The following is a 40868-nucleotide window of genomic DNA, read 5'->3' as shown; positions in this document are numbered from 1 at the left end:
TCTGCGCCGAAAATGTACCGGGGCTAAACGTATCACCGAAGCTGTGGATTGACATCTTAGATGTCAGTGGTAGGAGAGCGTTCTAAGTGCTGTGAAGTCAGACCGTAAGGACTGGTGGAGCGCTTAGAAGTGAGAATGCCGGTATGAGTAGCGAAAGACAAGTGAGAATCTTGTCCACCGAATGCCTAAGGTTTCCTGAGGAAGGCTCGTCCGCTCAGGGTTAGTCGGGACCTAAGCCGAGGCTGAAAAGCGTAGGCGATGGCCAACAGGTTGATATTCCTGTACCACCTCCCCGCCGTTTGAGTAATGGGGGGACGCAGTAGGATAGGGTAAGCGCGCTGCTGGATATGCGCGTTCAAGCAGTTAGGCTGATGAGTAGGCAAATCCGCTCATCATAAAGGCTGAGCTGTGATGACGAGGGAATTATAGTACCGAAGTTCCTGATTCCACACTGCCAAGAAAAGCCTCTAGCGAGGCGGGAGGTGCCCGTACCGCAAACCGACACAGGTAGGCGAGGAGAGAATCCTAAGGTGATCGAGAGAACTCTCGTTAAGGAACTCGGCAAAATGACCCCGTAACTTCGGGAGAAGGGGTGCTCTGGTAGGGTGTATAGCCCGAGAGAGCCGCAGTGAATAGGCCCAGGCGACTGTTTAGCAAAAACACAGGTCTCTGCGAAGCCGCAAGGCGAAGTATAGGGGCTGACGCCTGCCCGGTGCTGGAAGGTTAAGAGGAGGGGTTATCCTTTGGGAGAAGCTCTGAATCGAAGCCCCAGTAAACGGCGGCCGTAACTATAACGGTCCTAAGGTAGCGAAATTCCTTGTCGGGTAAGTTCCGACCCGCACGAAAGGCGTAACGATCTGGGCACTGTCTCAACGAGAGACTCGGTGAAATTATAGTACCTGTGAAGATGCAGGTTACCCGCGACAGGACGGAAAGACCCCGTGGAGCTTTACTGTAGCCTGATATTGAATTTTGGTACAGCTTGTACAGGATAGGTAGGAGCCTGAGAAGCCGGAGCGCTAGCTTCGGTGGAGGCGTCGGTGGGATACTACCCTGGCTGTATTGAAATTCTAACCCGCGGCCCTGATCGGGCCGGGAGACAGTGTCAGGTGGGCAGTTTGACTGGGGCGGTCGCCTCCTAAAATGTAACGGAGGCGCCCAAAGGTTCCCTCAGAATGGTTGGAAATCATTCGTAGAGTGTAAAGGCACAAGGGAGCTTGACTGCGAGACCTACAAGTCGAGCAGGGACGAAAGTCGGGCTTAGTGATCCGGTGGTTCCGCATGGAAGGGCCATCGCTCAACGGATAAAAGCTACCCCGGGGATAACAGGCTTATCTCCCCCAAGAGTCCACATCGACGGGGAGGTTTGGCACCTCGATGTCGGCTCATCGCATCCTGGGGCTGTAGTCGGTCCCAAGGGTTGGGCTGTTCGCCCATTAAAGCGGTACGCGAGCTGGGTTCAGAACGTCGTGAGACAGTTCGGTCCCTATCCGTCGTGGGCGTAGGAAATTTGAGAGGAGCTGTCCTTAGTACGAGAGGACCGGGATGGACACACCGCTGGTGTACCAGTTGTCTTGCCAAAGGCATCGCTGGGTAGCTATGTGTGGACGGGATAAGTGCTGAAAGCATCTAAGCATGAAGCCCCCCTCAAGATGAGATTTCCCATAGCGCAAGCTAGTAAGATCCCTGAAAGATGATCAGGTTGATAGGTCAGAGGTGGAAGCGTGGCGACATGTGTAGCTGACTGATACTAATCGATCGAGGACTTAACCAAACTTTTAAAAGCGTAAGCTTTACTCAGCAAACAGTTATCTAGTTTTGAGAGAACAATCTCTTGTCTGGTGGCGATAGCGAAGAGGTCACACCCGTTCCCATACCGAACACGGAAGTTAAGCTCTTTAGCGCCAATGGTAGTTGGGACTTTGTCCCTGTGAGAGTAGGACGTTGCCAGGCCAATAAAAAGACTAGTCATTCAATGACTAGTCTTTTTTGTTTCTAAAAATTACAGCGTGAATTTAACTTTTAAATTATGTTACACTATAGTGGATTCATTTAATTTTTTATTATAAAAGTTCTTTTTGACGTTGTAAGAAACTTCTTTCAAACTGGAGGCTGCATTTTGGGTAAGAAATCAAAAAAAGTACTATACGAATTACAGGAAAATGAAACAATCGCAAGTTGTTTAGATCGGATGAAAAAAGATGGGTATATGCCCGTTCGACGAATGGAAAAGCCTATCTTTGAAGAAAAAGAAATAAATGGTAAAAAAGAGTATGTTCCGGTAAAGCAACAAATTGTTTTCGAAGGGAAAAGTCTCTAAATACGAACATTTTAATGATAAAAATAGTAAACATTCGATTTTTGGGTTGACTTTTTTCTGGTTTGGCTGTTATTATTAAGTTGTCAATTGAGATATCCGAAACCTCATATAATAGTGGGAATATGGCCCACGAGTTTCTACCCGATGACCGTAAATCATTGGACTATGAGGAGAGTACAATTACTAAATAGGTAAACATGATTCCTTTTCAAAAGGAATATTGATACATGAAACCTAGGGTAGTTGTGGCTTTCCTTTAGTGAGCCATAACATACCCTAGGTTTTTTTATAACGTGAAAAAGGAGCTTTTATTCATGAATGTAAAAGTTGCTGTTGTAATGGGCAGTCAGTCAGACTGGAGCACTATGAAATATGCGTGTGACATTTTAGATGAATTAAATATTGAATATGAAAAGAAAGTTGTATCAGCACATCGAACGCCGGATTATATGTTTGAGTATGCTGAAACTGCTAAAGAACGAGGGATTACAGTTATTATTGCTGGCGCTGGTGGCGCTGCTCACTTACCTGGTATGATTGCCGCAAAAACAATTTTACCTGTAATAGGAGTACCCGTTAAATCAAGTAACTTAAACGGTTTAGATTCACTTTTATCGATTGTTCAAATGCCAGGCGGCGTACCGGTAGCTACAGTAGCTATTGGGAAAGCTGGTTCTACGAACGCTGGCCTGCTAGCAGCACAAATCTTAGCAACACAGGATCCAACGTTAAGTGATCAACTTGAAAATCGTAGAGAGTCTATTAAATCATCTGTGTTAGAAAGTAGTGATCAACTTGTCTAATTTACTTATACCTCCTGGTAAAACAATTGGAATCGTAGGCGGTGGACAGCTAGGAAGAATGATTGCACTATCTGCTAAAGAAATGGGTTATTACATTGCAGTGCTTGAACCAACAGAAGATTCTCCTTGCGGTCAAGTAGCAGATATTAAAGTCATTGGCAACTATGATGATAGAAAAGCGGTTGAACAGCTTGCTGAAGTGTCAGATGTCATCACCTATGAATTTGAAAACGTTGATGTTGAGATGATGAAATGGCTAGAAACAAAATGCTACGTGCCACAAGGCAGTCATTTACTAGCCGTTACACAAAATCGTCGTTTAGAAAAAGAAATGATTACAAAGCTTAATCTAGACGTTCCTGATTACGCAATCGTTACGACTGAAGAAGAACTTTTAAAAGCTGTCGAAACAATTGGTTATCCATGTGTCGTAAAAACTTGCCGAGGCGGATATGACGGTAAAGGGCAAGTTCTAGTGAAAAATGAGAATAATATTCGTGAAGCAGCTGAGCTATTAGCACAGTCGGAATGCATTGTAGAACAGTGGATGAACTTAGATAAAGAAGTATCAGTTATTGTACACCGAAATGCAAAAGGCGAAACGGTATGTTTACCAGTAGCTGAGAACATTCATAAGCATCATATTTTGCACCAAACGATTGTTCCGGCACGTATTACAGCAGATCAAGAAGCGAAAGCTCTTCAATATGCGCAAGAAATAGCAAAAGGATTAGATTTAGTTGGTACATTAGCAGTTGAGATGTTCCTAACTGAAGAAGGTCAGCTTTATATAAATGAAATGGCACCTAGACCTCATAACTCAGGTCATTATTCAATCAATGCTTGTGATCTTTCTCAATTTCAGCAGCATGTAAGAGCCATTTGTAACTGGACCCTAGCACAGCCGACTTTATTAAAACCTGCTGTGATGGTTAACCTATTAGGGGAACATATTGAGAACACAATGGCAAAAATCGAATGTTTAGATGATATGCACTTACATTTGTACGGAAAAAAAGTTGCAAAAGAGAAGAGAAAAATGGGACATATCACGGTATTAGCTGATAAGATAGATGAGGCGATAGAAAAAGCCGAATCTCTAGGAATTTGGGAAAGAACGGAGGAAGTAACAACATGATTGAACGTTATACAAGACCAGAAATGGCAGCTATTTGGACAGAAGAAAATAAATTTAAAGCTTGGTTAGAAGTTGAAATTCTAGCTTGCGAAGCATGGTCAGAATTAGGACATATTCCGAAAGAAGATGTGAAGTTAATTCGTCAAAATGCATCTTTTGATATTAACCGCATCAATGAAATTGAACTAGAAACGCGTCATGACGTAGTAGCTTTCACTCGTGCAGTATCTGAAACGCTTGGTGAAGAGCGCAAGTGGGTACACTACGGTTTGACTTCAACTGACGTAGTTGATACAGCTCTATCTTATTTATTAAAGCAAGCTAATGAAATCTTGCTAAGTGACGTAGAGCGCTTTGTAGAAGTACTAAAGGAAAAAGCTCAAGAACATAAATATACGGTTATGATGGGACGTACGCACGGTGTACACGCTGAGCCAACGACATTTGGTTTGAAAATGGGATTATGGTATGAAGAAATGAAGCGTAACCTAGAGCGTTTAAAACGTGCTGCAGCTGAAGTGGAATTCGGTAAAATGTCAGGAGCAGTTGGAACGTTCGCTAACATCGATCCTTTCGTTGAAAAATACGTATGTGAGAAGTTAGGAATTTCACCAGCACCAATCTCTACGCAAACATTACAGCGTGACCGTCATGCACACTATATGTCAGTACTAGCGTTAATTGCGACATCTATTGAGAAATTTGCAGTAGAAGTTCGCGGTCTTCAAAAAAGTGAAACACGTGAGGTTGAAGAATATTTTGCAAAAGGTCAAAAAGGCTCATCTGCAATGCCTCATAAACGTAATCCAATCGGTTCTGAGAACGTAACGGGACTTGCTCGCTTAATTCGCGGCTATATGGTTACAGCTTATGATAATGTACCGCTTTGGCATGAGCGTGACATCTCTCATTCATCGGCAGAGCGTGTCATCTTACCTGATGCAACGATTGCTTTGAATTACATGTTAAATCGTTTTGCAAATATTGTTAAAAACTTAACAGTATTCCCTGACAACATGAAGCGCAACATGGATCGTACACTAGGGCTAATTTACTCACAGCGTGTACTTTTAACATTAATTAACAAAGGTATGGTACGTGAAGAAGCATACGACTTAGTACAGCCAAAAGCAATGGAAGCATGGGAAACGCAAGTTCCTTTCCGTTCTTTAATTGAAGGCGAAGAGCGCATTACTCGCCACTTATCGCCAGAAGAGATTGAAGATTGCTTCGATCATAAGCACCATTTAAAAAATGTAGATATGATTTTTGAACGTTTAGGTCTTTAATAAAAAAGGCAAGGCACGTCCTTGCCTTTATCTAAGAAAGTGTATCTGAATATTCTGTATGTAGAGGTGACAGCATGGAAAAGCAAGAGTTACTTTATGAAGGAAAAGCGAAAAAAATTTACGCTACTGATGAGCAAGATGTACTGTGGGTTGCTTATAAAAATGAAGCTACAGCATTCAACGGTCAGAAAAAAGCAGAGATTAGCGGAAAAGCACAGCTGAACAATCAAATTAGTAGTTTACTATTTTCAATGTTACATGAGCAAGGGATTACAACTCACTTTGTGAAGCAGCTTTCAGATCATGAACAGGCGGTTAAGAAAGTAGAAATTGTTCCGCTTGAAGTCGTTGTACGAAATGCTACAGCAGGAAGCCTTGCGAAGCGAATTGGCGTAGAAGAAGGTATTCGTTTTGAACAGCCAATCGTTGAACTTTACTACAAAGATGATGCGCTTGGTGATCCATTAATTCTTGCAGAACATGCGATTTTCCTTAAGGCTGCAACTCAAGCAGAGATTGATAGTTTAAAGGCACAAGCACTTCAAATCAACGAATTATTATCGAAATTTTTCAAAGATAAAGACATTTTCTTAGTGGATTTTAAATTAGAATTCGGCCGTACTTCTCAAGGCGACATTATTTTAGCGGATGAAATTTCACCTGACACTTGCCGCTTCTGGGATGTTCATACCAACGAAAAATTAGATAAAGATGTATTCCGCAGAGACTTAGGCGGTTTAACAGAAGCATACGAAAAAATCTTACAGCGAATCGGAGGATAACCCAACCATGTATAAAGTAAAAGTATTTGTCACATTAAGAGAAAGTGTATTAGACCCTCAAGGAGTAGCCGTTAAAAATTCATTGCACCGTATGTCTTATGAAGAAGTTCAAGAAGTACGCATCGGTAAATTTTTAGAGCTAACAATCGACAGCACAGATTCATTAGATGAACGCGTAAAAGAAATGTGTGAAAAGCTTTTAGTTAATACAGTAATTGAAGATTACCGTTACGAGGTTGAGGAGGTTGTCGTACAGTGAAATTTGCTGTAATTGTTTTTCCAGGATCAAACTGTGACGTAGATATGTATCATGCTATCAAAGATGAGCTTGGTGAAGAAGTAGATTACGTTTGGCACGATACAGAATCATTAGATCAATATGATGGTATCTTGCTTCCAGGTGGTTTCTCATATGGAGATTACCTTCGTTCAGGTGCTATCGCTCGCTTCTCAAATGTAATGGATGCTGTAAAAAAAGCAGCAAGCCAAGGAAAGCCAGTACTAGGTGTATGTAATGGATTCCAAATTTTATTAGAAGCAGGATTACTGCCAGGTGCTATGCGCCGTAATGAAAACTTAAAATTCATCTGTAAAACAGTGAATTTGAAAGTAGCTAATAACGAAACAATGTTTACAAATGCTTATGGCAAAGATGAAGTAATTGCTATTCCAGTGGCACACGGTGAAGGCAACTACTATTGTGATGAACATACGTTACAAAAATTGATTGAAAACAACCAGATTCTTTTCCAATACGCAGGTGATAATCCAAACGGAAGTCTTCAAGATATTGCAGGGATTACGAACGAAACAGGCAACGTATTAGGAATGATGCCTCACCCAGAAAGAGCGGTAAGCGATCTTTTAGGAAGCGCGGACGGACTTAAATTATTTCAATCAATTGTAAAGCAGTGGAGGGAACAAAATGTCGTTACTTCTTGAACCAAATGTAGAGCAAATTAAAGAACAAAAGTTATATCGAGATATGGGATTAACAGACGAAGAGTTTGCGAATGTAGAGCAACTGCTTGGTCGTACTCCTAACTATACAGAAACAGGCTTATTCTCTGTTATGTGGTCAGAGCACTGTAGCTATAAAAACTCTAAGCCTGTACTGAAAAAATTCCCTATCACGGGTGAAAAAGTATTACAAGGTCCTGGTGAAGGAGCTGGTATCGTTGATATTGGTGATAACCAAGCCGTTGTATTTAAAATCGAAAGTCATAACCATCCATCAGCGATTGAACCTTATCAAGGAGCAGCAACTGGTGTAGGTGGCATCATTCGTGACGTCTTTTCAATGGGAGCAAGACCGATTGCACTTTTAAACTCTTTACGTTTTGGTGAATTAACATCTCCAAAGGTTCGTCATTTGTTTGAGGAAGTAGTAGCGGGAATCGCAGGTTACGGTAACTGTGTAGGAATCCCAACAGTAGGTGGAGAAATTCAGTTTGAAGCTTCATATGAAGGAAATCCGCTTGTTAACGCTATGTGTGTTGGTTTAATTAACCACGAAGATATTCAAAAAGGTCAAGCTAAAGGCGTTGGCAACACGGTTATGTACGTAGGAGCAAAAACGGGACGCGACGGTATCCACGGCGCTACATTTGCTTCTGAAGAGCTATCTGATCAGTCAGATGAAAAACGTCCTGCTGTACAAGTAGGAGATCCATTTATGGAAAAACTTCTTCTTGAAGCTTGCTTAGAGCTTATCAAGTGTGACGCTTTAGTAGGTATTCAAGATATGGGTGCTGCGGGCTTAACAAGTTCTTCGGCAGAGATGGCAAGTAAAGCAGGTTCTGGTATTGAAATGAACCTTGATCTTGTACCTCAGCGTGAAACGGGTATGACACCATATGAAATGATGCTTTCAGAATCTCAAGAGCGCATGCTCATCGTTGTTGAAAAAGGCCGTGAAAATGAAATCGTCGAAATCGTTGAAAAATATGGATTAGAAGCTGTTTCAGTCGGTCACGTAACCGACGATAAGCGCCTTCGTTTAACTCATAACGGAGAAGTAGTAGCAGATGTTCCGGTAGATGCATTAGCAGAAGATGCACCGGTATACCACAAACCATCTCAAGAACCAGCATACTATCGTGAGTTCCAAGAGCAGTCAGCATACGCTCCTACTGTTGAAAATCACAGTGATATGTTAGTAACGCTTTTAAAACAGCCTACGATTGCAAACAAAGAGTGGGTTTACAACCAATATGACTACCAAGTACGTACAAACACAGTTGTATCTCCTGGATTTGACGCGGCGGTTGTTCGTGTACGTGATACAAATAAAGCATTAGCGATGACAACAGACTGTAACTCTCGCTATTTATACCTAGACCCGGAAGTAGGCGGCCGTATCGCAGTGGCAGAAGCTGCTCGTAACCTTGTATGTTCAGGTGCACAGCCTCTTGCGATTACAGACTGCTTAAACTTCGGTAACCCTGAAAAGCCAGAAATCTTCTGGCAAATTGAAAAAGCAACAGACGGTATGAGCGACGCTTGCCGTGAGCTATCGACTCCGGTTATCGGCGGTAACGTATCTCTGTACAATGAGACAAAAGGTGAAGCAATTTACCCAACTCCTGTTATTGGAATGGTTGGTCTAATCGACGATATCAACCATATTACAACTCAATATGCGAAGCAAAAAGATGACTTAATCTATGTTATTGGTAAAGCTGAAGCAGAATTCGCAGGTACTGAGCTTCAAAAAGTACTAGAAAACGGTACGGTATTCGGCCAGTCACCTAAATTAGATTTAGCGGTTGAAAAAACACGTCAAGATCAGCTTCTTCAAGCAATTCGTGAAGGTGCAGTTCAATCTGCTCACGATATTGCAGAAGGAGGATTCGCGGTAGCCCTAGCTGAAAAAGTGATGAACGGCAGCGGGTTAGGCGTAAACGTAACGGTAGACGGTGAAGCAACAGCAGAGCTATTCAGTGAAACACAATCACGCTTTGTCGTAACGGTTTCACCAGAGAATAAAGAAAAATTCGAAATGCTTGTACAAGATGCAACATTAGTAGGACGCGTAACAGAAGACGCAACATTAACTGTTAAACATCAAGAAAATGTTCTTGTTCAATTATCAGTTGAAGAATTAACTACTGCTTGGAAAGGAGCGCTTCCATGCTTGCTGAAATCAAAGGCTTAAACGAAGAATGTGGCGTATTCGGTGTATGGGGACATGAAAATGCAAGCCAGATTGCTTATTACGGTTTGCATAGCTTGCAACACCGCGGACAAGAAGGAGCTGGTATTGCTGTAACAGACGGAGAAAAAGTGACAGTGATGAAAGGCGTCGGTCTTGTTAACGAAGTATTTGGCCACGGAGAGTTAGAGCAACTAAACGGTAAAGCAGCAATTGGACACGTTCGTTATGCAACAGCTGGAGGCGGAGGGTTTGAAAATGTTCAACCCCTTCACTTCCGCTCTCATAGCGGAAGCCTTGCGTTAGCTCATAATGGAAACTTGGTTAATGCAAATGCATTAAAGCATCAGCTGGAAAACCAAGGGAGTATTTTCCAATCAACATCTGATACAGAAGTACTTGCTCATTTAATTAAACGAAGCGGCTATGAAGATATGAAAGATAAAGTGAAAAATGCTTTATCCATGGTTAAAGGCGCATACGCATTCGTTATTTTAACGGAAGATACGATGATGGTTGCACTTGACCCTCACGGACTGCGTCCATTATCAATTGGACGATTAGGTGATGCCTATGTAGTAGCTTCTGAAACATGTGCGTTTGATATTGTTGGAGCGGTTCATGAGCGTGATGTAGAGCCTGGTGAGTTACTTATTATTAATGATGAAGGTATTCAATCAGAGCGATTCACACTAAACGTAAACCGTGCTATTTGCAGTATGGAATATATTTATTTCTCAAGACCAGATAGTAATATTGATGGAATCAATGTTCACTCTGCTCGTAAAAACCTTGGGAAACAACTTGCAGTTGAGTCACCGATTGAAGCAGACGTTGTAACAGGCGTTCCGGATTCAAGTATTTCAGCAGCGATTGGTTTTGCAGAACAGTCAGGGATTCCATACGAATTAGGTTTAATTAAGAATCGATACGTAGGCCGTACATTCATTCAGCCTTCACAAGAATTGCGTGAACAAGGTGTAAAAATGAAGCTGTCTCCTGTACGTAAAATTGTAGAGGGTAAACGTGTTGTCATGGTAGATGATTCTATCGTTCGCGGCACAACAAGCCGCCGCATTGTTCGTATGCTTCGAGAAGCAGGAGCAACTGAAGTACATGTACGCATCAGTTCACCTCCTATTAAAAATCCATGTTTTTATGGAATTGACACGTCGTCATCCTCTGAGCTAATTGCTGCTACGCGCTCTGTTGAAGAAATTCGTGAATTGATTGAAGCTGATTCACTTGTTTTCTTAAGCAACGAAGGTTTAGTAGACGCAATCGGCAGACAGTATGAAGGCAACGGCGGACAGTGTATGGCATGTTTTACTGGAAAGTATCCAACTGAAATTTATCCAGATACTGTACACCCTCATGAAAAGGTAACTTGTTAGTTTTAACGTAAAAAAGGAGTGACAACATGTCATATTCATATAAACAAGCTGGAGTTGACTTAGAAGCAGGATATGAAGCTGTTTCACGTATTAAAAAGCACGTAGAACGAACTGCTCGTGCAGGTATTATGGGAACAGTCGGCGGCTTTGGCGGAATGTTCGATTTATCTACATTGAATTTAAAAGAGCCTGTTCTTGTTTCTGGTACAGATGGAGTAGGAACAAAATTGAAACTTGCTTTTCAAATGGATAAGCATGACACAATCGGTGTGGATGCAGTGGCCATGTGTGTAAACGACGTTTTAGCACAAGGAGCAGAGCCTCTCTACTTCTTAGATTATATTGCTTGCGGGAAAGCAGTTCCTGAAAAAATTGAATCGATTGTAAAAGGAATTGCAGACGGCTGTGAACAGTCCAACTGTGCGTTAATTGGCGGAGAAACAGCTGAAATGCCAGGTTTATACGAAGAAGATGAATATGATCTTGCAGGGTTTACAGTAGGAGCGGTAGAAAAGTCAGAAATTATTACTGGAGATGAGATTAAAGCTGGACAGCTGTTGATCGGTATTTCATCTAGCGGTATTCACAGCAACGGCTACTCTCTTGTACGTAAAATTGTTGATGATCAAGGATTAAATCTTCACGAAACTTACGCTGGTTTTAATGAAAAGCTTGGAGTTGAGTTATTAACACCAACAAAAATATACGTGAAGCCGGTTTTAAAAGCATTACATGCAGCTAAGATTGCAGGTATGGCTCATATTACTGGAGGCGGATTTGTTGAAAATATCCCTCGTATGCTTCCTGAAGGTTTAGGTGTAGAAATCGATTACGGTTCTTGGCCAATTCCATACGTGTTTGATTTCCTTGAAGAGCAAGGCAAGCTAGACCGTAAAGAAATGTTCGAAGTATTCAATATGGGAATCGGATTTGTTTTAGCTGTTGAACCTGAAGATATGAATAAAGTCATTGAAGCAATTGAAAACGAAGGCGAAAAAGCATTTGTTATCGGACGTGTCAAAGAAGGAACAGGTGTTGAATTTGCTGGAGGGACGTTTGCATGATAAATATTGCAGTGTTTGCTTCTGGAAACGGCAGTAATTTTCAATCCATCTACGAAGCAACTCAGTCAGGTCGATTAAAAGCAAATATCGCGCTTGTTGTTTGCAATAAACCCGATGCATACGTAATTGAACGAGCAAAAGCATGTGGAATACCATGCTTTGTTTGTTCGCCTAAAAACTATGAAAATAAAGAAGCGTATGAAGCAGCAATTCTTGCAGAGCTTACATCAGCTAAAGTAGAATTTCTTGTTTTAGCAGGATATATGCGATTAGTTGGTTCGACGTTGCTTAAGCCATACAAAAATCGTATTGTTAATATTCACCCTTCGCTGTTACCTGCATTTCCTGGGATTGATGCTATTGGTCAAGCTTTTGATGCAGGAGTAAAAGTGATTGGAATTACCGTGCATTTTGTAGATGAAGGCATGGATACAGGACCAATTATTGACCAGCAGGCTATTCGCATTGAAAAAGGCGATACAAGAGAAACAGTTGAGACCCGTATTCATGAAATTGAACATCAATTTTATCCCGCGGTACTGAATGAATTATTTGAACAAGCCGCAGTTAAATAAATAGGATGTAACCTTGTCAAAAAAGTTTTAATCCTTTACTATGGTAGAGTAGTAGTGGAAGAAAGATTTTAAATGAGAGATCGGATCAGGAGGAGTTTACAAAATGACAGCAAAACGCGCGCTTATTAGCGTATCTGATAAAGAAGGTATTGTTTCATTTGCACAAGAATTAAAGGACTTAGGAGTAGAAATTATTTCAACTGGCGGTACAAAGCGTACCCTAGAAGAAAACGGCATTGACGTTATCGGAATTTCTGAAGTAACTGGTTTCCCAGAAATTTTAGACGGCCGTTTAAAAACATTGCATCCTAACGTTCACGGTGCTTTATTAGCGTTACGCGATAATGAAGAGCATCAAGCTCAAATGAAAGAGCATAATATCTCGCCAATCGACTTTGTAGTTGTAAACTTATACCCATTTAAAAAGACAATTGAAAAAGAGGATGTAACGCTTGCTGAAGCGATTGAGAATATTGACATCGGTGGACCTACAATGCTTCGTTCAGCTGCGAAAAACTATCGTTCTGTCTCAGTTGTAGTAGATCCAAGCGATTACGCAACCGTAGTAGAAGAGTTAAAAGCAGATGGCAATGTTTCATTTGAAACCAACCAACGATTAGCAGCAAAAGTATTCCGTCATACGGCAGCTTATGATGCATTAATCGCTGAATACTTAACAAATATTACAGGTGAAACAACTCCTGAGAAATTAACAGTAACGTATGAGCGTGTTCAAGGCTTACGATACGGAGAAAACCCTCACCAACAAGCTTCTTTCTATAAAAAGCCGTTAACACAAAAAGGTTCTATTGCAACAGCTACGCAGCTGCATGGAAAAGAGTTATCATACAATAATATCAACGATGCAAACGCAGCTCTTCAAATCGTAAAAGAATTCAAAGAGCCGGCTATCGTAGCGATCAAACATATGAACCCTTGCGGTGTAGGTGTGGGTGAAACAATTGCTCAAGCTTATCAAAAAGCATACGAAGCGGATCCTACATCTATCTTTGGCGGCATCGTAGCAGCTAACCGTCCTATCGACCGTGAAACGGCTATTCAGTTAAAAGAAATTTTCTTAGAAATTATCATTGCTCCTGCGTTCGATCAAGAAGCATTAGATGTATTAACAGCTAAGAAAAACCTTCGTTTACTAACGATAGAGCTTGATGAAAAAGCAGAAAAAGAAGCTTTCTTAACGTCTGTAAAAGGCGGCGTGCTTGTTCAGGATGAAGACGTATTTGGATTTGATGATGCAACGATTACTGTTCCAACGAAACGCGAGCCAACAGAAAAAGAGTGGGCAGATTTAAAATTAGCATGGAAAGTTGTTAAAAATGTTAAGTCTAATGCTATTGTACTTGCAAAAGATGACATGACAATTGGCGTAGGTGCTGGTCAAATGAATCGCGTGGGCGCTGCAAAAATTGCAATTGAACAAGCTGGTGAAAAAGCACAAGGTTCAGCTTTAGGTTCAGATGCTTTCTTCCCAATGGGCGATACAGTAGAAGCAGCAGCTAAAGCAGGAATCACAGCTATTATTCAGCCAGGCGGATCAATTCGTGATGAAGAGTCAATTGCAAAAGCAGATGAATACGGCATTGCAATGGTATTTACAGGCGTAAGACATTTTAAACATTAATGAGGTGAAGAACGTGAATGTTTTAGTTATTGGAAAAGGCGGAAGAGAGCATACAATTGCATGGAAAGCTTCAAAAAGTCCACTTGTTAAAGAAGTGTTTGTAGCACCAGGAAACCCAGGCATGAGAGATGTGGCAACGATTGTACCAATCGATGAAAGCAGCCAAGAAGAGCTTGTGCAGTTTGCAAAAGAAAATAAGATTGGATTAACAATTGTTGGACCAGAAAATCCGCTAATTGAAGGCATTGTTGATCGATTCGAACAAGAAGGTCTTCCGGTCTTTGGACCGCGCAAACAAGCAGCGATGATTGAAGGAAGCAAAAGCTTTGCAAAAGAGCTCATGAAAAAGTATGATATTCCAACCGCAGCGTATGAAACATTTACGTCTTACGAGGAAGCAAAAGCATATGTGGAAAAGCAAGGCGCTCCAATTGTTATTAAAGCAGACGGCTTAGCAGCTGGTAAAGGTGTAACTGTTGCTTTAACAGTAGAAGAAGCCGTAGATACATTACGTGATTTTCTAGTTGACCAAAAATTTAAAGAAGCAAGTGCAAAAGTAGTTGTAGAAGAATTTTTGGATGGTGAAGAATTTTCATTAATGGCATTTGTACGCGGTACAAACGTATATCCAATGGTAATTGCACAAGATCATAAGCGTGCTTTTGACGGCGATCAAGGTCCGAACACAGGAGGTATGGGAGCTTACTCTCCTGTTCCGCAAATCAGTGATGCAGAAGTACAAGAGGCTGTAGAAAACATCTTACTTCCAATGGCTAAAGGATTAGCTGAAGAAGGCTGTGAGTATACGGGAATTCTATATGCTGGTCTGATTCAAACACAAAAAGGACCAAAAGTGATTGAATTTAATGCGCGTTTTGGAGATCCTGAAACACAGGTTGTACTGCCGCGTATGAAAAGCGATTTAGTCGATGTGCTTCTTCGCATTTTGAAAGAAGAAAAAGTAGAAATTGAATGGGATGACGAAGCGGCTATCGGAATCGTATTAGCAGCAGCAGGCTACCCAGAAGATTATCAAAAGGGTGCGCCAATTAACGGGTTGGATGCGATTAGTGAAGACGCGCTTGTTTTCCACGCTGGTACAGCTTTAGAAAACGACACATACGTTTCAAACGGCGGCCGCGTTCTATTAGTAGGTGCCAAAGGAGCAACCCTTCAAGAAGCGCAGCAAGAAGTATACAAACAAATGGCTCATATCGATGTAGAAAAAGGCTTTTTCTATCGCAAAGACATCGGCCATCGTGCATTAGCAAAAGCAGCTTTAAAATAAAAAAGGAGAGCTCCGGCTCTCCTTTTTACCTTATGAAGGATTATACGTTTCTTCGTTTCCGTTTGGATGGTGTTCATGTTCATCATGTTTTTGACATGAATCATATGCGTACGTAAGGGGACAAAAACGCGTGATGCCTTCTGCAACTTTTAAAGCGCCCATTAACCCTAAGAAGATGTATGAATCTTTGTACGGTCTGCGAGATAAACGAGATGTTGTCCAAGAAAGAAGGGTAAAGCCCAGCGTAAGTCGAATTAATGCGTTAACAATGCCGATATTTGGTTTCATGTTTTATCACCTTTATTCATAAAATTAATAACAGTTTCTGAATGCGTTTACATCACGGATGTGTTACGATAAAAATACATAGTAAATTAGGGGGAATTTAGCATGCCGGAACAGAGATACCGCTGGAAAAGCAAACATATTAGACAGCAGCTTTTAGTATTAAACGGTCAAAAAGCACCAACTATTGTCTTAAAAGATGCAACATATTTGAACGCTCGAATGAAGCAGTGGAAAAAAGCACATATTTGGGTTTACCAAGATCGTATTGTATACGTTGGCTCAGAGATGCCTAAGCACACAGACGCTTCTACAGAGATTATAGACTGCAGTGAGAAATATGTGGTTCCTGGGTATATTGAGCCGCATGTTCACCCGTTTCAGTTATATAATCCCCAGACTTTTTCCCAATATGCAGCCAAGCACGGAACAACCACTTTATTTAATGATAATTTAATTCTCGCTTTACAGCTTGAACTAAAAACGGCATTTTCATTGATTGAAGAAATGAAAACGTTACCACAGTCACTGTATTGGTGGTGCAGATTTGATTCGCAGACAGAAATTGATGAAGAGGCTGATATCTTCTCACATACAAACATTACTTCTTGGCTACAAAATGAAGCTGTCTTACAAGGAGGCGAACTGACAAGTTGGCCGAAGCTTTTAGACGGAGATGATTTAATGCTTCACTGGGTTCAAGAGACAAAGCGGATGAGGAAGCATATTGAAGGACATTTCCCGGGGGCGTCAGCATTTACCTTAGCAAAAATGAAATTGCTCGGGGCAGACAGCGATCATGAGTCTATGACAGGGGAAGATGTTGTTGCACGGTTAACGCAAGGCTATGACGTCGCTTTGCGCCACTCCTCGATTCGTCCGGATTTACCAAAGTTGCTGCAGGAGTTAAAAGAGCTGAGAGTAGATTATTTTGACCACATTACGATGAATACAGACGGCTCTCCGCCTTCTTTTTACCAAAACGGCGTGTCAGATATGTTAATTACATTAGCTATTTCAGAAGGAGTTCCCGTGTTAGATGCTTATAATATGGTGTCTGTAAATATTGCTCGCTATTATAACATGGAACATTTGCATGGCCATGTAGCAACAGGCTGTGTGGCTAATATTAATATTTTAGAAGATCCTATGCGGCCTACTCCGGTATCTGTGCTAGCAAAAGGAAAGTGGATGAAAAAAGAAGGCAAAGAGCAAGCATTAGCCTCGGTAGAATTTCCTTGGGAAAAGTTTGGTTTTTCACCGTTAAAGTTAGACTTTGATTTAACGATGGACGATTTTCAATTTTCAATGCCAGTAGGCGTAAAAATGAAAAATGCTGTTATTATGGAGCCGTATTCCATTCACTTAAATGTGAGCGGAGATGTATTAGCCTCTGATCATGATGAAAGCTTTTTAGTGCTGGTGGACCGAGAAGGCAAGTGGCGCATCAATACGCTGTTAAAAGGATTTGCGACAAATGTATCGGGAATGGCGAGTTCATTTTCAAATACAGGTGATTTTATTTTAATTGGAAAATCGAAAAAAGATATGATGTGTGCATTTAAACGTATGAAAGAAATTGGCGGCGGTATTGTCATTACAGAAGGAGAGAAGGTAGTATATGAATTGGATCTTCCGTTAAAAGGAGTCATGTCGAATCTGCCGATGGAAGAGTTAAGTAAACGAGAGGTGGAACTCAAGAAAGTGCTGGGTGACCGAGGATACAAACACGATGATCCTGTCTATTCACTGCTGTTCTTTTCATCTACACATTTGCCTTATATTCGTATCACGCCAGTAGGAATTTATGACGTTATGAATAAAAAAGTACTTTTTCCGTCTATAATGCGTTAAAATATAAAAGTATCAAAGGAATTTGAAATTTGTATGAAATTGGCTGTCTTCATACAGAATGAATGTATGTGCAAATAAATATAGAAACTGTATTTTATAGATAGAAACAACCAGTAAAGAAAGCCAATGATAAAGGAGTTCGATACGATGCAAATCAACAAACTACGAGGAAAAGAATTAGATCAGCTATTTCAAGCGATTTTATCATTAGAAAACATTGAAGAATGCTATCAATTTTTTGATGACCTATGTACAGTTAATGAAATTCAATCATTAGCACAGCGCTTAGAAGTAGCAAGAATGCTAAGAGAAGGCAACACGTACCATAAAATTGAGACGGAAACTGGAGCAAGCACAGCGACTATTTCCCGTGTTAAACGCTGCTTGAATTATGGAAGCGATGCGTATCAAATGGTGTTAGAACGCCTTCAAGAAGATTCAAATCAAAAGTAAAGCGTATGGCTGAAGCAGCCATACGCTTATTTTTTTAATTAAAATTGAGTTGCTTCTTCAATGATATTTTTAAGGTCGCTAATTGCTACACGTTTTTGTTCCATTGTGTCGCGGTTACGAATTGTTACTTGATTGTCTTCTAATGAATCGAAGTCGAATGTAATACAGAAAGGCGTACCGATTTCATCATGGCGACGGTAACGTTTACCGATTGAACCAGCATCATCGTAGTCAATCATAAAGTGTTTTGCTAAATCTTCAAAGACAGCGCGCGCTTCGTTAGAAAGCTTTTTAGAAAGTGGCAATACAGCAGCTTTAAATGGTGCTAAAGCAGGGTGAAGCTGCATTACTGTACGAGATGAGCCGTCTTCTAACGTTTCTTCTTCATATGCATCAATCATATAAGCCAATGTTACACGGTCAGCACCTAAAGAAGGCTCGATGCAGTAAGGTACATAGCGTTCGTTTGTTTCTTGATCAACGTATTGGAAGTCTTCTCCAGAGTGTTCCATATGCTGCTTTAAGTCATAGTCTGTACGAGAAGCTACGCCCCATAGTTCGCCCCAGCCGAATGGGAATTTGTATTCAAAGTCTGTTGTTGCATTACTGTAGTGAGAAAGTTCATCATCATCATGGTCGCGAAGACGAACGTTTTCTTCTTTCATGCCAAGAGAAAGAAGCCATTTGTTACATGTTTCTTTCCAGTAGTTAAACCATTCTAATTCAGTGCCTGGTTTACAGAAGAATTCAAGCTCCATTTGTTCAAATTCACGTGTACGGAATGTGAAGTTACCAGGTGTAATTTCGTTACGGAAGCTTTTACCCACTTGGCCGATACCGAATGGAAGCTTTTTACGCATTGAGCGCTGAACGTTTTTAAAGTTTACGAAAATACCTTGAGCTGTTTCAGGACGAAGGTAAATTTCATTTGTTGATGTTTCAGTTACACCTTGGTGCGTTTTGAACATTAAGTTAAATTGACGAATTTCAGTGAAGTTAGCTGAACCACACTCAGGACATGTAATTTCATGTTCTTTAATTAAGTCAGCCATTGCATCAAATGAAAGGCCGTCTACGATCATTTCAATGCCTTTTTCTTGAAGCTTTTCTTCAATTAATTTATCAGCACGGTGACGAGCTTTACAATCCTTACAGTCGATCATTGGGTCATTAAAGTTTCCTAAGTGACCAGAAGCTTCCCATGTTTTTGGATTCATTAAAATCGCAGCGTCTAAACCAACGTTGTATGGAGATTCTTGAATGAATTTTTTCCACCATGCTTTTTTAATATTGTTTTTTAATTCTACGCCAAGCGGGCCGTAATCCCATGTATTTGCAAGACCGCCGTAAATTTCAGAACCTTGAAATACAAAGCCGCGATGTTTGGCGTGAGATACGATTTGATCCATTGTTTTTGACATTCTAATTCCTCCTGTAAATGGTAGTAATTCAAGCGAAACAAAAAGAGCGGGTACAAAAAAACTCTCGTCCCTGGGCATATCAACAATATGCCCAGGGACGAGAGTTTTTCCCGCGGTTCCACCCTGGTTGATACAAAATGTATCCACCTTCGTCTGTATATACTCCAGATTGCCTTTTCCTTAAACCATTCTCTAGGCTCCCACCGTCCCTAGTTCGCTTTGTGAAGAGGATTTAAGTACTATTGATCCTTCAGCGTATATCATATGAATTTTAGTAGCTATATATTAGCATATCCTATGCAGAGAAACAATAACCTTGTGCAAAATGGGCTTTTTTTGTGATGTTTTCTTCCGGATTTGAGGGTGAAACCATATCTTTTGTACATATTTTTTGAAAACAAAAAACGTGATGAAAAGTTCGGTTTTCCTTTCATTTCACCCTCTTAGTTTTGTTATAATGAACAAATGGACGAGCGCGAACTTTTAAGTGTAAAGAAATGGAGGAACCTATATGTATGATATTAAAGAGTGGAGACATGTCTTTAAATTAGATCCTAATAAAGAGATTTCAGATGCAGATTTGGAGAAAATTTGCGAATCCGGCACGGATGCGGTTCTTGTCGGAGGATCTGATGGAGTGACTCTAGACAATGTACTGCAGCTGTTAATGCGTATTCGCCGCTACACGGTGCCGTGTGCGCTTGAAGTATCAACAATTGACTCTGTAACGCCTGGGTTTGATTCTTATTTTATTCCGACCGTTTTAAACAGCAAGGATCCAAAGTGGATTGTTGATTTACATCACGCGGCGATGAAGGAATACGGAGAGATCATGGACTGGGATGAAATTTTTGTAGAAGGATACTGCGTACTTAACCCCGAAGCAAAAGTAGCTGAGCTAACGGAAGCGAAAACCGATTTGGATGCAGAAGATGTTGTAGCGTATGCTCGCATGGCTGAACGCATGTTTCATTTGCCCGTTTTCTATCTAGAATACAGCGGAACATATGGAGACCCTGCATTAGTGGCAGAAGTGAAAAATTCGCTAAATGAGACGAAGTTATTTTACGGCGGCGGTATTGAGACAAAAGAGCAAGCAAGTGAGATGGGAGAGCTAGCTGATACAGTTATTGTAGGAAATGTTATTTATACAAATTTATCGGAAGCATTAAAAACGGTAAAAGCGGTAAAAAAGAATATTGCACAGTGAAAAATAAATAAAGTAGAATAGAGAATATATGTTCGATATAGGCGGTGAAAACGTGAATTTTTTAAGTGAAAAATTATTAACAGGATTAAACCCTCAGCAGCAAGAGGCAGTTAAAACAACAGACGGACCATTATTACTTATGGCCGGTGCAGGAAGTGGGAAAACACGCGTATTAACGCATCGAATTGCGTTTTTAATGGCGGAAAAAGAAGTTGCACCTTGGAATATTTTAGCTATTACCTTCACAAACAAAGCAGCTCGTGAAATGAGAGAGCGTGTGGCAAGTATCGTTGGCGGAGTGGCAGAAGATATCTGGATTTCAACGTTCCACTCGATGTGCGTACGTATTTTACGAAGAGATATTGATCGTATTGGCTTTAATCGCAACTTTACGATTTTAGATTCAACGGATCAGCTGTCCGTTATTAAAAACATTTTAAAAGATCAAAACATCGACCCAAAAAAATTCGATCCGCGCTCGCTATTAGGAAGCATTAGTTCAGCTAAAAATGAACTGAAAGTAGCGGAAGAATTTGATAAAACAGCAGCAGGACCATATGAAGAAGTTGTAAGTAAAGTCTATAAAGAGTATGAAAAGCGTTTAAAGAAAAACCAAGCGCTCGATTTTGATGATTTGATTATGACAACGATTCAGTTATTTAAACGAGTTCCTGAAGTGTTAACGTACTATCAGCGCAAGTTTCAATATATTCATGTGGACGAGTATCAAGATACAAACCATGCACAATATATGCTGGTTCGCTTGCTAGCCGCACGATTTGAAAATGTATGCGTAGTAGGGGATTCAGATCAGTCTATTTACCGCTGGCGCGGGGCTGATATTACAAATATCTTGTCATTTGAAAAAGATTACCCAAAAGCCAAAACCATTTTGCTTGAACAAAATTATCGTTCAACGAAAACGATTTTGGCTGCGGCAAACGGCGTCATTGCAAACAATATGAATCGTAAAGTGAAAAACTTATGGACGGAAAACGATGAAGGCCAGAAGATTTATCATTACCAAGCAATGAGTGAGCATGATGAGGCACAGTTTGTAGCACGTAAAATCAAAGAAGCAGTAGACAGCGGCAAACGTAAATATAGCGATTTTGCCATTTTGTATCGTACAAATGCACAGTCGCGTGTAATGGAGGAAGTACTGCTAAAATCTAATATTAACTATACAATTGTCGGCGGGATTAAGTTCTACGACCGCAAAGAGATTAAAGATTTGCTTGCGTACTTGCGCTTAATTGCCAACCAAGATGATGACATTAGCTTAGCTCGTATTGTGAACGTTCCAAAACGCGGAGTTGGAGCTACTTCAGTCGATAAAGTAGCCAATTACGGAAACGTTCATGACATTTCTATTTTCAAAGCGCTTGATGAAGTAGAATTGATGGGGTTAACGGGTAAAGCAACAAAGGCACTTCGTGATTTCCAATCCATGATTTCAAACTTAGCTCAAATGCAAGACTATATGTCTGTAACAGAGCTTGTGGAACAAGTATTAGAAAGAACAGGGTACCGTGAAGCGCTTAAAGTAGAAAAAACAATTGAAGCACAAAGTCGCTTAGAGAATATTGATGAGTTTTTATCTGTTACAAAAACGTTTGAAGAAGCAAGCGAAGATAAGAGCTTAGTAGCATTTTTAACCGATTTAGCGCTTGTTGCTGATATCGATAAGCTTGACGACGAGGAAGAAGAAGAGAACGAACAAGTGATTCTGATGACGCTTCACTCAGCAAAAGGTCTAGAGTTCCCGGTTGTTTTCCTAATGGGTATGGAAGAAGGCGTATTCCCTCATAGCCGATCGTTATTCGAAGATAATGAAATGGAAGAAGAACGACGCTTAGCCTACGTAGGGATTACACGTGCTGAACAAGAATTGTATTTATTAAATGCTCAAATGCGTACACTATTTGGTAAAACAAACGTCAATCCAAAATCGCGCTTCATTGGAGAAATCCCAAGCGAGCTTGTGGAATCTTTAAATGAAACGATGCGCAAGCCTGCTGCTGGTCGTTCAGGGGCTTCAGCTTCGCCGTTTGCAGCGCGCCGACAAGCGGCCGTGGCAAAAACGAAGCTTGTATCAACGGGCAGTGAATCGATTGGATGGAGCGTTGGAGATAAGGCCGAGCATAAAAAATGGGGAATTGGTACAGTTGTGAGTGTAAAAGGAGAAGGAGACTCAAAAGAATTAGACATTGCTTTTCCTAGTCCTACAGGTGTAAAAAGACTGCTTGCTAAATTTGCCCCGGTTACGAAAGTGTAATCGTGAAAAGGAGCTAGAATATGGAGTTTGAGACAGCAAAATCACGCGTTCAAGAATTACGTGACTTATTAAATCAATATGGTTATGAATATTATGTGTTAGATCAGCCATCTGTTCCAGATGCAGAATACGATAAATTAATGAATGAGTTAATTGAAATAGAAGAATCGTTTCCAGAATTAAAAACAGCTGACTCACCTACTCAGCGCATCGGCGGCCAAGTGCTCGATGCGTTTGAGAAGGTTCAGCATCAAACGTCTATGCTAAGTTTAGGAAATGCATTTAATGAAGAAGACCTTCGAGATTTTGATCGCCGAGTGCGCCAAGCCGTTGAAGACGAGTTTTCTTATGTATGCGAACTTAAAATTGACGGCCTTGCTGTATCTCTTCGCTATGAAGATGGATACTTAGTGCTGGGTGCTACGCGCGGAGATGGTACGACTGGTGAAAATATTACTGAAAACTTAAAAACAATTCGCTCGATTCCACTGCGAATTAAAGAACCGTTATCAATGGAAGTTCGCGGAGAAGCATTTATGCCGAGGAAATCATTCGAAGCACTTAATGAAGCAAAAATGGAAAGAGATGAAGTTCCGTTTGCTAACCCCCGTAACGCAGCTGCTGGCTCACTGCGTCAGCTAGATCCTAAAATTGCGGCAAAACGTAATTTAGATATCTTTGTCTATGCCATGACTGATACAGGAGAATTAGAAATCGACTCTCACAGCGAAAGTTTGAATTTACTCGATGATCTTGGCTTTAAAACAAATAAGGAAAGACAGACGTGTGAAACCATTGATGATGTGATTGCTTATATCGAAAGCTGGCAAACGAAACGTCCAGAACTATCTTATGATATTGATGGCATTGTTGTAAAAGTAGATTCATTTGATCAGCAGGCTGAGCTTGGAACAACGGCCAAGAGTCCACGCTGGGCTATTGCTTATAAGTTTCCTGCTGAAGAAGTTGTAACCAAGCTTGTAAATATTGAGCTGACGGTAGGCCGGACAGGTGTCATTACGCCAACAGCTATTTTGGAGCCGGTTCAAGTAGCAGGTACGACGGTACAGCGTGCGTCTCTTCATAATGAAGATTTGATTCGTGAAAAGGACATTCGCATCGGCGATTATGTCGTGGTGAAAAAAGCAGGAGATATTATTCCTGAAGTAGTGAATGTGATTGAAGAGAAGCGAACGGGAGAAGAGCAAGAGTTTACGATGCCCACTCACTGCCCTGAATGTGAAAGTGAACTGGTGCGTTTAGAAGGAGAAGTTGCGCTTCGCTGCATTAATCCAAGCTGTCCTGCTCAAATTCGTGAAGGACTTATTCATTTCGTGTCCCGCAATGCGATGAACATTGATGGACTTGGTGAAAAAGTTATATCACAATTATTTCGTGAACAGTTAATTAAAGATGTAGCGGATATTTATACGCTGACAAAACAGCAGTTAATCGAGCTTGAGCGCATGGGTGAGAAATCTGCGGATAATTTGATTGCGGCCATCGAAGCTTCTAAAGAAAATTCGCTTGAGCGTTTGCTTTTTGGTTTGGGCATTCGCCACGTTGGAGCAAAAGCTGCAAAGACGTTAGCTCAGCACTTTGAAACCATAGACAAGTTAACAAAAGCAACGTATGATGAATTAGTGGCAATTAATGAAATTGGTGCCAAAATGGCTGATGCTATTGTCGCTTACTTTACACAAGAAGAGGTTCAAGAACTTATACATGAATTAAAAGAGTATGGAGTAAACCTTACATACAAAGGACCCAAGCTTGTAAGTGTAGAAAATGTAGATTCTGTTTTTGCTGGTAAAACCGTTGTATTAACAGGTAAGCTTGAACAGCTATCTCGCAATGAGGCAAAAGCACAAATTGAAGCACTTGGCGGTAAAGTCACAGGAAGCGTAAGTAAAAAGACAGACCTTGTTGTGGCAGGGGAAGAGGCTGGTTCCAAACTGACAAAAGCTAACGAGCTTGAAATTGAAGTATGGGATGAAGCAAGGCTACTTACGGAATTAAATAAATAAGAGGTGTGTGTAGTTGAAAAAGATATTGTTACTTTCTCTTGCGGTCATGCTTGTAACTTCAGCGTGTGCACCGAACCTTTCGGACGATAAAGAGACTGTTCAACAAACCAACAACAAGAAAGAAAAAGCAGTTATTCCGAAGTATAGTATTTCAGACGATTATTACCGAACAATTCTTCCATTTAAAGCGGGAGTGGCAAGAGGCTTAGTAGCAGCAAACTTAAATAACCGCTTGGATGCGCAAGAATTTGAAACAGGCTTAATGCGCTTATCGACAGATAGCTATTCTCCGAAAAAATATGTGTATCAAGAAGGCCAGTACCTTGATAAAGATACTATTCGCTCATGGTTAAGCCGTAAGCTGAGTGATAAACAGTTTAAAAATATTCAAAGCAAAACAAAAGATGATACGGCGAAAAAGAAGCTTAAAAACAATGGGTTAAACCCAATTGATACAGAAAAAGGCGATTTGAAAACGCGCAACGAAGCGAGTCCAATGTACTTAGCGAACATTACTGAACAAGACTACCTTATTCAAGACGGAGACGACAAGGTAAAACTTGGAGGCGTCACAATTGGCTTAGCGATGAATTCTGTTCATTATTATACAGAGGAAAATGGTTATGCACGTGAAGTGAAGCTTACAAATAAAGAGATTGAAGCGCAAGGAAAGCAAATGGCAGATGAAATTGTTAAGCGTATGCGCAACATCAAAGGCTTAGAAAATGTTCCAGTTCGAGTAGCATTATTCAAACAAAGTGCTAAGTCCTCTTTAACACCGGGTAACTTTATAGCTGTCGGAAATGCAGGTTCAAATGATACGGCCGTTGGCAGCTGGGATAATTTAGATGAGAAATATTATTTATTCCCATCATCAGATGCAACAAAAGACCATCGAGACGATGCGATGAAATTTGATGAGTTTAAAGCGCAAATCGAAGACTACTTCCCGAACTTTACAAGCGTAGTAGGGAAAGGGTATTACAAAGATGGACAGCTTCAAAAAATGACGATTGATATTCCCGTACAATTTTATGGAAAAGGTGAAATTGTAGGATTTACTCAGTACGTTGCTGGTTTAATGCTTGATCATTTCCCTTCATATATGGAAACGAGTATCTCTATTAACTCAGTAAGCGGACCGGAAGCTCTCATTGTTAGAAAAGCAGATGAAGACAAGCCGTTCGTTCATATTTACGAAGAGTAAGCAAAAAAAGACACTGCTCAAGCAGTGTCTTTTTTTAATTCTATGAAATTGCCTCCTATGAAGAAATGGCGTGAGAATTTTGTCTCGTAAACTTAGCAAGATAATAAGCAGCAAATGCAAATGCATCTTGTTCGGTTGTCCGCTCTTCATACGGGCGTTTTTTATCCAGCTCAAATTCTTTCTGATAATAAGGGATGTGATCTTGAATATAGTGACGCAGCTCGTGAAAGATGGTTTCAACAAGCGGAAGGTAGTCATCAAATTTAAAAATAAATATAATGCCGACTTCTCGCCAGTAAACACCTGAGGCAAACTGCAGGTATTCTGCTTCTTCTTCTCCAAGAGCGGAGACAATTTTATTGGCTTCACATGAATCACAAAAAATGATAGGAATATGAAAGGCTTTATTTAAACAAGCAAAAACATCTTTTTGCAAGGTGGATAAATCCCACTTGAATTCTTCATCTAATACAAACCATCTTCCGCTTTGCTGATACACAGGGCGCTGGTGGATGACTGACTGTATAAGTATTTTATTCAATTTTTATAGCACCTCTTTTACGGTAAAGTAGTTATTCGTTTTCTTTACTTTCCCAAAGACTAGTGAAATTAAAACATGGTGGTGTGTTCTTCTAAAGCATGTTTCTCTTTCTATCTATCTTTTCTACAAAGAAGGTTATTTTATACCTATGCAAGAGAGAAATATTTTATGACGAAGGAAAAGTATGGAATGTTGTTTGAATGAAATAGATTTGGTATAAAATAGAAGTGATAAATGTAAGCCCTGTCTTGTCTGGCGGGGTTTTTAATATTTTAGGAACTAGTCTCAGAAATGTTGCCTGTTGCTAGTGAAGTTTGGTATTATCAGTATATTGTAGTGGGACGAATATTCGGAGGTGAAGGAACATGTCAAGAATTTCTGTTGATCAAGTAAAACACGTTGCAAACTTAGCGAGACTTGCGGTGACGGATGACGAAGCAGAACTATTTACAAAACAATTAGATGCTATTATTACATATGCAGAACAATTAGATGAGCTAGATACTACAAATGTAAAACCAACTTCTCACGTATTGGATATGAAAAACGTGATGCGTGAAGATAAGCCAGCTAAAGGCTTACCAATTGAAGACGTAGTAAAAAACGCGCCAGACCACAAGGATGGCTACATTCGAGTACCAACTATTTTAGAATAAGGAAGGAGGCTTTACGATGTCTTTATTCGATCGTAAACTTTCAGAACTACATAGCCTTTTACACAAGAAAGAAGTACGTGTACAAGATTTAGTAGACGAATCATACAAACGTATTAATGAAGTAGATGATAAAGTAGGTGCGTTCTTAGCGCTTAATGAAGACAATGCTCGTGCTTATGCAAAAGAGCTAGATGAAGCATTACAAACAAAAGATGAATTTGGCCTATTATTTGGTATGCCAATCGGTGTAAAAGATAATATTGTCACAAAAGATTTACGTACAACTTGCTCTAGTAAAATTCTAGCAAACTTTGATCCGATTTATGATGCAACAGTTGTTCAAAAACTGCAGGCAGCTGAAGCGGTAACAATCGGTAAATTAAATATGGATGAATTCGCAATGGGTTCTTCAACTGAAAACTCAGGTCTTCAGTTAACGCGCAACCCATGGAATTTAGATTACGTACCGGGTGGATTTAGCGGTGGTTCAGCTGCAGCTGTAGCAGCAGGCGAAGTTCCGTTCTCTTTAGGTTCTGATACAGGTGGTTCAATTCGTCAGCCAGCTGCTTATTGCGGTGTTGTTGGATTAAAACCAACGTATGGTCGCGTATCTCGTTACGGATTAGTGGCATTTGCATCTTCTTTAGATCAAATCGGACCAATCACAAATTCTGTTGAAGATAATGCATACTTACTTCAAGCAATTTCAGGCGTAGACCCAATGGATTCTACTTCTGCTAATGTTGATGTACCGGATTATGTATCTGCTTTAACAGGTGACGTAAAAGGCCTTAAAATTGCTGTTCCAAAAGAATACTTAGGCGAAGGTGTGGGCGAAGAAGCTCGCCAGTCTGTTTTAGATGCACTAAAAGTGTTAGAAGGACTAGGCGCAACTTGGGAAGAAGTATCGCTTCCACACTCTAAATACGCATTAGCTACGTATTATCTATTATCTTCTTCTGAAGCGTCTGCTAACTTATCTCGTTTTGACGGCGTTCGCTACGGATACCGTACAGATAATGCTGAGAACTTAATCGAAATGTACAAGCAGTCTCGAAGCGAAGGCTTTGGAAACGAAGTAAAACGCCGTATCATGCTTGGGACATTTGCGTTAAGCTCTGGTTATTATGATGCTTACTACAAAAAAGCACAGCAAGTACGTACGTTAATTAAGCAAGACTTTGAGTCTGTATTTGAAAACTATGACGTTATCATTGGACCGACTACACCAACTCCATCATTCAAAATTGGTGAGAAAACAGATGATCCATTAACAATGTATGCAAACGATATTTTAACAATCCCAGTAAACCTTGCTGGAGTACCTGGTATTTCTGTGCCTTGCGGCTTATCAAATGGATTGCCATTAGGGTTACAAATTATCGGTAAGCATTTCGACGAAAGCACAATCTATCGTGTTGCTCATGCATTCGAACAAGCAACTGAGCATCATAAAGCGAAACCAGCACTGTAAGGGGTGAGATAAAGATGAACTTTGAAACGATTATTGGTCTTGAAGTACACGTTGAGCTTAAGACAAAATCTAAAATTTTCTCAGCAAGTCCAAACGCATTTGGTGCGGCTCCAAATGCTAACACAAGTGTAATTGACTTAGGTTATCCTGGCGTACTACCTGTGTTAAACAAAGAAGCAGTTGATTTTGCAATGAAAGCGGCGCTTGCGCTAAACTGTGAAATCGCAACAGATACAAAGTTTGATCGTAAAAACTATTTCTATCCGGATAACCCAAAAGCTTATCAAATCTCTCAATTTGATAAACCAATTGGCGAGAACGGTTGGATTGAAGTAGAAGTTAAAGGTGAAACGAAGCGCATTCGTATCAACCGACTTCATTTAGAAGAAGATGCTGGTAAGTTAACGCATACAGGCGATGGCTATTCACTAGTAGACTTCAACCGTCAAGGTACACCTCTAATTGAGATTGTATCGGAAGCAGATATGCGTTCTCCTGAAGAAGCATATGCTTATTTAGAAAAACTAAAATCAATCATTCAATATACAGGCGTATCTGACTGTAAAATGGAAGAAGGTTCACTTCGCTGTGATGCCAATATTTCTTTACGTCCAGTTGGACAAGAAGAGTTTGGTACAAAAGCTGAGCTAAAGAACTTAAACTCATTTAACTATGTGCGCCGCGGTCTTGAACACGAAGAAATTCGTCAAGAAAAAGTGTTATTGTCTGGTGGCCTAATCGAGCAGGAAACACGCCGTTTTGATGAGTCTACGGGTGAAACAATTCTGATGCGTGTAAAAGAAGGATCTGACGACTACCGCTACTTCCCAGAGCCTGACTTATTAGAATTACACATCGACGAAGAGTGGAAAGAACGCGTTCGTGCTTCAATTCCTGAACTTCCAGATGCTCGTAAAAAGCGCTATGTAGAAGAGCTTGGCTTACCTGCTTATGATGCTATGGTATTAACGCTAACAAAAGAAATGTCTGATTTCTTTGAAGCAACACTTGCTGCGGGCGGAGATGCGAAGCTATCTTCTAACTGGTTAATGGGCGAAGTTTCTGCTTACTTAAACTCAAACCAAAAAGAACTTTCAGATGTAGCCTTAACACCTGAAGGCCTAGCTGGTATGATTCAATTAATTCAAGAAGGTACAATTTCGTCTAAAATTGCGAAAAAAGTATTCAAAGAATTAATTGAAAATGGCGGAGATGCAAAGGAAATTGTAAAAGAAAAAGGTCTTGTACAAATTTCTGATGATGCAACTTTACGCAAATTCGTAACAGATGCATTAGATGCAAACCCTCAATCTATTGAAGATTTCAAAAACGGTAAGGATCGTGCAATTGGCTTCTTAGTTGGTCAAATTATGAAAGCTTCAAAAGGCCAAGCGAACCCACCGATGGTTAATAAAATTCTTTTAGAAGAAATTAATAAACGCTAAATTTGATAACTAAATGTGAGGTGGGTATCCATCTCACATTTATTATGAGTAAGGGCGATCGCGCTGAAGGTATGAATAAAAACCGAAACGTGAATATTGTATATCAAGGTTAATTTCTTTATAATATGTTTGTTCATGCCCCCTCTTGTTGATGATGTAATGTGAGGGGGCATTCTTTCACTGATAAAAGTAGGCAAAGATTTGTGACAAATTATCATTATTAGGATGATGAATATGAAAAGAGCGAGAATTATTTATAACCCGACATCGGGCCGTGAAATTTTTAAGAAAAACTTACCGGAAGTTTTGCAAAAGCTAGAGCAAGCAGGCTACGAAACATCTTGTCATGCTACAACTTGTGCTGGTGATGCAACAGAAGCTGCTAAAGTAGCAGTAGAACGTCGCTTTGACGTTGTAATCGCAGCTGGTGGAGACGGTACCATCAATGAAGTCGTAAACGGTATCGCTGGACAAGACTATCGTCCCCAACTAGGTATTATTCCTGTTGGAACAACCAATGACTTTGCTCGTGCCATTAATGTGCCGCGTACGATTGAAGGCGCTATTGATGTCATTGTAGAAGGCGTAACAAAGCCAATTGACTTGGGCTGTGTAACAAACGATGGAGAAACGCATTACTTTGTAAATATCGCCGGAGGCGGCCGTTTAACTGAATTAACATATGAAGTGCCAAGCAAGTTAAAAACAATGCTTGGACAGCTAGCTTACTATTTAAAAGGCATGGAAATGCTTCCTTCTATTAAACCAACATCTGTTGAAATTGAGTATGACGGAAAATTCTTTGGCGGCGAGATTATGTTCTTCCTTGTTTCCTTAACGAACTCAGTCGGCGGTTTTGAAAAGCTGGCACCAGATTCCTCTTTAGATGACGGCATGTTTGATTTAATTATTTTAAAGAAAGCAAATTTAGCTGAATTTATTCGAATTGCGACACTTGCGCTGCGAGGGGAACACATCAATGATCCTCATATTATTTATACAAAAGCGAACCGTGTTAAAATTCATACAAATGATAAAATGCAGTTAAATCTAGATGGCGAGTACGGCGGGTTATTGCCTGGGGAATTTGTAAACTTATATCGCCATGTAGAAATCTTTGTTCCAAAAGCAACAGCTGAATTGATGGAAAAAAATGAGATCGCCTAATTGCGATCTTTTTTCATGCTTTTCTTTGTTTGGCTTTGGCTCTTATGGTACAATCAGTTCAGCATTTTCAAATGACTAAAAGGATGTAACGATAAATGGAAAAATTAAAACCACCTGTAGAAAAAAATGAATATATAGATGTTGCGTTTGAAGATTTAACGCATGACGGAGCGGGTGTAGCGAAAGTGAACGGATTTCCTATTTTCGTTCAAAATGCGCTGCCCGGCGAAAGCGGCCAAGTAAAAGTCATTAAAGTAAAAAAAGGCTATGCGTTTGGCAAGCTTATCAAGCACCATACAATTAGTGAGCAGCGTGTTGAAGCACCCTGTCCGGTATACAAGCAGTGCGGAGGCTGTCAGCTGCAGCATGTAAGCTATGAAGGACAGCTGCAATTTAAACAAAAGCAAGTAAAAGACGTCATGGCGCGAATTGGCCATTTACCTGACGTTCCGGTACATTCGACGCTAGGAATGAACGATCCTTGGCGCTATCGAAACAAAGCTCAAGTTCCCGTAGCAGAGCGAGAAGGCGGTTTGGTCGCTGGGTTTTACCAGCAGCGAAGCCACGACATCATTAACATGGATGCCTGTTTGATTCAGCAGCAGGCAAATGATGATGTTGTTCAAGCTGTCAAATCAATCTGTGAAAAGCATGGGGTTTCTGCTTACCAGGAACAAAAGCATAAAGGCTCGCTTCGTCATATCATGGCGCGCTACGGACTTGTAACGGGTGAAATTATGGTTGTAATTGTTACTCGTACAGCTGAGTTGCCAAACAAAAAGCGTATTATAGAAGACATTATCGAAGCCGTGCCGAACGTGAAATCAATTGTTCAAAACGTAAACAGCAAGCGTACTAACGTCATTTTAGGGAACCAAACGAACGTACTTTGGGGAGAAGAATATATTTACGACTATATCGGCGATGTTAAATTTGCCATTTCAGCAAAATCATTCTACCAAGTAAACCCTGAGCAAACGAAAGTGCTGTATGACAAAGCGCTTGAGTATGCAGATTTAACAGGAGAAGAAACGGTCATTGACGCCTACTGTGGAATCGGAACAATCTCGTTGTTTCTCGCTCAAAAAGCGAAAAAAGTATATGGCGTTGAAATCGTCCCTGAAGCGATTGAAGATGCAAAGCGCAACGCTGAGCTAAACGGTATTCACAATGCTGAATTCGAAGTAGGCGAAGCAGAGGTCGTCATTCCAAACTGGTACAAACAAGGCATCAAAGCGGACGTCATCGTCGTAGATCCGCCGCGAAAAGGATGCGACGAAGCCCTTTTAAATACCATCATCGAGATGAAGCCGAAAAAAGTTGTCTATGTTTCATGCGGACCAGCAACTCTTGCGCGTGATCTAGCTATTCTAGAAAAAGGCGGCTATGAGACGGTTGAAGTTCAGCCTGTTGATATGTTCCCGCATACGACGCATGTGGAGAATGTGGCGGTGCTTACATTAAAATAAGAAAATTGTTTAAAACACCACTATCATTAGGAATGGTAGTGGTATTTTATATTGGCTTTTATTTTTAATACAGTACGGAATATGCTAAAAAAATTTATAGAGAAACAAATAAAAGCAATTATAAATGGGAGTAAAAAGATTCCTAAATATACATAAGGCAAAATGGATGAAGCAAATTGATTACGTGGGAAACGGATGAAAAAGAGGTAAGTTTAGAAACCATTTTAGATGTAGAAAAAGCATGGGATGTATTATTTCCAATTTACTTTATGGAATGTGTAACAAAGTATCATGGTGGAGAACCTTCAGCTGATGGATTTAATGTTGGAAAGAGAGAATGTTCTTTTTACCAATTACTAAGTTTTAATCAGGAGAAGAAGGATTACATTTTAAACGTGTACCATGATCTTAAATACCAGCTAGTTGATGGTATTTACCCATTTGGAGATGACATAGCGGATAATCATGTATGTTTTGACTACCGTTTTAACTCTCAGCGGCCTCTTATCGTTTTTATAGATCATGAACTAGCATACGAGAATCCTGAAAGCGGTATGTTTTTCGTCGCCCATTCATTTGAAGAATTTATTAATGGTCTATATGAAGAAGAATAAAATTAAAATAACTTTCCACCAAGAGACTGGGACAAAAGTATTTTAACCCAAGTAAAAAACGAACCATTAATCAACATGTTTGATTCGTGGTTTATTTTTTTGTTAGGGCAAATAAGTGTCGTCTGTTTCGTTCCTTTTAGCAGTTGATTGGAGGGCAAGACGAAGACTCCTGCGGGAAAAGCGGAATAGGTGAGACCCCGCAGGAGCGCAAGCGACGAGGAGGCTCAGCGGCCGCCCGCGGAAAGCGAAGTCTTGCACGGAAATCAACTGCGGTTCCATACAAGCTCATCTATACTAGTTGTTCGCCTTTAAAATACATTCATTTCATTATGATGTCTCAACCTCTTTTAGGTTAAATAAGTACGGAAAAGGTAAAGGTAGCATTTCTATAACAAAAGCAGCAAAAGCTTGATATAAAAGCATTATCCGCTTGTATGTCCGTTTTATTTTGCAGTTTGTCCACCCCACCAACACAGCAAATTTCTGAATATACTTTTTTTAAGGTTTTCAATATTTTAGGAATTATAATAAAGAAGCAATAAATGAAAACATTATATTTGTGGTAAGAGGTGAAGGGACATCATGTATAGAGCAATTGCTATTATAGCGGGTTCTGTGTTAATTGGATTTGCATACAATTGGTTTTTAATCCCCCATAAAGTGCTAAGCAGCGGAATTAGCGGTATTGCTATGATTATAGGAATTTTAACGCCTGCAAGCACGGGAACAATGAATTTTTTGTTGAATTTACCCCTTTTAATTATTGGTTTTATGAAGTTAGGAAAGCGGTTTGTTTTACATACGCTGCTGTCCGTTGTGGCTTTATCAATTGCTTTATACGTGATTCCCTTGAGAGCTGTTAGTACAGATCCTATTCTGTCAGCTGTTTTTGGAGGAGTTTTAACTGGAATTGGCGTAGGGTTTGTTTTTCGTCAGTCAGCTTCGACAGGTGGATTTGATATTATTGCGATGCTTCTTACGCATAAAAAAGAATTTCCGCTTGGCGCTATATTATCAGCGATGAATGCCGTGGTCGTATTTGTTTCAGGTTTCTTTGTGAATTGGGACGCGGCTTTATATACGATGCTTTCGATTTTCGTCACAGGAAAAGTAGTGGATGCGATTCATACTCGCCACATTAAGCTCACGTTAACCATTATTACGAGAAAAGGCGAAGAAATGAAGCATCAGCTTCTTACGAATTTGGTGCGCGGTGTGACGTTAATGAACGGTGAAGGAGCTTATTCAAGAGAAGACCGTAAAATATTAATGACGGTGATTTCACGCTATGAGCTTGCAAACCTCAAGCAGTTAATTCAATCTGTGGATCCTGAAGCTTTCGTAAATATTACGGAAACGGTAGAAGTAATGGGGCTGTTTCGACGGGATGCCTATTAATATATTTGTTATTTCAGCGCCGATTTATGATAAATAGCCATTTTTATAGTATAAAAGTTATAAAAAAAGCCTTAAGAGTAGTTCTTGAGGCTTTTTTTGCGTAAAATATGAGTAAGAAAATATCGTGTATGAAAAGTATAAAAAAGGGAATTTGATAGAGTACATAAAATATTGACATCAAAAAGGAGAGACTATATGACGGTAGAATATCAGTTAACGAAAAAGAAATATTACGAAACGTTTATGCAAGAAAATGAAAATCAGCCGCCTGTAAAAGTCCTTGGACACGCTTATTACGAAGAGCAGCAAAAAGAGTGGTACGACTTATCGCTCATTCGCTTAGCTCAGGGAGAAGTGTACTTCCACAATCAAGATTTTGAATCCGCGATTTTTAAGTGGGAGAATGTAAATGGCGAGTTTAAGCTGTGGGCGAAGAAAAATACAGCCGACGCACATTATGAATTGGGGTTGTCTACGCTCGCTGAAGAGCTTTACCTATCCATCGAAACGGATTCAAAAGTATTAAAAGCTGAAATAGCGCTAAAGCTGTTTTCGCTTTATACGGACCATAACAATATTGAACGAGCTTATGAAGTTATTAACGAGCTGGTTGCTTCTCAGCCGGATTATCCAAACGTCACGGCGATTGCGCGAAGATTTTATGAAGAGCAAGAAGATTTTAATAGCGCAGTGGAGCTTGCAGTAGATGAGTGTATTCGAACAGAATCGCTGAATTGGTTTGCGGTATTAAAGACTTACGTAGATAAAGGATATACAGCAAACTTTATCCCTAACTATTTTTATCAAGTGATGATTTCATTTTACAAAGTGGACCAAGTATATTTCAAACAGCTTGTCTCAGCTTTATGGAAACAATATAAGAGTCAGCCTCCTTATCTTGCTTGGATTAAAACCATCAATGATATTTTCTTGAATATTGAAGTGGGTCTCTATGATTATTGGCAAGAGATTTCAACTCTTTATCAAGAGACGTACACTGACTTAATGGAAAGTGATCATTCTGTAAAGGAATTACATGAAGTCATTCCGAACGTATTAACAAACTGGCTTAAAATTACTAATAAGTCACGTGCGTTATTTCCGTCTGCGGCCGTGCTTTCATGGAATGAAAAGTTTCCGTCAACTATTGATACCATTACAATCGAAAATGCAGGCAGATTAATTTTTGAGGCGCGTAACGACATTGATGGTCTTGAATATCACTACAAGCTTTGCCATGGCATTATTAAATGGGCTAATGAAAATGGTTTAGAAGTGGGGCACACCTTTAAATGGTGGGTAGACTTTTTATTAGATGCTCATACGACACACTTATTAATTACAGGAACAAATGCTGCAACGTCTTCATTTGTGGGATCGATTACAGAAGAAAAGGTACCGCAAAATCATGAAACAACCTTTGTGTTCATTCATGATGAAGAAGAATCTATCCAGCAAATCGCTGATCAAGAAATCATTCCGATGGAAACGATTGACGGAGCGGAGCAATCTTCTCACCAGGCGCTTGTAGAAGTGAAAAAACCTTTTGCGTTCCTTGATAAGCATAATTGTTCATGCATTGTTACGCCAAGCTTTACAGAACAAGAGGCGCGTGAGCAGGATGCATTTAAATATGCTCCTTTAGCAGATGGTTTACTGTTTGTGCTTGATGCAAAAGAATCGCTGCTTGATGAAGAAAGAGAATTATTGCTGGAGATTAAAGAATATGCGCCAAATACGCCAGTTCATTTTGTCATCAACAATATGGACAGTCTTTATAATCAAGCAACGATTGAGCGAATTACAAAAGAATTTGAAGCAAGCATTGGAGCGGATTTCCCGCAGGCTCATGTATTAGCCTATACGCCTCACTACGTATCGAGTCAGCACCACGGAGACTTGGCTCAGTTTATTAAAGCTAATTTCTATTACGATCCAAACGACGTTGGAGTAGAAGAGCGTGCGCGCAGACTGCTGTTCTTCATTCAAAATATGCTAAAGAGCTTAGTGGAAAAGAGAAATCACACAGAAAATCATTTGATTGAAAGTATTAAATGGAACGAAGATATGCTTGTGCGATTAAATGGCTTCTTGCATCGAGTGGATGACTTAGAACAAGAAAAAGCGAGTAGTATTGTTTCAGCTTATCATGGCATCAAAGAGGATATCAGCAAAAAGCTAAAAAATAAAATTCCTCGTTTACTCAAAAAGTCTTCAGAATTAGTGAAGGAAGACAGTGATTTTAGTACAGTTCATATTGAACTGAATAAACAAATGAATATGCGCGTGGAAGAGCACTTGCAGCAAGATGTTCTACCTAAGTTCCGCATTTCTTTAAAGGACTGGATTGCTACATCAAATGAAGAGCTGATTGCGAGTCAAGTAGATATTGAAGAAGTAGCAGAGTCATTAAATAAGATGTACAATGAGCAAAAATTAACGTTAGCCTGCGATTTTAAAGTGCTGGACGACTGGCGCCGCGACGTTAATCGTATGGCTAATCGGGTTCAGCTGGATGAAGAAAATATTTTACTTCGCGTTAATCCAACGCAGCTTTTGTTAAAAGGAGCAGGAAAACTGTTTTCTTCCATTCTTCAAAATCAAACGCTACTTTATAATCAATATAAAAAGTACATTGAAAGTCAAGACTATCAAGATATCACAGAATCTATGCTGGCAAAGTTTTTTATGCAATTTAATTTATTTGAGAAAAATTTAGAAGTTGATATTGAACTATTCTTTGAAAAGCCAAAAGAGGTTCTAAAAGAAACGATTGAAGAAACACAGGCGCATATTAATGAAAATCAAGACGTATTAAGTCATATGAAAGCCAATCCTGAAGCTTACTATGATCCGTTAACATTATTCCAGCTTCGCTTGCGTCAGTATGAGTTAATGGTTAAAGCTACAGAAGAAGTACACTATAACGTCTAAAAGGTGGAGCAGGATGTATTTAACGATAAAAGAAGCAGCAGAGTATCTATCTTTTCCTGAAGAATATGTACAGAAATTGATTCAAGAAGGAAAAGTAAGGGCTATATTTGATGGTGAAAACTACTTATTAAATAAAGAGCAGTTTAACACTCATTTAGAGCAAATGGAAAAGTATAAAAAACAAATTGAAGAATACCTAAATGAGCCAATCCCTGAAGATATGGACGTAAAAGATGAAGATTGAAGGCCGAAGCAGAAAACAGATGTTTTCTGCTTTTTCTTTTGGAGTGAAAGTGTTAAAAAAGGTAAGATATGAAAGAAATGTCGAAAAAAGTTGGAATTTCGTTAAAGATGTAGTCTTTTTAGATGCTTTTTTTATATAATGAAAGTATGCTAAACAAAAAGGAGAAGGTCTATGCAACGATCAAGACAGTTAAGGCTGATTTTATTGCTTGCCCTGATTGTTGTCGCTTCGTTTTTAATTATTATTGTTTCGAAAACACAAGGGATTATAAGTCAGCAAACGACAAAAAAAGTAGAAAACACAAGCGTTGCAATTCTCACCTCTGATGTACTGACAGATCAAAGCTGGGGCAGTCTAGCTTATAAAGGAAAAATCAACATCGAGCAGAAGTACCCCGTTTCGGCTCAAGTTATTAGCGAAGTAAATACGAACCAAAAAATGAAGGAAGCTGCTGAAAAAGTTATTCAAAATGGAACAAAAGTCGTAATTGGACATGGAAGAGAATTTTCTACCGTTTTTACAGAACTCGCTCCTAAGTATCCTCATGTTCATTTCGTCACCATTCACGGTACTTCACGTTATAAAAACCAAACTGTATATACATTTGATCAAACAAAAATAGAGTATCTGGCAGGCACGGCAGCTGCCATGAAGACACGAACGAAAAAAATTGGATTAATTGATGCATTTGAAGCACGCGAAAAAAATCCAGGGTTTGAAAAAGGCCTAAAAGCGTCTGATTCCTCAATTGCTTTTTATTATCGAGTGGTAAACAGCCGAGACGATGGAGCAAAAGCAGTAAAGCTGCTCCGTGAGTTAAAAGATGAAGGCGTCGATATCGTCTATGCTAAAGGAAATTCATATAATCAAGAAGTGATTCAAGAAGCGAAAAAACAAAAAATGTACGTAATAGGATATTTAGATGATCAGGCGTATATGGGGAGGTCTGTTATTTTAACAAGTGTGATAAATGATGTTCCTCAAGCTTACAACGCGATTATGAAAGACTATTTTAGTAAAAAGGGCCTTCGATCTGGAGAAGTCAAACTTGATGCCCGGGATGGTGTTTATAAGCTTGCGCCTTTTGGACCAATGTACAGTAAACAAGAAAAACAAATATTATATTCGAAAGTTAGAATGTCTACACAGCCGAAGTAACTATGAAAAAGAAAGAGATGATTATGAATCAATTATTTCGCAACATGTCATTCCGTAGCCAAATATTAACGATTCTTCTTTTGATTACATTCATGTTAAGCGGGTTCTCTTTAGTTTTAGTGCATGCCATTGATAAAATGAATCATGTAAGCAACGAAATTAAAGATGAAGATGTTCCTCAAATGGTGTGGCTTTCTTATTGGGAAGAGCAGCTGAACATAAAAGAATACATTGTGAAAAATAATCTAAAGAACCCCACTGTCTCTTTGATAGAAGAATATCAATCATATGATACACGAGTTATTGAAGACAATGAAAAGTATAAGCAGCCTGTGCCAAAATCGTTGATTCCACTGAAGGAAAAAATTGAGCTGCTTGATTTCAAGATTTCTAATAACGTGCAGGGACTGCTGAAGTACGGAGATATAGAGGGAGCAAAAGAGTATCTTAAGAGAAATTATTTGCCGGATATGCATCAGATAAAAAAAGATATTAATAGTTCAAAAGAAGAGACGGTTGATTCACTTGATACACTATCAGATACACTGTCTGTCATTATTAAAGATTCATTAATTTTACTATTAATTTTAACAGTAAGTGCTATTGTGGCTTCTCTTTATGTTTCTTATCGTATGAGTGCAAGCCTTACGAAACCAATTGAACAAATGATTGAAAAAGTGAATGACATTGCAGACGGAGAATACGGTCTTGTTCTTCAAGACACAAAGCAAATCGAGCTGAAGCAGCTTTCGGCTTCTATCAATCAAATGTCGGTTAGTTTAGAAGATTCATTTTGGAAAATCATTAAAGATAAAGCATATCGCCAGCAGATCTTAAATTCACTGCCTGTTGGAATTATCACAATAGAAGATGAGACAAATAGTATATTTGCTAATACCTCAGCAAAACAGTTTTTAGATCTCGATGAAAAGGATATTTGCCGGTATATGAAGGAATGTCCTGAATATAATACTGAATTTTGGAGCATGTTGAATTCGGGAGAAATTCACGAAAATAAAAAAGTATTATTTGGAACGAAAGAGACGTGCTATTGCTTTTTAGCCTCTCAAACGCAGCTGTTTAATGAGAAGAACGAAAGCATTGGAAGGATTTTTTATTTCATTGATATATCGGATACCGAAGAATTAGAAAAGCGAATGCATCAGTCTGAGAAACTTGCCTTGGTTGGAGAAGTGGCAGCCGGAGCTGCTCATGAGATTCGTAATCCTCTTGCCGTGATTCATGGATTTATATCTCTTATGAATCAGTCTCTTTCTGATGAGGAGAAAAAGCGTTTTTACCTGCCTCTGCTTATGAAAGAACTAGAGAGGATTAATTACATCATTGAAGAAATGCTGTTGTTATCAAAGCCTGGGACTCCGGTGATGAAAAAAGTCAGCATGCAGGATATTATTAATGAGTTATTGCCTTTGATTACTCACTCAAGCAAATTTACAGAAAAAGATAAGCTTATTTTCGATGTGAAATTGCAGCCGCATGTATTAAAGGTAGATGAAAAACAAATCAAACAAGTTCTTCATAATTTAATTCGAAACAGTATGGAAGCCATGGATGGAGAAGGAG

Annotated in this window: 34 protein-coding genes, 2 rRNA genes and 1 riboswitch (2 of these 37 cut by a window edge); of the genes, 33 read left to right on the top strand and 3 right to left on the bottom strand. The window is 39.7% G+C overall.

Annotated elements, in window-relative coordinates:
• The 15 genes from ACXAE4_RS26555 to purD all read left to right on the top strand — a co-directional run.
• A 23S ribosomal RNA gene (locus ACXAE4_RS26555) occupies positions 1 to 1774 on the top strand (it extends 1161 nt beyond the left edge of the window).
• Positions 1775 to 1837: 63 nt separating this feature from the next.
• Positions 1838 to 1953: ribosomal RNA gene (gene rrf / locus ACXAE4_RS26550) — 5S ribosomal RNA — on the top strand.
• A 166-nt stretch (positions 1954 to 2119) separates the two neighbouring features.
• The gene (locus ACXAE4_RS26545) at positions 2120 to 2320 is read left to right on the top strand and encodes an NETI motif-containing protein (RefSeq protein ID WP_014461942.1); all 201 of its coding nucleotides are present in this window, start codon (positions 2120 to 2122) and stop codon (positions 2318 to 2320) included.
• 84 nt (positions 2321 to 2404) lie between these two features.
• Positions 2405 to 2506: riboswitch (purine riboswitch) on the top strand.
• 128 nt (positions 2507 to 2634) lie between these two features.
• Positions 2635 to 3123 carry a 5-(carboxyamino)imidazole ribonucleotide mutase gene (gene purE, locus ACXAE4_RS26540; protein WP_098112275.1) on the top strand — a complete coding sequence of 163 codons (489 nt, stop codon included), beginning with the start codon at positions 2635 to 2637 and terminating at the stop codon, positions 3121 to 3123.
• Positions 3116 to 4261 carry a 5-(carboxyamino)imidazole ribonucleotide synthase gene (purK, locus tag ACXAE4_RS26535; protein WP_013081438.1) on the top strand — a complete coding sequence of 382 codons (1146 nt, stop codon included), beginning with the start codon at positions 3116 to 3118 and terminating at the stop codon, positions 4259 to 4261. Before purE ends, purK begins: the two co-directional genes overlap by 8 nt.
• Positions 4258 to 5550 (top strand): adenylosuccinate lyase, encoded by a 1293-nt coding sequence (gene purB / locus ACXAE4_RS26530; protein WP_013055036.1) that lies wholly within the window; start codon positions 4258 to 4260, stop codon positions 5548 to 5550. The genes purK and purB overlap by 4 nt, the downstream gene beginning before the upstream one ends.
• 74 nt (positions 5551 to 5624) lie before the next feature.
• Complete coding sequence (gene purC, locus ACXAE4_RS26525; RefSeq protein ID WP_098112276.1) at positions 5625 to 6332, top strand: phosphoribosylaminoimidazolesuccinocarboxamide synthase; 708 nt, start codon at positions 5625 to 5627, stop codon at positions 6330 to 6332.
• Between the two features lie 7 nt (positions 6333 to 6339).
• The gene (purS, locus tag ACXAE4_RS26520) at positions 6340 to 6591 is read left to right on the top strand and encodes a phosphoribosylformylglycinamidine synthase subunit PurS (protein WP_014461938.1); all 252 of its coding nucleotides are present in this window, start codon (positions 6340 to 6342) and stop codon (positions 6589 to 6591) included.
• Complete coding sequence (gene purQ / locus ACXAE4_RS26515; protein ID WP_013055039.1) at positions 6588 to 7274, top strand: phosphoribosylformylglycinamidine synthase subunit PurQ; 687 nt, start codon at positions 6588 to 6590, stop codon at positions 7272 to 7274. Before purS ends, purQ begins: the two co-directional genes overlap by 4 nt.
• Positions 7258 to 9489 (top strand): phosphoribosylformylglycinamidine synthase subunit PurL, encoded by a 2232-nt coding sequence (gene purL, locus ACXAE4_RS26510; RefSeq protein ID WP_475237299.1) that lies wholly within the window; start codon positions 7258 to 7260, stop codon positions 9487 to 9489. Before purQ ends, purL begins: the two co-directional genes overlap by 17 nt.
• On the top strand, positions 9465 to 10880 hold the full coding sequence (gene purF / locus ACXAE4_RS26505; RefSeq protein WP_013055041.1) for an amidophosphoribosyltransferase: 1416 nt from the start codon (positions 9465 to 9467) through the stop codon (positions 10878 to 10880). The genes purL and purF overlap by 25 nt, the downstream gene beginning before the upstream one ends.
• A gap of 26 nt (positions 10881 to 10906) precedes the next feature.
• Positions 10907 to 11944 carry a phosphoribosylformylglycinamidine cyclo-ligase gene (gene purM, locus ACXAE4_RS26500; protein WP_028412529.1) on the top strand — a complete coding sequence of 346 codons (1038 nt, stop codon included), beginning with the start codon at positions 10907 to 10909 and terminating at the stop codon, positions 11942 to 11944.
• Positions 11941 to 12519 carry a phosphoribosylglycinamide formyltransferase gene (purN, locus tag ACXAE4_RS26495; protein ID WP_289578663.1) on the top strand — a complete coding sequence of 193 codons (579 nt, stop codon included), beginning with the start codon at positions 11941 to 11943 and terminating at the stop codon, positions 12517 to 12519. Before purM ends, purN begins: the two co-directional genes overlap by 4 nt.
• 103 nt (positions 12520 to 12622) lie before the next feature.
• Positions 12623 to 14161: a bifunctional phosphoribosylaminoimidazolecarboxamide formyltransferase/IMP cyclohydrolase gene (gene purH, locus ACXAE4_RS26490; protein ID WP_025752921.1), complete on the top strand. Its 1539-nt coding sequence runs from the start codon at positions 12623 to 12625 to the stop codon at positions 14159 to 14161.
• A gap of 13 nt (positions 14162 to 14174) precedes the next feature.
• Positions 14175 to 15449, top strand: a complete 1275-nt coding sequence (gene purD / locus ACXAE4_RS26485; RefSeq protein ID WP_028412528.1) for a phosphoribosylamine--glycine ligase — start codon at positions 14175 to 14177, stop codon at positions 15447 to 15449.
• Positions 15450 to 15479: 30 nt separating this feature from the next.
• On the opposite strand, the gene ACXAE4_RS26480 is transcribed toward purD, so the two are convergent.
• Positions 15480 to 15737: a YgaP family membrane protein gene (locus ACXAE4_RS26480; RefSeq protein WP_016762773.1), complete on the bottom strand. Its 258-nt coding sequence runs from the start codon at positions 15735 to 15737 to the stop codon at positions 15480 to 15482.
• Positions 15738 to 15839: 102 nt separating this feature from the next.
• Between ACXAE4_RS26480 and ACXAE4_RS26475 the strand changes: the two genes are divergently transcribed.
• A complete protein-coding gene (locus tag ACXAE4_RS26475; protein ID WP_289578664.1) occupies positions 15840 to 17588 on the top strand; it encodes an adenine deaminase C-terminal domain-containing protein in 1749 nt (582 codons plus the stop codon).
• Positions 17589 to 17735: 147 nt separating this feature from the next.
• Positions 17736 to 18041: a YerC/YecD family TrpR-related protein gene (locus tag ACXAE4_RS26470; protein WP_013055048.1), complete on the top strand. Its 306-nt coding sequence runs from the start codon at positions 17736 to 17738 to the stop codon at positions 18039 to 18041.
• Between the two features lie 38 nt (positions 18042 to 18079).
• Here ACXAE4_RS26470 and ACXAE4_RS26465 read toward each other — a convergent pair whose 3' ends face one another.
• Positions 18080 to 19462 carry a glycine--tRNA ligase gene (locus ACXAE4_RS26465; RefSeq protein ID WP_028412526.1) on the bottom strand — a complete coding sequence of 461 codons (1383 nt, stop codon included), beginning with the start codon at positions 19460 to 19462 and terminating at the stop codon, positions 18080 to 18082.
• A 511-nt stretch (positions 19463 to 19973) separates the two neighbouring features.
• Between ACXAE4_RS26465 and pcrB the strand changes: the two genes are divergently transcribed.
• From pcrB to ACXAE4_RS26445, 4 genes are read left to right on the top strand one after another with little or no spacing between them, the layout of a single operon-like run.
• The gene (pcrB, locus tag ACXAE4_RS26460) at positions 19974 to 20672 is read left to right on the top strand and encodes a heptaprenylglyceryl phosphate synthase (RefSeq protein ID WP_028412525.1); all 699 of its coding nucleotides are present in this window, start codon (positions 19974 to 19976) and stop codon (positions 20670 to 20672) included.
• Positions 20673 to 20724: 52 nt separating this feature from the next.
• Positions 20725 to 22950 carry a DNA helicase PcrA gene (gene pcrA / locus ACXAE4_RS26455; RefSeq protein WP_028412524.1) on the top strand — a complete coding sequence of 742 codons (2226 nt, stop codon included), beginning with the start codon at positions 20725 to 20727 and terminating at the stop codon, positions 22948 to 22950.
• A 20-nt stretch (positions 22951 to 22970) separates the two neighbouring features.
• Complete coding sequence (ligA, locus tag ACXAE4_RS26450) at positions 22971 to 24977, top strand: NAD-dependent DNA ligase LigA (RefSeq protein ID WP_028412523.1); 2007 nt, start codon at positions 22971 to 22973, stop codon at positions 24975 to 24977.
• A gap of 13 nt (positions 24978 to 24990) precedes the next feature.
• A complete protein-coding gene (locus ACXAE4_RS26445) occupies positions 24991 to 26184 on the top strand; it encodes a CamS family sex pheromone protein (RefSeq protein ID WP_475237294.1) in 1194 nt (397 codons plus the stop codon).
• A gap of 55 nt (positions 26185 to 26239) precedes the next feature.
• Here the strand turns inward: ACXAE4_RS26445 and ACXAE4_RS26440 are convergent, their stop codons facing one another.
• A complete protein-coding gene (locus tag ACXAE4_RS26440; protein ID WP_047751762.1) occupies positions 26240 to 26725 on the bottom strand; it encodes a DUF3920 family protein in 486 nt (161 codons plus the stop codon).
• Between the two features lie 365 nt (positions 26726 to 27090).
• Between ACXAE4_RS26440 and gatC the strand changes: the two genes are divergently transcribed.
• The 12 genes from gatC to ACXAE4_RS26380 form a co-directional block, all read left to right on the top strand.
• Positions 27091 to 27381, top strand: a complete 291-nt coding sequence (gene gatC / locus ACXAE4_RS26435) for an Asp-tRNA(Asn)/Glu-tRNA(Gln) amidotransferase subunit GatC (RefSeq protein ID WP_013055055.1) — start codon at positions 27091 to 27093, stop codon at positions 27379 to 27381.
• Positions 27382 to 27397: 16 nt separating this feature from the next.
• Complete coding sequence (gene gatA / locus ACXAE4_RS26430) at positions 27398 to 28855, top strand: Asp-tRNA(Asn)/Glu-tRNA(Gln) amidotransferase subunit GatA (RefSeq protein ID WP_475237291.1); 1458 nt, start codon at positions 27398 to 27400, stop codon at positions 28853 to 28855.
• Between the two features lie 14 nt (positions 28856 to 28869).
• Positions 28870 to 30300: an Asp-tRNA(Asn)/Glu-tRNA(Gln) amidotransferase subunit GatB gene (gene gatB / locus ACXAE4_RS26425; RefSeq protein WP_274863155.1), complete on the top strand. Its 1431-nt coding sequence runs from the start codon at positions 28870 to 28872 to the stop codon at positions 30298 to 30300.
• Positions 30301 to 30534: 234 nt separating this feature from the next.
• Positions 30535 to 31467 carry a diacylglycerol kinase gene (locus ACXAE4_RS26420; protein ID WP_016762783.1) on the top strand — a complete coding sequence of 311 codons (933 nt, stop codon included), beginning with the start codon at positions 30535 to 30537 and terminating at the stop codon, positions 31465 to 31467.
• A 95-nt stretch (positions 31468 to 31562) separates the two neighbouring features.
• The gene (gene rlmD / locus ACXAE4_RS26415) at positions 31563 to 32936 is read left to right on the top strand and encodes a 23S rRNA (uracil(1939)-C(5))-methyltransferase RlmD (protein WP_047751760.1); all 1374 of its coding nucleotides are present in this window, start codon (positions 31563 to 31565) and stop codon (positions 32934 to 32936) included.
• 176 nt (positions 32937 to 33112) lie between these two features.
• Complete coding sequence (locus ACXAE4_RS26410; RefSeq protein ID WP_098112277.1) at positions 33113 to 33550, top strand: SMI1/KNR4 family protein; 438 nt, start codon at positions 33113 to 33115, stop codon at positions 33548 to 33550.
• Between the two features lie 143 nt (positions 33551 to 33693).
• Positions 33694 to 33906: a hypothetical protein gene (locus tag ACXAE4_RS26405; RefSeq protein ID WP_080974221.1), complete on the top strand. Its 213-nt coding sequence runs from the start codon at positions 33694 to 33696 to the stop codon at positions 33904 to 33906.
• Positions 33907 to 34132: 226 nt separating this feature from the next.
• A complete protein-coding gene (locus ACXAE4_RS26400; RefSeq protein WP_274863156.1) occupies positions 34133 to 34948 on the top strand; it encodes a YitT family protein in 816 nt (271 codons plus the stop codon).
• A gap of 195 nt (positions 34949 to 35143) precedes the next feature.
• On the top strand, positions 35144 to 37882 hold the full coding sequence (locus tag ACXAE4_RS26395) for a GTPase domain-containing protein (RefSeq protein WP_028412513.1): 2739 nt from the start codon (positions 35144 to 35146) through the stop codon (positions 37880 to 37882).
• A 13-nt stretch (positions 37883 to 37895) separates the two neighbouring features.
• Positions 37896 to 38126 (top strand): helix-turn-helix domain-containing protein, encoded by a 231-nt coding sequence (locus ACXAE4_RS26390; protein ID WP_013055062.1) that lies wholly within the window; start codon positions 37896 to 37898, stop codon positions 38124 to 38126.
• Positions 38127 to 38297: 171 nt separating this feature from the next.
• The gene (locus ACXAE4_RS26385) at positions 38298 to 39284 is read left to right on the top strand and encodes a BMP family ABC transporter substrate-binding protein (RefSeq protein ID WP_028412512.1); all 987 of its coding nucleotides are present in this window, start codon (positions 38298 to 38300) and stop codon (positions 39282 to 39284) included.
• Between the two features lie 23 nt (positions 39285 to 39307).
• A protein-coding gene (locus tag ACXAE4_RS26380; RefSeq protein WP_475237287.1) for an ATP-binding protein crosses the window boundary here: on the top strand, positions 39308 to 40868 show its 5' portion. The gene runs 245 nt beyond the window's last position; 1561 of the gene's 1806 nt are visible here — the first part of the coding sequence; its start codon is at positions 39308 to 39310; its stop codon lies off the right edge, out of view.

The sequence above is a fragment of the Priestia sp. ABM2_011 genome, from assembly GCF_056158845.1.
This window is presented reverse-complemented; position numbering and strand designations above follow the sequence as displayed.

Bases quoted from the DNA above. Each gene is read 5' to 3' on its own strand.
- gatA (WP_475237291.1), top strand. From the start codon at position 27,398: ATGTCTTTATTCGATCGTAAACTTTCAGAACTACATAGCCTTTTACAC.
- purN (WP_289578663.1), top strand. From the start codon at position 11,941: ATGATAAATATTGCAGTGTTTGCTTCTGGAAACGGCAGTAATTTTCAA.
- ligA (WP_028412523.1), top strand. From the start codon at position 22,971: ATGGAGTTTGAGACAGCAAAATCACGCGTTCAAGAATTACGTGACTTA.
- ACXAE4_RS26475 (WP_289578664.1), top strand. From the start codon at position 15,840: ATGCCGGAACAGAGATACCGCTGGAAAAGCAAACATATTAGACAGCAG.
- gatB (WP_274863155.1), top strand. From the start codon at position 28,870: ATGAACTTTGAAACGATTATTGGTCTTGAAGTACACGTTGAGCTTAAG.
- ACXAE4_RS26470 (WP_013055048.1), top strand. From the start codon at position 17,736: ATGCAAATCAACAAACTACGAGGAAAAGAATTAGATCAGCTATTTCAA.
- pcrB (WP_028412525.1), top strand. From the start codon at position 19,974: ATGTATGATATTAAAGAGTGGAGACATGTCTTTAAATTAGATCCTAAT.
- ACXAE4_RS26465 (WP_028412526.1), bottom strand. From the start codon at position 19,462: ATGTCAAAAACAATGGATCAAATCGTATCTCACGCCAAACATCGCGGC.
- purF (WP_013055041.1), top strand. From the start codon at position 9,465: ATGCTTGCTGAAATCAAAGGCTTAAACGAAGAATGTGGCGTATTCGGT.
- purE (WP_098112275.1), top strand. From the start codon at position 2,635: ATGAATGTAAAAGTTGCTGTTGTAATGGGCAGTCAGTCAGACTGGAGC.
- ACXAE4_RS26480 (WP_016762773.1), bottom strand. From the start codon at position 15,737: ATGAAACCAAATATCGGCATTGTTAACGCATTAATTCGACTTACGCTG.
- purS (WP_014461938.1), top strand. From the start codon at position 6,340: ATGTATAAAGTAAAAGTATTTGTCACATTAAGAGAAAGTGTATTAGAC.
- purM (WP_028412529.1), top strand. From the start codon at position 10,907: ATGTCATATTCATATAAACAAGCTGGAGTTGACTTAGAAGCAGGATAT.
- purB (WP_013055036.1), top strand. From the start codon at position 4,258: ATGATTGAACGTTATACAAGACCAGAAATGGCAGCTATTTGGACAGAA.
- purL (WP_475237299.1), top strand. From the start codon at position 7,258: ATGTCGTTACTTCTTGAACCAAATGTAGAGCAAATTAAAGAACAAAAG.
- purH (WP_025752921.1), top strand. From the start codon at position 12,623: ATGACAGCAAAACGCGCGCTTATTAGCGTATCTGATAAAGAAGGTATT.
- ACXAE4_RS26390 (WP_013055062.1), top strand. From the start codon at position 37,896: ATGTATTTAACGATAAAAGAAGCAGCAGAGTATCTATCTTTTCCTGAA.
- rlmD (WP_047751760.1), top strand. From the start codon at position 31,563: ATGGAAAAATTAAAACCACCTGTAGAAAAAAATGAATATATAGATGTT.
- gatC (WP_013055055.1), top strand. From the start codon at position 27,091: ATGTCAAGAATTTCTGTTGATCAAGTAAAACACGTTGCAAACTTAGCG.
- ACXAE4_RS26385 (WP_028412512.1), top strand. From the start codon at position 38,298: ATGCAACGATCAAGACAGTTAAGGCTGATTTTATTGCTTGCCCTGATT.
- ACXAE4_RS26395 (WP_028412513.1), top strand. From the start codon at position 35,144: ATGACGGTAGAATATCAGTTAACGAAAAAGAAATATTACGAAACGTTT.
- purC (WP_098112276.1), top strand. From the start codon at position 5,625: ATGGAAAAGCAAGAGTTACTTTATGAAGGAAAAGCGAAAAAAATTTAC.
- ACXAE4_RS26420 (WP_016762783.1), top strand. From the start codon at position 30,535: ATGAAAAGAGCGAGAATTATTTATAACCCGACATCGGGCCGTGAAATT.
- ACXAE4_RS26400 (WP_274863156.1), top strand. From the start codon at position 34,133: ATGTATAGAGCAATTGCTATTATAGCGGGTTCTGTGTTAATTGGATTT.